Raw genomic sequence first — 51,163 nt, 5'->3', positions numbered from 1 at the left:
ACGGCGTTCCGGATCGTGCAGGAGGCGCTGACCAACGTCTCCAAGCACGCCGCGACGGAGACCGCGCACGTGCGGCTGGCCTACGCCGACTCCCGGCTGCAGATCACTGTCAGCAACGACGGACCGGCCCTCGACCCCGCCCCCGCCCTGCGGAAGGGCCCCGGCTTCGGCGTCATCGGCATGCGCGAACGCGCCCACTCCATCGGCGGCGAGCTGTGCGCGGGCCCCCGCCCCGAGGGCGGCTTCGAGGTCACCACCGCGCTGCCGCTCCAGCCCTCCGCCGTCCGAGAAGCCGCCCGAGAAAGCGACACACCATGACCGTCCGGGTACTGCTGGCCGACGACCAGGCCCTGCTGCGGGCCACCTTCCGGATCCTGATCGACTCCTGCGACGACATGGAGGTGGTCGGCGAGGCGTCCGACGGCAAGGAGGCCGTCGAGCTCGCCCACGCCCACCACCCCGACATCGTCCTCATGGACATCCGCATGCCGGGCACGGACGGTCTCGCCGCCACCTCCGCGATCTGCGCCGACCCGGACCTGGCCGACACCCGCGTCCTCATCCTCACCACCTTCGAGACCGAGGACTACGTCGCCCAGGCGCTGCGCGCCGGTGCCAGCGGCTTCCTCGGCAAGGACGTCACCGCCGACACCCTGCTCGCCGGGCTGCGCACCGTCGCCTCCGGCGAGGCGCTCCTGTCACCCGGCGCCACCCGCACCCTGATCACCCGCTTCCTCACCTCCCCCGCCCCCGGCACCCAGCTGGCGCCCCCGGAACGCCTGGCCGACCTCACGGTCCGCGAACGCGAGGTGATGGCCCTGGCCGCGGAGGGCCTCTCCAACACCGAGATCGCCGACGACCTCACGCTCAGCCCGTTGACGGTACGCACCCACATCCACCGGGCCATGACGAAACTGGCCGCCCGCGACCGCGCGCAACTGGTCGTCATCGCCTACCAGACGGGCCTCGTACGGGCGGCTCCGCCCGGCAACTGACCAGGGCGGCGGTCTCTAACGGGCGGTCTCTAGCGGGCCGTCTCCGCGGTCCAGGTGATCCGCGGGGGTTCCACCCGTGCGCACACCGGGTCGCCCGAGGAGTCGGTCAGGCCGAGGCGTCCGACCAGCAGGCCGTCGCGGGCGGCGGCGGCGAGCACCTCGGCGGGGATGACGTCGAGCATGAGCTTGGCGCGGCGGAACATGGTGAAGACGCCCGCGTCGTCGACCGTGCCCCAGGAGAGGTAGATGAAGCGGCGGCCCAGCCGGTCCTGCACGTAGGGGCCCTTGACGTCCGTGCCCGTCGGCGAGGAGTCCGCGATGCATTCCAGGGTCCAGGTCGCGGAGGGAGCGTCGCCGGGCTGTGGTTCGAGCAACTCGGCCGGGCGGTCCCGGCGTTGTACGGCGACGTGGACGTTGCCGTACACGGGAGCGTCGGCGTTGGCCGGGGCGGGGGGCCGGCAGGTGCGGCCGGGAAGGTCGGTCGCGTCGATACGGATGCGCATCCCCTCATCATCCGCCGGTCTTCGGTCTTGTCGCCCGCCCGTCGCGGACTCCGCCTCACCCGGGAACATCGGGCTCGTACTCGTTCCGCCCCCACTCGGAGTCACCGAGCGGATACTCGTACGCGGGCCGCCCCACGTTCCCGCTGGTCCGGAAGGGCTTGCCGTGGTCGTCGACGCGTACGGTGCCCTGCTCGTCGCCGCTGGACCAGTCGAGTTCCAGGTACCAACTGACGTTGTGCGCCCGCGCGTCGGCGAAGACGTAGAAGACCTCGGGGTCGGACTCGCTCACTTTGTACGGGAAGTCGCGCTGCCCGGCCTTGGGGGAGGTCGCGGGCCGCCCGGCGTCGAGGTCCACGCCGAAGGACGTGGTATCGACACCGCCACCGCACCCGACGCCCATCGAGAAGTCGTTCCAGGCCAGGGGAGCGCTCTTCTCCACCACCCGCACGTGCAGTGCCTCCAGGACGACGGTCGCCTTCCCCGTGCCCTGCACGGTCAGCGCGAGCATCTGCTCCCCGGCGGCGACCCCGCCGAGCGCGCTGACCCACCCGCGCGCGTCCGGCTCGGACGGTGGCGGCGGTACCTGCTCGGGCTTCTGGTCGACCAGGTAGTGCTGGCTGCACGGGCTGTCCCACTTGTACGGATTGACGGCGACCGTGGGCGCCGTGGCCCCGTCCTCGGAACCACCGCCCCGCGCCGCCCCGGCACCGCCGCTCCGGGAGGTGGAGACGGAGGGGGCGGGCGAGGTGGACGCGGAGGTGGAGGCGGAGGCGGAGGCCGAAGCCGTCGGGCGGGCGCTGCGTGAGGCGGACGGTGAGACCGAGTGGCCCTTGGTCCCGGCCGGTTGGGCGGCGGCCCCCACGGACTGTTTCCCGCTCCGGTCGTCCTCGCCCCCGCCGGGCACGAGGTTCACCAGGAGCGCGGCCGAGACGCCGACGGCGACCACGGCGGCGGTGGCCAGGAGGACGGCACGTCGGCGCCGGGGCACGGGAGCCACGGGAGGGAGGGCGCGCTCGTCGTCACGGCGCTCGTCGGCACGAGGTTCCTCGACCCCGGGTTCGGCCACCCCGGGTGCCTCAACCCCGGGTTCGTCCACCCCGGCTTCGTCCACCCCCTGCTCGCCCTCGGGACTCCCGTCAGCCGCGGCTTCCGCGGGAGTTCCGGCCGCCTTCTGCCCCCGCAGGGCGTCCGCGAGGATCCACCGCCGATGCAGCTCCACCAGTTCCTCGGGCGTCGCCCTGCACACCCGTGCGAACCGCTCCACGGGCGCGTAGTCCGTCGGTACGGCGTCCCCGTTGACGTACCGGTGAAGCGTGGACGCACTCGTGTGCAGCCGCTTCCCGAGCACCCCGTAACTGAGTCCGGACCGTTCCTTCAACTGGCCCAACAGCTCCGAGAACTCACCCCCGGCCATCGTTCCTCCGTCTCCCCGCGTCCCGGACCATCGTTCCAGGAGGTGGTCATTCCCCCAGGTCAGCGCTGTTGCAGGCGTTCCAGCGTTCCGGATGTCCCGCCAGGTGTGGCGGCCGGGACGGATCACCGCACAAGCTCTGGACATCCAAGCACGCCGCTCCCGGCACCCGGCCGGGCGGCCCACGCCAACACCCGTAACACATCAGGGGAATCACATGTCTGCACGTACCCGTCGCACCCACCTGCTCGCCGCCGTCGCCCTCACGGCCGTCACTCTGACTCTGACGGCGTGCAGCGACGGGCAGGGCACCCGCGACGAGGGTGCTTCGACGGTGTCCACGTCCGCGTCCCAGAAGAGCGGGGAGTCGTCCACGGAGACGGAGCAGGTCGCCGCCGCCGGCTCGAAGGGCACCGCCGGCTCCACCGGCTCGACGGGCACCTCCGGCTCCGCCAACGCCTCCAACTCCTCCGGTTCCACCGGCGTCTCGGGCTCCAAGGGATCCAAGGGCACCTCGGCTGCGAAGGGTTCCTCCGGCTCGGACAGCTCGAAGTCCCTCTCCGCCCCCTGCACCAGCGCCTCCACCAGGGTGACCGCCACGCCGGTCTCCCGCCCGCTGAACCACCTGCTCCTCACCGTCACCAACACCGGCTCGAAGAACTGTGACCTCGTCGGCTACCCGGCCGTCCAGTTCGGTGAGGCGCAGTCCGTCCCGCCGGTGTTCGAGGACTCCAAGCCGCAGGCCGTGGTCACGCTGGCGCCCGGTGAGTCGGGGTACGCGGGCGTCCTTCTCGCGGCAGCGGACGGCAGCGGCTCCAACGGCTACACGGCGAAGACCCTCGCGGTCCACTTCAACGACGGCGCGGCCTCCGCCAAGCCGTCGCTCCCCGCGAAGGGCGTGTACGTCGACGACTCGATCGGTGTCACGTACTGGCAGTCCACCATGGCCGACGCGCTCACCTGGTGACGCCCCATCAGTTTGGTCGGGCCGGCCGCTCGTAGTCCGGGATCGGCGGGGTACCCGCGCGAAGTAACCGCGGGTGATCCGTCGATTCCGAGGAGGTACGTGCCGTGCGCGCCTTCAAGCGCTGGCTCGACCGAAGTCTGACCGCGCAAGCCGTCCTGGTCTTCCTGCTGGGCCTGGGGATCAGCGCCCTGCTCCGCCGGGACGACCATCCCGTCCTGTGGGTGATCCAGTCAGCGATCTACACCGGCATCGCCATCGCGTTCGTGGCCGTACGGCGGCGGAGGATCAGCCGTGCGGTCGGCACCGACGCGGGCGGTATCGAGGAACTCAACCGCAAGATCCGGCACCGCGAGGTGCCGAGGGATCCCGAGGAGCGGGCGACCATGCGACGGCTGGTCGCCGAGCAACTGGGTCAGATGGAGCGGGGCGGCCGCTGGCTGCCGTACTGGCTGGGCTTCATGGGCCTGGTGGCGCTCGGCCTGGTCGTCCTCGGGGCTTTCACCGACTCGCTGATCTTCCCGATCGTCTTCGCGGTCGCCGTGGCCGGGTTCTGTTACGGGGTCCTCCGGACGCGCCGCCGCGCCCTGCGCCTCCTCCGCGACATGCGCTCAGCCCTGCGGAACCAGAACGAACGGGTGGCGTGAGCCGCGCACCGGGTCGGGCTCCGGCAGCGATCACGGGAGCCGTGGGGGCAAGCGACTCGGCGGCTCAGCCCAGCGTGTCCATCAGGGCGGTGACATAGGCGTCCAGCCGTTCCTCCACGGCTCGCGTGGTCAGCTCGGTCCGCCCGGCCTCCCGCCACGGCCGGGACACCGCCCGCACTTCTTCCGAGAACGCCAGCGCGTCCCGCACCATCCAGTACAGCCGCTCGCTCCGGGTCGCGGCCAGAACCCCGCCGGCCTCCTCGTACGCCTCGGCGAACCGCAGCCCCCACGCCGGGCCGTGCAGCAGCGCGAGATTGGCCGCGCAGTGCGCCACATCGAGATCCGCCGGGCCCCAGGAGGTCGCCGCCCAGTCGACGACGCCGGTGATCCGGGCGTCCGCCGGCCGTGCGGGCTCCACCTCGAACAGCACGTTGCCGGGCTGGAAGTCCCGGTGCAGGAACCGCCCTTCACGGGGCGGTGGGGGCCTGCGGATCACATCGATCGCCGCGGCCCACACCGTCGCGTCGGCGCCCTCCGGAACGACCACGGTGTCGGCGGTCGTCAACGTCACGTACGGCAGGGGCCGTTCGGTGGGTCGCACCGCGTGGATCGCCACGAGTTGCCGGGCCAGCAGCGGGGCGCGCGCCTGAAGTCCCTTGTCGTCGAGGGCTGTCCGGCCCGCCAGATGTGTCATGAGCAGCGAGGGTTGCTCGCAGTGCGCGGCGGTGGGATCGACCGCGACCAGTTCGGGAGCCGCCACGCCGGTCCCCGGGAGCAGGGTCGCGCGCCCGACTCCCTGTACAGCGCCTGCTCGGCGTGCTCCACGTCGACGTAGGTCCGCAGCACCAGGTGACGGGTGTCTCCGTCCCGCGTGCCGATGGTCAGCCTGCGCATCTCGGCGGTGATGCCGCCGTGCAGCGCCTCGGTCCTGACGATGCGTTCGCCGGCCTTCAGGTACCGGCTCACCCAGGCCAGGGTCGACGGCCGGACAGCCGCCGTCTCGTGGTGGTCGGTCACCGTGCCACCCCTCCTCTTCCGCGCCGCGTCGCCCTGCCCCAGGGTCCGCTCACCCCAGGCGACGGACGTCCTCCAGATACCGCAGGACCGCGGCGACCCGGCGGTCCACCTGGTCGGCGGGGGACAGGTCGAGCTTGGCGAAGATGCTGCGGATGTGCTTGTGGACGGCCCCGTCGGTGACGACGAGCCGTTCGGCGATGGCCGTGTTGCCCAACCCCTCGGCCATCAGGGCCAGTACGTCCCGCTCGCGCGGACTGAGCCGTTCCAGCCGGGGGTCCTGGCGGGAGCGGGTGAACAGCTGCGCGACGACCTCGGGGTCGATGGCGGTGCCGCCGTCCGCCACCCGGTGCAGGGCGTCCAGGAACTCCTCCACCCGCCCGACGCGCTCCTTGAGCAGATAGCCGAGGCCGGTGACCCCGCCGCCGAGCAACTCGGTGGCGAAGCTCTGCTCGACGTACGCCGACAGCACCAGGACGGCCAGGTCGGGACGTCGGCGCCGGGCCTCGACCGCCGCGACGATCCCCTCGTCGGTGTGCGTCGGCGGCATCCGTACGTCGAGGATGGCGACGTCCGGTTTGTGTACGTCGATGGCGTCCAGCACCCCGTCCGGAGTGCCGGCGGTGGCCACCACGTCGAGGCCTTCGGCCCGCAGCAGCAGGGCGAGCCCCTCACGCAGCAACGGGTCGTCCTCGGCTATCACGATCCGCAGGACACGAGCGTCACGATCCACAGGGAAGGTCCACTTCAAGGGTTGTCGGGCCGCCCGGCGGGCTGGCCAGGGTGAGGCTACCGTCGAGCGCCGCGACCCGGCGGCGGATACCGGTGAGCCCGGAGCCGCCGTCTTCGTCGGCACCACCCCGGCCGTCGTCCTGCACGCGCAGGCGCAGTCGGCCGCCGTCGCCGCGGGCGGTGACGGTGGCGTGTGCGGCGCCGCTGTGCTTGGCGATGTTGGTCAGGGCCTCGGCCACCACGAAGTAGGCGGTCGCCTCGACGGCGGCGGCACACCGTGCGGGTACGTCCACGTCGACCCGGCAGGGCACCGCGCAGTTGGCGGCCAGGCCGGACAGCGCGCCGGCCAGTCCGCGGTCGGCGAGCACGGGGGGCAGGATGCTCCGGGAGACCGTACGCAGCTCCGCGAGGGCCTGTTCGGCGGCCAACTGGGCGCGTTCGAGGAGTTCGTCGGCACCGGCAGGGTCGCGGGCCACCATGCGTCGGGCGGCGCCCAGCAGGACGGTGACGCTGACGATGCGGTTCTGGGTACCGTCGTGCAACGAGCGCTCGATACGGCGCAGTTCGGTGGCGTGGGCGTCGAGCGCGGCGGCCCGGGTGGCCGTCAACTCCGCGACCCGCAGGGAGAGATCGACGTCGGGACCGGCGGCGAGGAGCTGCCTGCCGGGCCGGGCCTGCAGCCGGGCCATGCCGGGTGCCAGCCCGAGGATGATGATGACCCAGCTCAGGCCCAGCAGCGCCACCGCGAGGGCGTCGGGCCAGGAGTGCGCGGAGCCCATCCCCAGGGACGTGGCGGTCGTGTCCCCGGGCAGCAGCTTCCAGTACAGCGGAAAGGCGCTGTCCCGCACGGCCAGGATCGGCAGCAGGACACCGAGCAGCCCCAGCGGGAGCCCCAGGGCCGCGTGCCGGGCCAGCCAGCGCAGTTCCCGTCGGGTGGTCGGGTCGACCAGGGCGGGACGCAGCCGGGTCGGTGGGGGCTGCGGGGCGACGACCTCCGGGCCCCAGCGGGCCAGCCGTACGCGTTCCCGTCCGGCCAGGGCGTGCAGCGCCCGCAGCACGGCGGGCGCCAGGAGCAGTCCCACCCCGGCCAGGCTCGTCACGGCGGCGACGGCCGTGCAGAGCAGCACCAGCAGGGCGAGCAGGGCCGTGTTGAGTCCGGACGCGAGCTGTCCGATCGCGGTGCCGGCGGCGCTCAGGGTGCGTACGGCGATGTCCTTGACGTCCGCGCCCCGGTCGGCTGCGGCGGTGACGGCGCTGTCCTCGTGGGTTGCCATCCACTCTCCCTCGGTCGCGAACGACCCTATGTCGGAGCCCGGTTGGCGGGTGGCTGGGCGGCCGGGAAGTACAGCCTGCTGTACCTGGACCGGGTCGGCTGCGGGATCGGCCGCGAGGGGTGCTGATCCATAGCGTCGGTGACGACGGCGAGGACCGCACACGGACCACATACGGACCGACCGCGGACCGACGCGCACGGACCACATACGGACCGAACGCGGACCGACGCGCACAGCCGCACGCCGACCGGACCAGGACCGCCCAGAGCACGGGAGACCCCATGACGAACACACCTGCCGAGTCCGGCCCCCTCACCCGGGGGGACATAGCCCGCACGCTCCTGTGGATCGTGGTCGTGCTCAGCGCGGTCGCCAACATGGCCGCTTCGTTCGGCGGTGCGAACACCTGGGTGCACCTGGCCTTCGGTGCCCTCACCGTGCTCTGCGGCGGGGTCCTCGTCGTGCGCGGACTGCGGGGCCGTCGATGAGCGCCATCGCCCTCGCGGACGTCAGCAAGGAGTACCCGGGAGGCGTACGCGCCCTGGACCACGTGTCCCTGACCGTGGACCGCGGCACGTTCCTCGCCGTGATGGGGCCCTCGGGCTCCGGCAAGAGCACGCTGATGCACTGCGCCGCCGGGCTGGACACCCCGACCTCCGGGAGCATCCGCATCGACGGCCGGGAGATCGGCGGCCTGAACGAGACCCGCCGTACCGAACTGCGCCGGGAACGCGTCGGGTTCGTGTTCCAGGCCTACAACCTGATCCCGTCGCTCAGCGTCGAGGACAACATCACCCTGCCGCTGCGTCTGGCGGGACGCACCCCCGACCAGGACTGGATGCGGGCCCTGGTGCGGCGGGTCGGTCTCACCGACCGGCTGACCCACCGGCCCACCGAACTCTCCGGCGGCCAGCAGCAACGCGCCGCGGTCGTACGGGCGTTGGTGACCAAGCCGGCCGTGGTGTTCGCCGACGAACCGACCGGAGCGCTGGACCTGCGCTCCGCCCACGAGGTCCTCGACCTGCTGCGGGACCTGGTCGACGACCTGGACCAGACGGTCGTGATGGTCACCCACGATCCGGCCGCCGCGGCCCGCGCCCACCAGGTGCTGGTGATGGCCGACGGCCGGGTGGTGGAGGCCCTCGACAAGCCAACCGCCCCCGAACTGGCCCACCGTCTCGTCGAGTTGGGAGAGGTGTGAGCGTCGTGTTCCCTCTCGCGATACGCATGGCCGGGCACCGGATCACCGCGCTGATCGCGGTCGCCTGCGCGGTCCTCGGCGGCGCCACCCTGATCACCGGCACCGGAGTGCTGGCCGAGTCGGGTCTGCGCTCCCACCTGCCGGCCGGCCGCCTGGCCGGTGCGGACGTCGTGGTCGCCGCCGACCAGATGATCCACCCCAGTGGCGACCTGCCGATCGCGCTCCCGGAGCGCCGCCGGGTCCCCGCCCGCCTCGTCTCCGAACTGTCCGGGCTGCCTGGCGTCGAGGCCACGGTCGGCGACATCGGCTTCCCCGCCGCCCTCGTCGACGCTCGCGGCCAGGTCGTACCGACCGCGGACCCCGCCTCCGCCGGGCACGGCTGGTCCTCGACCGGCCTGCTGGACGCCCCGAGGATCGACGGCGGCGAGCCCACCGGTTCCGGCGAGGTCGCCGTGGACTCCGCCACCGCCGCCGCGGCGGGCATCCGGGTCGGTGACCGGGTCGAGGTCGTCGTGGGCGCCCGGCCCGCCGCTGGTTACCGGGTCTCGGCGGTGGTCGACGCCCCGGGCGCCGGGATTCTCTTCGCCGACCCGACGGCCCGGCGACTGTCCGGCCGGGCGAAGGGCGACGCCGGGCCGCGGGCCGGCACCGTCGACCTGATCGGCCTGCGTACCGCGCCCGGCGCCGAGGACAAGGTCGCCGCGGAGGTACGTACGAAGCTCACCAAGGGCGCCGGGCTGGTGGCGGTCACCGGCGCGGACCGCGGAGACCTGGTCGCGCCCGGCGCGGGCGCGTCCCGTTCGCTGCTGATCCTCCTCGCCTCCTCCCTCGCCGGGATCGTCCTGCTGATCACCGGATTCGTGACGGCGAGCGCGCTGGCCGTGTCGGTCGGCGGGCAGCGCCGCGACCTGGCGCTGATGCGGGCCGTCGGGGCGACCGGGCGGCAGATCCGCCGGCTGGCCGCCGCCCAGGCCACGGTCATCGCGGCCGTGGCGCTGGTACCGGGTGTGGCGCTGGGCTACCCGCTGGCCGGGCAGTTCCGCGAGCTGCTGGCCGACCGGGGGGTCGTCCCGCCCGAACTGCCCCTCACCTACAGCCTGTTGCCCGCCGTCGCGGCGATCCTGCTGATGGCCCTGACGGTGCAGCTGTCGGCCCGGGGCGCGGCCTGGCGGATCTCCCGCAGGCCGGCCACCGAGGCGGTCGCCGAGTCCCGCAGCGAACCCCGTGACCCGTCGAAGGCCCGTACCAGCGCCGGACTGCTGGTCATCCTCGCCGCGATCACCATGTCGGTCCTGCCGCTGTTCTCCCGCACCGTCATCGGCGCCACCGGCACCTCCATGGCGGGCATCGTCGGCGCGATCGGCCTGGCGCTGGCCGGCCCGGCCCTGGTCCGGGGCGTCGGAGCCGCCGCGTCCCGTCGTACCCGCTCCGGCGCCTCCGCCCCGACCTGGCTGGCGATGTCCAACGTCCGCGCCTACGCCCTGCGCAACGCCGGGATCGTCAGCGCCCTGGCCATGGCGGTCATTTTCGTCCTGACCTACACCTTCGCCCAGACCACCGTGCTGGCCGCCACCGCGCACGACACCCGCGCCGGCACCCTCGCCCAGCAGCGCCTCAGCGCGCCGCAGCTGGGCGGCCTGCCCGACGGCACCCTGGCCGCCGTACGCGAGACCCCCGGCGTACGGGCGGCGGCCCCCGTGGGCGAGACCACCGTCGCGTGGACGTACGACGAGTTCGGCGAGCCGACGACCGAGGCGGGCTCCGCGATGATCCTCACCCCGGGCGCGGCGGACGTCCTGGACCTCGACGTACGGGACGGCAGCCTGAGCGGCCTCACCGGCGCCACCGTCGCCGTCAGCGACGATGCCGCCCGCTCCCGCGGGGCGGAGCTCGGCAGCAGGGTGAGCCTGGTCCTGGGTGACGGCGCCCGGGTCGACGCGAAGGTCGTCGCCGTGTACGGGCGCGGCCTCGGCTTCGGCACGGTCGCCCTCTCCCACGACCTGGCCGCCGGACACACCACGACCGGACTCGACCAGTCCGTCCTGGTCCGCACCGACGGCACGGACACCGCCCGCCGGCACCTCACCGCCCTGGCCGAATCCCGCCCCGGCCTGACCCTCGAGGACACGGAGCCCGCCTCCGTGGGCGGCCTGAAGGACGCCCCGCCGGAAGTGTGGATCAACCTGGCGACCATCGTGGTCCTGCTGGTCTACCTGCTGCTCAGCATCGCCAACAAGCTCGTCGCCGCCACCGCACAGCGGGGCGTCGAGATGGGCGCCCTGCGACTCAACGGCACCACCCCGCGCCAGATCCGCGCGATGATGCGCCGGGAGGCCGCGGTCACCGCCGCCACCGCCCTCGTCACGGCCGTGCTCCTGTCCGCTCTCCCCCTCGCCCTGCTGGGCCAGGGTTTCCTCGGCCGCCCCTGGCCGTCCGGCCCGGTCTGGCTGCTGCCCGCCCTCGCCCTCACGGTCACGGTCACGGCCTTCCTCACCACCGAACTCCCCACCCGCCGGGCCCTGCGCACCCCGCCCGCCGACGCCATCCGCGCCCAGTGAGCCGGGTGGGTGACCGTGTCTCAGGGCGGGTCGACTCAGGGCGGGTCGACTCAGGGCGGGTCGAGCGGTGTCTCGGTGGGCAGTGCCTGTTCTGCCCAGATGGTCTTGCCGGTGGGGATCTGGCGGGTGCCCCAGCGATCGGCGATCTGGGCGACGAGCATCAGCCCGCGCCCGCCCTCGTCGAAGACGCGGGCCCGCCGCAGGTGCGGGGCGGTGCTGCTGCCGTCGGAGACCTCGCAGATCAGCGTCGAGTCGCGGATGAGCCGGAGCACGACCGGGTCGGCGCCGTACCGGACGGCGTTCGTGACCAGCTCGCTGACGATGAGTTCGGTGGCGAACTCCGCCCCCGTCAGCCCCCAGTCGGCCAGCTGCTCACCCACCATCTGGCGGGCCCCGGCCACGGCCGCCGGGTCCCGCGGCAGCTGCCAGGTGCGTACCTTTCCGGCGTCGAGCGCGGCAGTGCGGGCCAGCATCAGCACGATGTCGTCGCCGGGACGGTCTCGCGGCACGGCGCGCAGCACCTGGTCGCAGGTCTCCTCCAGCGGTGCCGCGGGGTCGCTCAACGCCTGGTGCAGCAGGGCGAGACCGACGTCGATGTCGCGGTCGGCGGCCTCGACCAGACCGTCGGTGTAGAAGGCGAGCAGGCTGCCCTCGTCCAACTCGACCTCCACCGACTCGAACGGCAGGCCGCCGAGGCCGAGCGGTGGCCCGGCCGGCAGGTCCAGGAACCGTACGCCGCCGTCGGGGCGCACCAGGGCAGGCGGCGGATGTCCCGCGCGGGCCATGCAGCAGCGCCGGGACACGGGGTCGTAGACGGCGTACACGCAGGTGGCCCCGACCTCCCCCGACGCGTCCTGGGAACGCCCGCGTGCCTCGGGTCCCTCCTCCCGGTCGAGCCTGAGGACGACATCGTCCAGCTGGGTGAGGAGCTCGTCCGGAGCGAGGTCTACGTCGGCGAGCGTCCGTACGGCGGTCCGCAGCCGGCCCATCGTGGCCGACGCGTGGACGCCGTGGCCCACCACGTCGCCCACGACCAGGGCGACCCGGGCGCCGGACAGCGGAATCACGTCGAACCAGTCCCCGCCCACGTCCACGCCGGAACCGGCGGGCAGATAGCGGTAGGCCACCTCCATCGCCGCCAGGTCCCGCGGCTGGTCGGGCAGGAGGCTGCGCTGGAGTGCCAGCGCCGTCCGGCGCTCACCGGTGTAGCGGCGGGCGTTGTCCACACTCACCGCCGCTCTGGCGACGATCTCCTCCGCGAGCAGGAGGTCGTCCTCGGTGAAGGGCTCCGCGGTCCGGTGCCGCAGGAAGTGCACCAGGCCCAAGGTCACCCCGCGGGCACGCAGGGGCACCAGCATCACCGAGTGGATCATGTACGTGTGTACGGCCCTCGCGCGGGCCTCGAGGGACCTGATCCACTCCTGCATCCCCGGCTCTCCCGCCGCGTGCCGGGTGCCCCGGCCGGCGATCAGCGTCCGCGACGGCGGTGTCCCCACCGGGTAGACGGTCGTGTCCCCCGAGGCGACCACCGACTCGGGGACGCCCTCCAGCACCGACCGCTGGGCCGTGCGGCGCACGGTGACCGGCTCGCCCGGTGGTACCGGTCGCGGTTCGTCACCGAGGGCGACGGAGTCCAGCAGGTCCACGGTGACGAAGTCCGCGAACCCGTCCACGGCCACCTCGGCCAGCTCCTCGACCGTCCTCGTCACGTCCAGGGTGCTGCCGATGCGCAGGCCGGCGTCGTTGAGGACCACGAGGCGGCGGCGGGCCCAGTACTCCTCCGTGGTGTCGAAGACGGCCGAGGCCAGTCCCTGGACCGTGCCGCTCTCGTCCTTCAGCGGATAGATGAACATCGACCAGGCGTGCTCCCGGGTCTGTCCGGGCGCCTTGGCGTAGTCCTCGTGGAACACCGTCTCCCCGGTGCGCAGGACCTGCCGCTGGAGGCGGTCGTACTCGTCGAAGGGCGGGGTGGGCTGGATCTCCCACAGCGTCTTCCCCCGCATCTCCGCCACGGTCATGCCCATCACCTGCGCCATGACCGCGTTGGCGCCCACCAGCCGGGCCTCGCGGTCGTAGACCGCCACCGGCACGGGGAGTTGCGCGAGGGTGAGGTCCCACAGGGCCTCCGCGCCCGGCTCGGCCCGCGCGGCCCCGCTCGTCGGCGCGGCTCCCGTCACGAGCCAGGGGCGGCCGCCGCCCGCGTCCGCGAGCGGTGTCCCCCTCAGCCGCACCACGAACCGGTCGCCGTCCCGGTGCCGAAGCGCCACCTCGCTGGTCACCGGGCCGCCGTCGGCCAGGTGTCGCAGCGCGGACGCGGGCAGATCGGCGGCCAGGAGCCCGGCGGCCGGCCGGCCCACGATCTCGGCGGGTTCGTGTCCGAGCAGCCGCCGGGCCCCGGGGCTCCACACCATGACCGCTCCACCGGCGTCGATGACGACCGCGAAGTCCTCCGGTACTGGTACGGACACGATGCCTCCGGACGGGACGCCCCCGCTGCCCACGGGCTTCTCCGCCTGCTCTCACCCGACCGGTAGGGGTCGCGGTGGCCGGGACACTCTCCTCCCCACCAGTCTGGCAGCGGGACGACGACTCCGCGGCACCACAGCCGCCGCGTGCCTCGCGGCAGCGCGACCGCCCCTGGGCACGAGGCTCGTGGAATCCGCATGGCCGGCGGTTGCGGGACGGGCCGCGTCCGCACGGGGCGGGCCGGGTCGGGTCGCCGTCCGGGCCGGCGCCCGACCGGTTTCCCTCAGGCTCGCCCGCGTGACTCCGCGGCTGCACGGCCGCCCCTGGGCACGAGGCTCGTGGAATCCGCATGGCCGGCGGCTGCGGGGACAGCCGCGCCCGCACGGAACGGGCCGCGCCTGCACGGAACGGGCCGCGCCCGCATGGCCGGCGGCTGCGGGACGGGCCGCGCCCGCACGGCACAGGCCGCCGCCCACAGCCCGGGCCGGAGGCCGACCGGTTTCCCTCAGGCTCGCCCGCGTGACTCCGCGGCGCGTCGCGCCAGTGAGTCGAAGACCACCGCGGTGAGCAGCACCCCACCGGTGATCATGAACTGGACCGCGGGCTCCACCCCCAGCAGCGCCATGCCCGAGGCGATCGACTGGATGATGAGCACGCCCAGCAGCGCGGACCAGGTCGAGCCCCGTCCGCCGAAGAGGCTGGTGCCGCCGATGACGGCGGCGGCGATGGCGTTGATCAGCAGCATGCCGGAGCCCGGGACGGTGGTCGCCGAGGAGAGCCGCGACGCGACGAACAGGCCGCCGACCGCGGCCATGGTTCCCGACGCCAGGAACACCCAGATCCGCACCCGTGCCACATGGACCCCGGACCGCCGGGCCGCCTCCACCCCACCGCCCAGCGCCAGGACCTGGCGACCGTAGGGCGTACGACGCAGAAAGAGGTCGGAGGCGACCAGGGCGCCGATGAAGATCAGGAGCGCGAGCGGCAGGCCCTCGAACCGGCCCAGCACGTAGACGGTGGTGAACGCGACCACCGCGAGCAGAGCCGTCCGCGCCCAGATCTCGCCCACCGGCCGGTACGGCATCCCGGCGGCGCTGCGCCGTCTGCGGTCCTCGTAGGAGACGAGGAAGTAGGCGGCCGTGCCGAGGGTCGCCAGGCCGTAGGTGAAGACGACGGCGCTGAAGTAGCGGCTGGTCAGCATGGAGACCAGCCCGTCCTCGCTGAAACCGATGGAGCTCTCCGGCCCCAGCAGGTAGAGCATCAGGCCGTTCCAGGCCAGCAGGCCCGCGAGGGTGACGACGAACGCGGGGACGCCGATCTTGGTGAAGACCAGCCCCTGGAATCCCCCGGCCGCCGCGCCGCCGAGCACCGCGATGATCACGGCGAGCCATTCCGCCATTCCGAGGTTCACGTTCAGCGCCGCGAACATGGCGCCCGACAGGCCGGCGAGCGAGCCCACCGACAGGTCGAGCTCGCCGATCAGCAGCACGAAGACGACACCGACCGCGACCATGCCGGTGCCGACGATGTCCACGCTGAGGACCGACAGGTTGCGCGGCGAGAGGAAGTTGTCGTTGAGGGACTGGAAGACGATCCAGGTCACGGCGAGAGCGAGCAGCGGCGCGGTGGGGCCCAGTTCACCGTCGTGCAGTCTGCGGCGTACGGCAGCCGCCCAGGCCCGCAGCTGCTCGGTGTGCCACCGGCCTCCGCCGGCACGCCGGTCGTCGTCGGGCGGGGCGTCGTGCGCGGTGTCGTCGGGTGCGGCCTCGTGCGCGACGTCGACAGTGGGCGGATCGTCGTCGGACGTGGCGTCGGCGGCGGACGCGGCGTCGGTGGAGCGTGCCCGGACCCCCTTCCACCTGCCGCTCCACCCTCCCCTCCATCTCACGGCCATACCTCCTCCGGGTTCGGCGGGCGGCGGGCGGCGGTGTTGTCCACCGCGCCGGTGACGGAGGAGATGATCTGTTCCTGGGAGGTGGTGTTCACGTCGAAGAAGCCGTTGTTCCGGCCGAGGCGCAGGACGGCGACCCGGTCGGCGACGGCCTTGATGTCACCCATGTTGTGGCTGACCAGAAGCACCCCGGCGCCCTGGTCGCGCAGCTCCTCGATGAGGTCGAGCAACTGGTTGGTCTGTTCCAGGCCCAGGGACGCGGTGGGCTCGTCCAGCAGCAGCAGCCTGGGCGCGCTGAGGAACGAGCGGGTGATCGCGACGACCTGCCGCTGGCCTCCGGACAGGGTGGCGAGCGGCGCCCGCACGTCGGGGATGCGGACGGAGAGGGTTTTCAGCAGCTCGCGGGTCCGGCGCTCCATCTCCACCTCGTCGAGGATGCCGAACCGGTGGAGTTCCCGGCCGAGGTAGAGATTGCCGACGACATCGAGGTTCCCGCACATCGCGAGGTCCTGGTAGACGGTCGCGATCCCGAGGAGCTGGGCGTCCTGGGGGCGCCTGATCTGGACGGCGCTGCCCTCCCACTCGATGACACCCTTGTCCGCCGGACCGACCCCCGAGATCACTTTGACCAGGGTGGACTTGCCGGCCGCGTTGTCGCCCAGCAGGGCGACCACCTCCCCCGCCCTGACCTCCAGTTCGATGTCCACCAGGGCCTGGACGGCGGCGAAGCGCTTGGAGACGCCGCGCAACGCCAGCAGTGGCTGAACCACGGGCCACCTCCTTCCGCCTTAGGGGAACGCTCATCAGGTGAGTCCGGCCTTGTCGCAGGCGGACCGGAGCTTGGGGGTACAGATATGGTCAATGGTGTAGATACCGTCCTTCACCAGAGTGTCCTTGATGTTGTCGACCGTCACCGGGACCGACGGCAGCAGGACCGCCGGGATGTCCTTGGTGGTGACGCTGTCGACGGTGGTGGTGGCGATGGAGTCGACGGACTGGCCGCGGCCCAGGGCGAGGGCCATCTCGACGGCGGCGTCGGCGGCCGCCTTGTACGGCTTGTAGACGGTCATGTACTGGCCGCCCTGGACGATGCGCTGCACGGCCGCGAGGTCGGCGTCCTGGCCGGTGACCGGGGGCAGCGGCTTGACCGAGCTGGCATTGAGGGCGGAGATGACGGCTCCGGCGAGGCTGTCGTTGGCGGCCAGCACGCCGTCGATGTTGCCCGCGCCCAGGGCGGCGATGGCGCCGGTCATGTTGACGTAGGCGTTCTCCGGCCGCCATCCGACGGTGTCGTAGGACTTGCCGATGTCGACCTTGCCCTTGAGGACGGAGAGCGCTCCCCGCTTGAACCAGCCGGCGTTGGGGTCGATCGTGGCGCCGTTCATCATGACGATCTGGCGGCCGTCCGCCTTGGTCCCCATGCCTTTCAGGAGGGCCTCGCCCTGGAGCTTGCCCACCGTCGCGCCGTCGAAGGTGACGTAACCGGAGATGGGGCCCTGCGCGAGCCGGTCATAGGCGACCACCGGGATGCCGGCCTGGTGCGCGGACTCGACCGACGACTGCAGCGCCTCGGGGTCGACGGCGGCGACGATCAGGACGTCCACCCCCTTGGTGATCATGGCTTCGAGCTGCTGTCGCTGGACCGCCGGCTCACCCGTGGCGGCGACGGCCGCCGGCGGGCAGTGCGGGCACAGCCGCTTCAGCTGCTTCTCCATCAGGGGCTTGTCGAACTGTCCGAACCGGGAGGCGCCGCCCCCGGGGAGCAGCACTCCGACGGTGATGTCGTCGCCCGCGCTGCCGCCACCGCCGTTCCCGCCGCAGGCCCCGGTCAGGGCCAGGCCGACAGCCATCACGACCGCCGCGGCGGCCCGGGAGGCACGGGAGGTGCTGGAGGCGCGGGAGGCAGGCGTGGCGGACCTGCGCTTCGAGGCCGGAAGGCTGACACCGAGACCCATCGTCGGTTCCTTTGTGAAATTTGTCCGAGATTGCCGGGCAACGAGAGTTTCGTACCAAGAGTAGCCAAGTAGGCGATTTGCTCCTCTTAGGGTCCGGCCCGCCGACCGTGCCAGGCGGCGAACCGCGGGCCGGTGAGGTACTCGGGTGGAGCTGAGTACGAGCGCTCTGGTCGATGACGGGTCGAGCCGAAACGCTGGATACATGCGAACAGACCTGTCGAAACCCCTTCTCCGGCTGTCGTGGATCCTCCTGACGGCCGTTGTGTCGGTGGCGGCGTGGGCCGCCTGGCTGGGCTGGGACCAGCACCGTGACGAGCACCCCGATGGATCGACGACCGGCCCCTACGAGGCGTGGCAGGTGATCGGCCTGGTGCTGACCCTGCTGCTGCCGGTGTGCTGGGCTGCCTACCGGCGTCACTTCGCGGCAGCCGTGCTCGGGACCACCGTCGGCCTGACCGCCGCCGTCGGCTACGACTGGTCGGACGACTCCAGCGGCCTCTGGGTGGTCGGCGTGGCGATGGTCATGCTGGGGACCCTCCTCGCGACCGCCGCCGTGTCCGCCGTGACCGCGTCCGTGACGGGGGGCGGAGGGGACGGATCGTGACGGCGCCCCCAGGCTGTTCTCGGACGCCTGTGGTGGTGCGCGCCGGCCGCCCAGGAGTCACCATGTCCTGGAGGAGGCCACGGCCCGCACGCCGAGCGCGCGGATCCTCGCCCGAGAGGACGTACCCCATGCCCGAGCTGCCGGACGTCGAGGGATTCCGGGAGGTGCTCAGGTCCTGCGCGAAGGGCAGGGTCATCCGACACGTCGACGTGCGCGACCCGGGCGTCCTGCACGGGGTGAGCGCGAGACGGCTGCGCGACGCTCTGGAAGGCCGGCGTTTCACCGAGCCGGAGCGGCACGGCAAGTGGCTGCTCGCCCGCACCGGCGGCCCCACCCTCGTCCTGCACTTCGGCATGACCGGTCAACTGGTCTGCGCCCGGCCCGACGACGCGTACGAGGCCCACGACCGCGTCCTGTTCACGGTGGGCGGCGACCGTCAGCTCCGCTTCCGCGACCAGCGCAAGCTCCAGGGCCTGTGGCTCGCCGACGACGACCGCGATGCCGCACGGCTGCTGGACCGCCAGGGCCCCGACGCGATGGCCGTGGACCGCGCGGAGTTCGAGTCCGCGCTCTCCGCCCGCCGCGGCAGCGTCAAGACCGTCCTCATCGACCAGTCCGTCCTGGCCGGACTCGGCAACCTGCTGGCCGACGAGATCCTGTGGCGCGCCGGGCTGCGCCCCACGACGCGGGCGAGCGACCTCACCGAGGCCGACCGCCGTCGCCTGTACACCCAGATGCGCCGCACGCTGCGCTCCGCCGTCTCCGTCGGCCGCGTCCCACCGCGTGACTCCTGGCTCACCGGCCACCGCGACCGCCCCGATCCGACCTGCCCGCGCTGCGGCACCCCCCTGCGCCGGTCCCGTACGGCGGGCCGCGGCACGGTGTGGTGCCCGCGGTGCCAGGGGAACGAATCCTGAGAGATCTACTCAGCAGGCGCCGAACAAAGCGCAAATGACACAAATGAAAAAACGCTCTCATCAAGGTTTCACCGACGCCACGGTCACTCATTTGCCGCGCAACTGGAGGAGTGGGCAGGCCGTTAGCGGGACATGACGAAACCAATGCCCTTCGGTTTGCCCCGCCGCGGCGCGCGGACGCAGAATCATTCCGCGGACAGCGATATGACCGTTGGGAAATACTCTTACACGGCTGGTACGGCATATTCGGCGCTCGACGCCCGTGGCACTCTGCTCGGGGACGGCGTCCGGGTCGAGAACCGGGTTACCGAGTCGCTGCTCACCGAGTTCCTCACCCTGCTGGATGCGGCCCAGGCGGAACTCAACCAGCGATGGAGCGGACAGAGAAACTCCGACTGCCATTCGGACCGCATCTGACGTCGGCGAATCATATGAATCACGACTACGCGGATCTCGCTTTCACCCAACGTGAGTGGTACCCCGACGCATACCCTTTCGGGGCGGGTACCAGCTGGCACGGCAGCCCGGTCGACTCCCTGCACTCAGGAACCCCGTTGGAACCCCCCGATGCGGGGTGGGACCCGGTCGAGGAACTCGCCCACCTCCTGCAGGACGCCGTGCCGACGGAACGGGCGGCCGTCGTACCGCCGCCGCGCAACGAGCCCTCGCCCGGCGTCGAGTTCACCGACCCGTTGGAGAACCTCGCCCAGATCACGGCGCAGTTGCCGCCCATCCGGCGTTCGTCCGGGCACCGGAAGGTCCCCGACCGCACCTTCCGCTTCAGGTGGTTGCAGACGGGCAGCTTCGTGATCGTCGCGTTCGTCGCCGTCATCGTGGCGATGGTCAGCGTCTTCGGCGGCGTGGTGGCCTACGCGCCCCTGCTGCACGTCACGTCCAGTGCGAAGGGCGGCACGGTCTCCTGGTGGCCCCTTCTCGTGTACGGCCCCTGGATCGTCGCCTCGCTGTCCATCCTGCGCGCTGCCCTGCACCGACGCCGGGCTCTGCACTCCTGGTTCGTCGTGCTGCTGTTCTCCTCCGTGGCCATGGCGCTGTGCGTCACCCAGGCCGAGCGGACGTTCACCGGTATCGCCGGAGCCGCCCTGCCGGCCATCGCGTCCCTGGCGTGCTTCCAGCAACTGGTCCGGCAGATCACCTTGACCCTGCCGCCGCGCCAGCGCCAGAGCACCTCCCGTCACCGCACCTAGGGCGAGCCTGCAAAGCGCTTCAAGTGGCCTTCCGGGTCCCTCAGTTGCGCCCCCTGAGTCACCAGCATGCGCCGGACCACGGGCGCGGGCATACGGATCACCACCGGCCGCCGCAGGGTCAGCTCCCGTACGGCGGCCTGGGTACGACTGGGGCGCACCCGGTTGGTCACCCGGGCCACCACCCGTACGTCCACGGTGAACTGGACGAGGACCGACTCGAACTTGGGTTTGTGCAGCGGCATCGTGCCGGAGGCGTTCACCGCCGCGTCGGACGTGCCGCCCGCGCCGCCCGCGTTGCCCATCAGCTGGTTGAGACGGAACTGGTCCGCGTTGAGCAGCCCCGCGCCCGCCAGACCGTACGCCGACCTGCCGTGGTCGGCGGAGCTCTGACCGTCCGTCTGGGTGGGCCGGGGCGCGTCCAGGTGGCTCTGGCCCACCGTCTCGAAGGTCATCTTGTCGCCCACGCCCAGGACCCGCCCGGCACGCAGCCGCGCGTGCAGTGACGCGCGCAGGTCCTGGCCCTCGGCACCGGAGGCGTGTACCGGCGGCAGCTCCGCGCCCGCCGAGGTCAGCAGCGGCAGCGCCGCGATCAGCCACTCGGTGGATACCGCCTCGTTCAGGGCGTACGCGGCCGCCTGCCCCTGCCGCCCGAAGCGGTCCCCGCCGCCCGCCTCCCGGACCGCGGAGTTGACCAACTCCCGTACCTGCGGCGCCCCTTGGAAACCGTTGACCTGCGCCTCCATCGGAAGCTTCACGCCCACGGAGCGCCAGGCACCGAGCCCGGCCGAGCGGTTGTCCCGCGGGCCGGGGGCGGCGGCGGGCGCGCTCGTACGCTCCACGGCCACCCGGCTGAGGGCCGCGAGGTCCTTGTCCAGGACGCGGTGGGTCAGCGCCTGACGGCCCAGGGAGACGAGCGCCAGCCGGCGGCCGCCCCGGTGCAGTTCCAGGGTCGCCTCGATCGGCACCCGCATCTTCGTCGACTTCGCGGTCTTGGCCTCCGCGACCGTCTTCACGCCGAGCTGTCCACGGCTGACGGAACCGGTGCGCCACGAGTCGCCCGAGCCGACGCCGAGCCCCGCCGAGCCACCCGTGCTCTTCAACGGCCCCGCCCCGCCGTCCGGTTTGCCGGAACCGGCGAGGACGCCCTCCGCGCCGGTCGTCACGCCCTCGTCGTGGGAGGCGCCCTGCTGGGCGACGGCCGCGGTGATGTACTCCATGTCCCGGCCGTCGCCCGCCGCCCCGTCCGACGTGCCGTCGCCCTGGCGGTTGACCTTGAACACCGCCCAGTACGGAGTCCTGCGGCCGTCGAACAGCTCGACGGTGACCCCGCCGTCCATCGCGCCGGACAGCAGCCCGGCGGAACCGTCCCGGTCCAGGACGCGCAACAGCCGCTGCACGTTGTCGTTGCGGTCCTCCAGCTGCCGCCTGGGCAGCAGGTCGTCGGCGAGAGCCCGCTGCCCGCTCTCCGCGAGGCGCGTGCGCAGCCGCTCCAGCAGCGGTACGAAGTTCGGCAGGTTCTCGATCATGCCGAAGCCCAGGGGCAGCCCTCGGTCGAAGGACGGACCGGAGTGGACCCGCGCGGACGGGGCGGCCGGCGAGGAACCACCCGCGTCCGTGGCCCGGTCCGACTCCCCGGCCTCGCGCTCGGCGCCCGCCCGCGAACTCTCCGCCCTGGCCTCTCCCTTCGACGAGGACGACGGCTCCCCGTTCCGGGAGGACGACGCCTCCCCCTTCCGGAACGACGACATCACGCCCGGATCGGCGTCGAGCTTCAGCTGCCGCCGTATCGGGGCCGGCAGTTGCTCCTCCGTCAGCCACACCGCCGCTTCGCCCGGCAGGGTCCGGGCGGCCTTCGCCACGTAGGGGCCGCCGCCGGTGACCTCGACCTCGGCGACCATGGTGACCAGCAGGTCGCACCGGACCAGGTAGAGCGGCGCCTTCCTCGGAGTGTGGGCGTTGCGCTCGACCGTGCCGGACAGGGCGGCGGACCGGGCGTCGCCCGCACTGGCGGTACGGCTCGCGGACAGGCCCTCGCCCAGCCGCCACTCGGGCCCGTTCTGCGAGCCGACCGCCCCGACCTGCGCCGTACGGGTCGTGCCGTGCCCCTGCTGTCCGGCGGCCTGGTGGCCACCGAGCACGAAGGTCTCGGTGCCGGGACCCGCGCCCCGGTGCACGAACTTCGGGTTGGCCAGCGTGAGCCGGGTGCCGACCGCCCCGTTCAGCGCGGCGAGGCGGCGCGGGTGGCGCAGGTTCTTCACCACCCACCCGGAGGACGCGGCCTGCCGCAGCGACGCCGTGATGGCCTGCGGGCTGAACCGCTCCTCGATCGCCAGCCGTGGCGCGAGCCCCTCCGTCCGCAGCGCGGGATCGTCGCGGACGCCCTTGTTGCGGGCGGCGGCCCGGGACAGCAGCTCGAAGGCGAGATCCCGGACGGCCTGGCCGTCACCGACGGTCTCCACCAGCTGCCAGTCCCGCAGCGCCCGCCCGGTGGACGGCCGGGGAGTGAGCGTGGCCAGGTCGCCGATGCCCTCGGCGGTGACCGCGTGGTCGGGCCGCGCGGCCCGCGCCCGGCGGTCGGCGATCACCGTGTCGTGCCGCTGCCTGCCCTCCTCGTCGAGGGTGAACTCGGCCGGCGTGACGAGCCGTACCTCCTGTTCCTCCAGGTGCAACCCGCCCAGCAGCTTCGCCTCCGGCGCGTTACGGCCCGGGGAACCGGGGGTGAGACCGCGGGCGAGCTTGCGCTGCCGGGACGTCATGGTGACGTCCACGTCGAGGCGCAGGGCAGCTCCGAAGACGCCGGCCGTCTCGGAGCCGTTGGTGAGGACGTCCGTACGGGTGGTGGGACCGGCCTGGTTACGGCGGGTGCCCACGCTGTGCTGCTCGTAGCGGGCCGAGCCGGTGAGGACGCCGGGGACCAGCCTGGCCTGGGCGAGGACCAGACCGCCGAGGGAACGCGAACTGCTGCGTCCGCTCTGCGTGCTGGCGGCGACACCGGAGTGGCTGCGGACCAGCCAGTCGTTCGTGTCGCCGAGGTAGCCGGTCTCGCGGAGCGCGCCCTTGACCCGTATCTGCACGTCGTGCGCGTGCATCGTGGTCTTGCGGCGCAGCCGCACCCGGATACCGGTGGACAGCAACTGGTCCTTGTTGACGCGGAGGTTGGTCTCCGACAGGACGGCCATCAGTTCGCGGTAGTTGCGCCGCTGCACCTCGGCCTCCTCCCTGCCGGGGGGCGCGGCGGGCGCGCCGGGCGGGGTCGCGCCGAAGGCGGGCAGATAGCCGGCCAGCCGGGGATCGGTCGCGAACAGCTCGGTCACGGCCTTCACCATGGGCCCGGTGTCGAGTTGGCTGAGGGTGACGCTGTTGCCCATGGCGCCGAAGGGGAGATGACGCTCGACGTCCGTCTCGTTGCCTTCCGCGTCGGTCCGCTTCGGCTTCTCGATGAACTCCCCGGCGGTGACGCCCGGCGGCAACGGCAGCCCGAGGGACCGCGCCTCGTCGGCCCGCAGGCTGATCCACACCGTCATCGAGTGCTGGGCGCTGCGGGTGCCGGGCCGCAGGATCATCCGCGCCGACCGGGGGCCCGTACCCTCCACGGTGAACGTCGCGGTCCCGAGGTAGAGCACCTTGTCGCCCCGGACCTCCGCGCCCTGCCGGCTCGACACGGTCTGCTCGGCCACGGTGAACCGCGCCTTGCGGGCCGCCGCGAGGGGCATGGCCGTGGCCCGGACGACAGCGGCGTTCGCTGCCGCTCCGACGCCGATCGCCGGGCCCACGCCGCCCGCGACGGCGCGCCCCTTGCCCGCGCTCTCGGTGACGGTGTGCTGGGTCTGCTGATGGGTGCGCAGCTGGGTCCTGCCGGTGCTCCAGGCGGGCGACAGGCCGGTGATCGCGGCGCGCATGCGGTAACTGCCCATGCTGCTGCCGTCCTTGGACCGCAGGTCCTCACCGACGACGCCGTCGCCCAGCAGCCGGGGCAGGTCCTCCAGGACGGTCGCCGTGGACGTCGCCTCGTACAGCCGGATGCGGCCGGGCGCTCCGGGTGCGGTGAGCGAGGGGTGCAGGACGGAGGCGACCGTGTCGAAGAGCCCGCCGCCACCCTGGTGCGGGGCGGCGGTGTCGGTGACGGCGACCGGCGCCAGGGAGTCGGCGAGCGAGACACGCCGCGCGGTGTCGGCCCGGACGGGCCGTGGCGCCGGAGGTGCCGGTGTGCCGGCCAGGACCAGGTGTTCGGTCGGCACCCGCTGGGTGAGCGTGCCCGAGCCGCCGAAGGTCCGCGCGTCCTCGGTGCCGCGTCGGGCGATCCGTACGCCGTAACGCACCCTGCGTGGCACCTCGACCGAGCCCTTGTCGCTGCGCAGCACGCGCGGTTCGGCCACGTTGCGCTGGCTGCGGGACTCCCGCGAGGACTGCCAGGGCTGCACGTTGGCCGTGCCCGCGGCGCCCGCCCAGAACCCGGGGGCGACGGGCGCGAGGCCGAAGGCCATCCCGCCCAGGCCCCTGGTCGACGAACCACCGGCGGTCGTCGCCACGGTGGCGGCGGTGTTGTGCTGGGCGTCGACCTTGGTCTCCTTGCCCTCGGCCTCGTCCACCGCGGCGAGCGGCGCCCCGCCCGGGTCCGGCACGGTGTTCGCGAGGGTGCCCCCGGGGTGGAAGACCGGCGGCCGGTCGTCGGGGGCGGGGGAGATGGTGACGGTGACGTCGAACCACTCCTTGCCGTCCTTGCCCTGGACCCCGAAGGCGCGGCCCTGACCGAAGAAGGACTCCGGCCGTCCGGCCAGTTCGGCGCCGATGTCGGCGACCGTGCCGTCGCCGTGCCCGGCGGCGGCGGCCACCGCGTTCCGGACGAACTCGTGCCCGGTCAGCCCGTACGCCGTGGACAGACCGGCCGCCTCCAGGGCCATCAGGTACGGCGGCAGGACGAGCCCCGGCTCGGTGCGCTCCTCGTCGATGCGGGGCGGCGGCGCGGAGAGCTGTCGTCGTCCGGCCGGCTGCCAGGGGCCCTGTTCCCCGCGCTGTAGTGCCCGTGCGGTGGCCGCGTTCCCCGCGGACCGCTGCAGGGCGAGCAGGGCGGGCGGCGTGAGGCCGGTTCCGGACCCGGACGGCCTGCCGGCACGAGGTGGCCGGGGGCTCTCCTGAGAGGCGTCGGTTCTGCCGTCCCCTGCCTGCCGCTGCGTCCGCACGGGTTCACGCTATGCACGGACGGGCCAGGTGGAGGGCCGTACGCCAACTGCCGCGCCATTCGTCGCTCGTGCAACACCATCACGCCAACTCCCGTACATCCAGGGGTTGTTTACCGCCTCGGCGGTGGTATGCGCGGACAGGCCCTAGGTCTTCTTCGGTGGCGCCGGCACGCACAGCCACGCCAGGCCCGCGGCGGCCAGGTAGGCGAGCGCGCCGATGGCCATGCTGGTGCGCAGCCCTGTGGTGAAGTCGGTGGCCGTGGCGAGCAGGCTGCCGCCCAGCGCGACACCGGTGGCGCTGCCGATCTGGCGGGTGGTGTTGAACAGGGCTGAGGCGGCGCCCGAGTACGCCTCCGGCGCGGCGCCCATCACGGTGGCGGTCGAGCCGGTGAGGGCGAAGGAGGTACCGAATCCGGCGGCCATCATCGGCGCCACCAGCAGCGGGTAGGCCGGGTCGGCTCCCGCCGCGGCCCAGCCCGCCAGCCCCAGGGCGGCCAGCAGCATGCCGGAGATCACCAGCGGACGGTCACCGGTGCGGCGGGTCAGCCGCCCCGACAGCACCGAGGCGAACATGGTCATCGCCACCGCCGGGAACAGCGCCAGTCCGGTGCCGAGGGCGCTGAAGCCGCGCTGGTGCTGGAACTCCAGGCTGGCGGTGAACACCATGCCGTAGAAGCCGAAGTTGAACAGCAGGCCGATGACGGCTCCACCGCTCATCGCCCGAGACCGCAACAGGCTCGGCGGAAGGACGGGGGAGGGGGCCAGCCGCTCGCGCACCGTGAACCCGGCGGCGGCCAGCACGGCCAGACCCACCCCGGCGAGAACGGCCGGATCGGACCAGCCCCGCCGTCCCGCCTCGTTGAGCGCCGCGGTCAGCAGCGCCACCGCCGTCACGACCGCGCACTGCGCCGGCCAGTCCAGGGGCCTTTCGGTGCGCCGGGGCGAGCGGGCCACATGCCGCAGCGTCAGCACCAGGCAGGCGGCGCCGACGGGCAGGTTGATGAGGAACACCCAGCGCCAGCCCACGGTGGAGACGAGCAGCCCACCGAGCAGCGGTCCGGCGGCGGCCGCGATGCCCGCCATCGAACCCCACAGTCCGAAGGCCCGCGAGCGTGTGGCGGGCGCCGGGTAGGCCTGCTGGAGCAGGGCCAGGGAACCGGGCACGATCAGCGCCGCCCCGAGCCCCTCCACCAGCCGGGCCGTGGTCAGGAAGGGGGCGCTCGGCGCGAGCGCGCACGCGGCCGAGGACAGGGTGAACACCGCCACGCCCGAACAGAAGACCCGGCGGTTGCCCAGCCGGTCGCCCAGCGCGCCACCGGTCAGCAGGAACCCGGCGAACACCAGGGTGTACCCGTCGGTGATCCACTGGATGCCGGTGAGCGAGGCCGACAGTTCCCGGCCGATCACCGGCACCGCGACATTGATGGCCGTCACGTCCAGGATCACCATGAAATACCCGGCGCACACCGCCAGCAGCGGTGCCCAGGACCGTCGCTCGGGCCCGGGGTCCGACGCGGGAGGTGGCGTGGACTCACCGCCGCCGGCCGGCTCCGCGAACGCCACGGCCCCCACTCCATCCCATCCACCGGACACGCCACACCAAACGCCACGATAAGGGCCTTAAGGGGCGTAAGCAGTCTCAAGGGATCGTGTGCTGACGGTCATCCGTGTCCCCATCACCCGCACGCACCACCCAGGGCCGTTCGGACGTGTCCTGGTGGCGCCCGCCACGCCCCGCCCGCACGCTGGATCCGACTGTGGACGCGCCCCGCGTGCCGTGCGGAGGCAGGCCTCTGGGAGGACTTCGTGACTGCTTCGTCGCCCGCCACCGACGTACCACCCGCCCGGTACGACGACCTGCGTGCCCTGGTGATCAACTGCACCCTCAAGCGCTCGCCGGGCACCAGCAACACCCAGGGGCTGATCGACCGCAGCACCGCCATCATGGACGCGCAGGGAGTGCGGGTCGACGTCCTGCGGGCGGTGGACCACGACATCGCCACCGGCGTCTGGCCGGACATGACGGAACACGGCTGGGAGCGCGACGTCTGGCCGGAGCTGTACCGGCAGGTCCTCGCGGCCGACATCCTGGTGCTGGCCGGGCCCATCTGGCTGGGCGACAACAGCTCCGTGATGAAGCAGGTCATCGAGCGCCTCTACTCGTGTTCCAGCCTGCTCAACGAGGCCGGGCAGTACGCCTACTACGGCCGCGTCGGCGGCTGCCTGATCACCGGCAACGAGGACGGGGTGAAGCACTGCGCCATGAACGTCCTCTACAGCCTGCAGCACCTCGGCTACACCATCCCGCCGCAGGCGGACGCCGGATGGATCGGCGAGGCGGGCCCCGGCCCCTCCTACCTCGACCCCGGCTCGGGCGGCCCGTCGAACGACTTCACCAACCGCAACACCACCTTCATGACCTGGAACCTGCTGCATCTCGCGCGGGCGCTGAAGGACCTGGGCGGCATCCCGGCCTACGGCAACCAGCGCACCGCCTGGGACGCCGGCTGCCGACACGACTTCGAGAACCCCGAACACCGGTAGGGAGACCGGTCGCCGGGGCGGCGGACGCGCGGAGGCTACCCGTGCTTCCCGCTGCCCTGGCCGCCGCTGCCCTGGCCGCCGCTCGCTCGGCCGCTGTCCCCGGCCGCGTTGTCCGTGCCGCCGGGGTTGCCGCCGGACGTGCCGGTGTTGCCGGACGTGCCGGTGTTGCCGGACGTGCCGGTGTTGCCGGACGTGCCGGTGTTGCCCGCCGTGCCGTTGCCGTCGCCGGACGTGCCGGTGTTCCCAGCCGCCCCGTTGCCGACATCCGAGGCGCCCCCGCTGGGTCCGCCCGTGCCGGCCGGTGCGCTCGGCGCGGCTTCCGCCCGGGTCAGCTGCTCGGAGCAGTAGCCGTCGACCTCGGCCGGGCCGCCGGCGGCCGTGACGAGCCGCTGCCAGGCCGTCGCGTCGAGCGCCTTGCCGCGGTCCTTGACCTTCTGGTAGGCGCGGCAGTGGGCCTCGACGTCCTGAGCGTCCGCCGATCCGCCCGTCGATCCGGGACCCGCGGACGCCGACGACGAGGCCTTTCCGCCCGGCCTGTCCGGGGCGACCGCCGACGGGGACCCGGTCCCCCGGGCTGCACCGGCGTCGTCCTCGGAGTAGCCGACCGCACCGATGGCCGCGACCGCGGCACCACCCAGGGTGAGGCTGGCGAACACCACGCCGAACGTGATCCTCATCGGGCGCCAGGAACGCCGCTCCGCGGGCAGCCGCCAGTCGTCCCGGCGTCGGGTGCGCGCCCGGTACGCGCCCGCGCCGTGGGCGGTCCGGAAGGCGGCCACGGCCCGCTGTTCGGCCTCGGGGTCGGGCTCGCCCGCGCGGATGGCGGTGCCCAGCATCGTCTCCAGCGCGGCGGCGTCACGCTCATCCCACGGATCAGGCGCGCCACCGCCGGGGTGCACGTGTCGACGGCCCGGAACTGCGCCGCCGTTCATCCGTTCACCCATGTCCGCTTCCGTTCCTGTCCGCTGCCGTTCCGGTCCGACGGGTTCGATTCGTTCGGGGCGTCGGATCCTGGGGCCCGACCGCCGCTTCCGCCGACCGCCGACCGGTGTGCCCACTGTGGCCGTCGTCGTTCATGTGCCGTCGTCGTGCATGTCGACTCACCCAGCGTTCAGGAAGCCTCATCCGTCACACCCGCGTCCGTCCCGCTCCCGACGCCCAGCTGACGGGCGAGGCGTTTCAGCCCCCGGTGGGCGGCCGTGCGCACCGCTCCGGGGCGCTTGCCCAGGACGCGTGCGGCGGCGGGGCCGTCCAGGCCGACGACGACTCGCAGGAGTACCGCCTCGGCCTGGTCCTGCGGCAGGCTGCGGACCAGTTCCAGGGCCCGCTCGGTGGACAGGGACTCAAGGGCCTGTTCGTGGGTGCTGTGCGGACAGGGCAGGTTCAGTAGGTCCTGTTCGGTCCCGCCCGCCCGGGGCCGCACGCGCCGGCGGCGCAGATGGTCCAGTGCCCGGTGCCGTGCGATGGTCGCGCACCAGCCGCGGAACCCGGCACCGTCGCCCTTGAACCGCCCGAGGTCGCGAGCGATCTCCAGCCAGGCGTCGGACGCCACGTCCTCCGCATCGTCGCCGACGAGTCCGTGCAGGTAGCCGAGCAGGCCCGGCTGCACGATCCGGTAGGCGACCGCGAAGGCGGTCTCGTCACCGTCCTGGGCCCGCGCGACGGCCGCGCCCAGTTCTCCGTCGTACGCCTGTACGCGCCGGGTCTGCCGTACCTGGCCCAAGACTGTCCTCGTTCGCACCGGTTCATGACGTTCATGTCGTCCGCCGCGCTCCGGTCGCTTCGACGGCCCCACCATGACCAGCGTCCGTGCTCACCGAAGTGTCACAATCCACCGGCGTCCTTCACGGGTCCGGCCACGGCCGGGTGACGTTTCTCGCCGGCCCTGCGCTTTCTGGAGGGCCAGGGTCCGTGCGGGAAGCCAGGACGACCGTCCGAGCGGACCCAGGCACCGCGTCCACCCCCCTCTCGGACCCCTCTCCCTGGCTCCTCTGTCCCCCCGGGAGTGCCACGGAGAGGGACGGCGCGGCCGGAACCCCGCCCACTGCACGGGGTTCCGGCCGCTCCCCGGACCGAGGTGTAACACTTCCGGCCGAGTGCGCTCTTTCCATGTGGGCGACCGCGTCGGTCGACCAGGACAGGGGGTCACGACTCGTGCAGGGGACGAACGACATCGGCGGACGGTACGGCGAGGTTCCGTCCTACGGCGACGGCGCCGAGTACGGGTATGGCCACGGCTACGAGTACGGCGGCGCCGCCCGCACCGCCACGTCACCGTGGGACCCCTCACCGTGGGACTCTCCCCACGGTGACGTCCTCACCGTGCCGTTTCCGGAGTTCGACCCACTCGGCCCTCCCGCCACGGACACGGAGCCGGACGCGTCGGCGAGCGAGTCGGGGCGGCCCGTCTTCTTCGAATCCCCGGGGCGACGCCATCGCCGTCCACGCAGTCTGCTCCGCGCCACCAGGCTGCTGGTGATTCCGGCCGGCGGCTACGTCGCCCTGCTGATCAGCGCGATGCTGGGCGGCCCCGGCATCAGCTCCTCCTTCGCCCCGCAGCCGGACTCCACGCACCCGGGCACACCCCGCGCGACAGCACCCGACTCCGCGCCCGGCACGGGCCCCTCCGCCGGGAGCCCGAGCTCCGCCAAGGCGCAGCAGGACTCCCGCCCAGGCGCGCCGAAGCCTCCCGGGACCACCGAAGGCTCGACCTCCCCCACTGCCCCCGCGGTACCTTCCGGTCCCACCGTCGGCTCGGCGTCCCCCACCGCCCCCGCGACCACGTCCGAGCCCACCGCGGAGCCCACCAGGACCACGTCCCCGACCCCGACCGCCACCCTCACCCCCTCCGCCAGGGGACGCGCCCTCGGCTCATCCCACAAGCCCGTGAAGTGAGACGGCAATCCAGGCCCCCTGTGCCCGCTCTCGCTGCGAGCAGCGCTGGTTATCCTCGACCGTGATCGGTTTCCCGAGGCCGGGTGGTTCGCGATGAAAGGCATCGACTCGTTCCCGCTCGGTGCCGCGACCACGCTCGCCGAACTCGCCCGGGATCCGCACCCACGACTGGCGCTGCTCCGGGCTCATGAGCCCGTGTCCTGGCTGCCCGAGCTGGACGGCTGGCTGGTGACCCGCCGCGACCTCGCCCTGGACGTGATGCGCGACGCCGCGACCTTCACCGTCGACGACCCCAGGTTCTCCACCGCGCAGGTCGTCGGGCCGAGCATGCTGTCCCTGGACGGTGACCGGCACGCGCGTCACCGCGGACCCTTCAACGCTCCCTTCCGGCCCCGGGCGGTGCGTGACGGCTTCGCCGCGTTCATCGAGCGGGAGACCGACCGGCTGATCACCGGTCTGGAACCCGCGGGCGCCGCCGAGTTGCGGCGTGCCTTCGCCGGTCCGCTCGCTGTCGCCGTCGTCACGGAGGCCCTGGGGCTGGAAGGCGTCACCGCGGCTACGGTGCTGTCCTGGTACGACGCCATCGTGCGGTCGGTCTCGGAGATCAGCTCCGGACGGCCGGAGGATCCCCGCGGTGCCACGGCGTACGCGGGGCTGCGGACCGCTGTGGAAGCGACCGTCGCCGAACCGGGCCGCTCCTCCCTTCTCGGCGCCGCCGCCGAGCGGCTGACGCTGCCCGAGGTGGCGTCCAACGCCGCGGTGCTGATGTTCGGCGGCATCGAGACCACCGAGGCGATGATCGTCAACGCCCTGCTGCACCTGCTGCTCCACCCCGACCAGCTCGCCCTCGTCCAGGCCGACGACGATCTGCTGGACGGCGCGGTCGAGGAATCGCTGCGTCTCGAACCCGGTGCGGCGGTCGTGGACCGCTATGCCACCCGCGACGCCGCCCTCGGCCCGGCCACGATCCGCCGGGGTGACCGCGTCACCGTCTCCCTGACCGGGGCCAACCGCGACCCGGCCGTCTTCGCCGACCCCGACCGGTTCGACGTCCGGCGCGAGAACGCCCGTCTCCAGCTGGCTTTCGCGCACGGCCCGCATCACTGCATCGCCGCGCATCTCGCCCGGCTCGAGACCCGCGTCGCCCTCCAGCGTCTCCTCGCCCGGCTGCCCGCCCTGCGCCTGGACCCGGACCACCCCACCGCCCCGCACGGCCTGGTCTTCCGCAAGCCGCCCACCCTGCACGTGCGGTGGTAGCCGTACCCGCCGTACCCGCCGTGCCCCCCGTACCCGCCGTGCCTGCCTTCAGCTGAGCGTCCGCCAGGAAGGGCGCGCCGCCGTGCAGTTCTACGGCGACCCGGCCCTTGATCTCCCCGACCCCTTGCCCAGCGGTGTGTGCCGTGTCACGCACTCCAAAGCTGGTCCAAGTTGCCTGGGTCACAGCGGAAATGTCCCTTTAGCGTCCATGCTCAACCGGACGCCAACGCCCTAAACGGGGCGTATCGGCATCGACTTGGACGTGTAGTGCCGCAGCGGCCGTCGCGCGGCACTTGCGACGTTATGTCCCTTTTTCCTGAGAAAGGCGCAATTGTGTCTGCTTACCTGTGCCCTCCTGCCGTGATACACGGCGAGCACCCCGTGACGACCAGTCAGATCGTGGCGGAGGTGCGCGACCGGCACCCGCACGCGGCGTGGGCGCCGCGGATCGACCACATCGCGGCCAGTACGGGCATCGAGACCCGCGGGTGGATGCTGCCGCTGGAGACCGCCGTCGCGCCCGGCAACGGGAGCGCCCTGCACGCCGCCGGTATCGGCCCGGCCCGAGAGGCGCTGGCCCGCGACGGGTTCACCGAGCAGGACGTGGACCGTGTGATCGCCGCCCTCGAGGCGATACCCACGCCGCAGACCGTCCAGGAGCGCACCGCGCCGGCCTGGGAGGCCGTGCGGTCCTACGGGGAGCGTGCGGCGCGCGGGGCCCTGCAGACAGCCGGGCTGGACACCGCGGACGTCGACTGTTTGATCACCAGTCACTCCACCACCCCGGCGCTGCCGGGCTTGGACATCGCCCTGGCCGACACGCTCCCGCTCCGGGGCGACGTGATGCTGCTGCCGGCCACGCAGTGGGCCTGCGTCGCCGGGACCCGGTCCCTGGCGCTGGCGGCGGATCTCGTGGCCGCGGATCCCGACCGGGTGGTCCTGGTCGTGATCGCGGAGGCGTTGAGCACGACCTACCAGCCCGCGGACGACACCCTGGAATCCCTGATCGTCCGGTTGCTGTTCGCGGACACCGCGGTCGCCGCGGTGGTCACCGGCCGCCCGAGACCCGAGTCGGTGCTGCGGCTGGACGCCGTCTGGCACCACACCCTGCCCGGCACCCAGGACCTGCACCGCCTGGAGACCCGGGCGGACGGCACCCACTTCGTGATGGACCGGCGCGGGCCGCGCGCCGTGCAGGAGACGGTCACCGCGATGTGGGAGTGGCTGCGCCTCCGCTACCAGGACGACCCCGACTCCTGGCACCCCGACGTCCTGCTCGCGCACCCCGGCGGGACCCGGGTGCTGGAGTACATGGAGCAGACCATGCCCGACGCGTGGCCGTCGGGGCTGCTGGACTACAGCCGGGACAGCTACACCAGCGGCAACCGCGGAGGCGCCGCCGTCTTCGACATCCTGCGCAGGGCACACGACTCCGGGCAGGAACCGGGCAGTCGTGCCGTCCTGTACGCGGCGGCCCCGGGCCTCACGGCCACGTCGGTGGCCGGCGAGTGGCTCTAGGGGGTGTCCGCAAAGTCCCGCCTGCCCCGCGACGCCCGGCACGCACTCTCGCCGCACCGGGCGAACACCCGAGTACGACCAGTACGCGGGCGTCCGCCCGGCACGCCGAGAGCACGCTCCCCCACTCTCGGCTTCGCTCGAGCGGGGGGACCCCCATGACGCCGCAGGGCCCGCCCTTCGGGCGGACGACGCGACTTTGCGGACACCCCCTAGTACGAGCTCTCGCCACCTGGAGGAGGGGACGGGCGGCCGGTCCCACCGGGCCTGCCGCCCGTACCGCCGATCGCGCAGCCCGAGGAGCGCACGCCGCCGGGCCCACCCTCACGCCGACCCACCCTCACACCAGGCCCCCTCACCCGCGTCACCTCGTGAAGGCCGCCCAGACCACCTTGCCGGTGTCCGTCCACCGCACCCCCCACCGGGTGGTGAGCCCGTGCACGACGTGCAGGCCGCGGCCACCGTCGTCGAGGAGCGCGGTGCGGCCCAGCCGCGGCCTGCCGTTGCCGGTGTCACCCACCTCGCACAGCAGCCCGTGACCGGCCCTGATCAGCCGTACCGTGAGGGGCCCGCGGCCGAAGCGGACCGCGTTGGTGACCAGCTCGCTGACCACCAGCAGCACGTCGTCCCGGATGTCGTCCCCGGTGTGCCATTGCGCCGGCAGGGCGCGGACCAGTGCGCGGGCCCGGGCGGCCGCGTCGGCGCGGGCGGCCAGACGCCAGGTCGCGGTGTCCCCCTTGCGGTAGCCGATCATGCGCGCGAGCAACAGCGTCACGTCGTCGCGCCGGTGCACAGGCGCCAGCGTGGAGACCAGGCGCCGCGCGGCCTGCGGCAGGGCGTCCCAGGGGTGCACCGTGGACACGGCGTCCGCCAGCCTGTCGATGCCCTCGTCGATCGACAGGGAGGGATCCTCGACCAGCCCGTCGGTGTAGAGGGCGAGCAGCGAGCCCGGGGGCGCGGCGAAGGTGTGCACGTCGAACGGTTCCCGTAGCGCGAACTCGGCGCCCAGCCCGGGGTGGGGGCGGACCGGCAACCGTCCGGCGGGGCCGCCCGGGGGCACCAGGACCGGGGGGAGATGGCCGGCGCTGGACAGCGACACCTGGTGGCTGACCGGGTCGTACACGGCGACGCAGCAGGTCGACCCGAGGGCGCTGTAGCCGGCCGCCAGCCCGGAGTCCGGGTCGTCCAGCAACGACACGGTCTCGTCCAGGTGCTCCAGCACCTCGTCGGGTGCCAGCCCCGCGGACAGCAGCGCGCGGGCCTCCATGCTGAGCTGTCCCATGGTCGCCGCGGCTCCCAGGCCGTGCCCGACGACGTCACCGACCACCAGCGCGGTACGGCCGTCCGCCAGCGGGAAGCTGTTCACCCAGTCACCGCCGACGCCCGCGCTGTCGGGGGTGGCGGGCTGGTAGACGCTGGCGGTCTCGACGGAGTCGTCGCCGGTCCGTGGCAGCAGCCGCCGCTGCAACGCCAGCACCTGCCTGTGCTCGCGCTGGTGCTGACGGGCCAGGTCGACGTGATGCGAGGTCCTGGCCACGAGTTCCTGCAGGTCGAGCAGCTCACTGTCGTGGAAGGGCCGGTCCGCCCGCCGCCAGACCTCCGCCACGCCCAGCACGACGGGCGGCGCACCGTCCAGGACCAGCGGTATGCACGCCACACCCGACACCTGGTCACCGGGCTCAAGGGCACGCGCCAACCGCGGACTGCCCAGTACCCGCTCGATCGTCTTCCGGTCGGGTATGACGATGGCCTGCGCGGCGTCGTCACGCAGTATCGCTTGCGACAGCAGGCGACTGGCGTCGCTGGGAAGATCGTCGCCGGGAGTCACGTAGCCGTCGGGCCACGCCCGGTCCGGGACCAGGGCCGCCCGCCGCAGCCGGATCCGCCCCTGCGGCTGTTCGGGGACCACGTCGCCCGTCCACACGGCGAAGTCGAGGTCGATGGCGGCCACGTCTCCCCACGCCAGCAGGGACTCCGCGAGCGACTGCGCGGTCTCACCGATGTCCAGCGAGGTGCCGATCGCGGTCTCGGCGGCGTACAGGTGCAGCCTCCTGGCCATGGCGATCAGCGAGACGGTGAGGCCCTCCTGGGGCGTCGCGGCGGCCAGGATGCTCATCGAGACCACCAGCTCCGACCCGTCGCGACGCCGCAGGCGCTGGACCCGGGCGACATGCGCCTCACCGGTCTCGAGGACCTGCCGCAACCGCCGGGTGACCGTCGGTACGTCCCCGGGAGGCAGAAGGTCGAGGAAGGAACTCCCGGCCACCGCGTCCAGCCCCGCGAAGACGGGGGCGTCCAGGTTGCAGCGGGTGATTCTCAGGTCACAGTCCAGATTGACCGCGCCGAGGATCTGCTCCTGACGGCCCGGCGCCGGGTCGGCGTGGATGCCTCGGCGGGCGGTGCGATCGTCCTGCGGGCAGGCCGAACCGCCGGCCGCTGCCGCCGCGCCCCGCGGGATGTAGCGTCCCAGGGCGCTGCTGACCAGGTCGAACGGCGACGAAGACGAGGGCGAAGATGTGGAGTCCATGCGGCTCCCTCAGCTCGCTCGCCAACCCCGGCACAGCGCCGGGACCGGACCCGAGCCTGTGCGACGGGGTACCGAGATTCCTGACCGCACACCTCATTGAATAACACTGCGGGCCGCTTCGCCCACTGTCGTCTCAGTGGTCGTCTCAGTGGTCGTCGCGGATGCTGGTCGCGATGCCGTTGCTGATCACGACCTCGGCGCTGAAGCCCTTCTTGGCGGCCGTCTCCAGTTCGGCCTCGGTGCACTCGGCGCCGCCCTCGCCGCCGGGACCCGTGTTCACGGCGTCGCAGATGTCGTCGTAGCCCCAGATCTTGGTGTCCTCGGCCGTGAAGAACTGCTGCTCCACGCCCTTCATGTCGGAGACCGTGTACTTGCCGGGCGCCAGGTAGGAGACGTTGCCGAACCAGGTTCCGCTGACCCCCTTGCCCTCGTTGATGCCCTCGACGGCGGTCTCGCGGGAGCCGGAGCCCGAGCCGGAGTCGGAGCCAGACCCGGAGCCGGCCCCGGAGTCAGAGCCGGACCCGGCCCCCGACCCGGACGCGGCCCCCGACCCGGCCCCCTGCTGGGCGGCACGCCGCTCGCTCACCAGCGTCGCGACACCGTTCTTCATCTTCACGTCGGCGTTCACGGCGCCCTTCTTGGCAGCCGCCTCCAGCTGGTCCAGCGTGCAGGGCGCGTCCACCTTGGACCCGGCCTCGCCGCATATCGTGCCGACGCCGTAGACCTCGGTGTCGTCGGCCACCAGGAACTGCTGGTCGCCCTTGCCCGGTACGGACACGATGTACTTGCCCGGGGCGAGATAGGTGACCTTGCCGTTCTCGAAGGAACCGCTGACGCCCTTGGAGTTCTTGGAGCCCGACACCTTCTCCGCGACCGCCGCCGCGTCCGATCCGTTCTTGCCGGACGAGTTGTCGGTGCCGCTCTGGCACGCCGTCATCAGCAGCCCGGCGGTGATCGCGGCGGTGGCGACGACGGCCTTGCGCAGGTGGCGGTTCATCAAGGGAGGTTCCTTCCAAGGCGGGCGATGGGGAAACGGCGGCGTTCCGCGCCGGTCCCCGGTCTGTACTGATCATGAGGGGTCCAGGAGCCCGCAGGTCACGCCCGTCGTCCCTTCACGACACCGCCGTGGCACAGCCGTGACACAGCAACACCTCAGCTGTGGACGTCGGTTCGCCGACGCGCCGCCTTGCGCCGGCCCCGCGCCGCGGTGATCATCCGCCGGCCGGCCGGTTCTCCTCCTCGACGGTCACCGGCCGGTCGTTCCTCAGCTCGGTGAACAGCTCCTTCGCCTTCGCCGCGTCCCACGTCACGGCACTGCCCTTCGACGTACTGATCCCCAGGTCGGCCACGGGGACGTCGAGCTGCCTGCCATCTCCGGACGAGACGCTCCTCATCGCCTCGAACAGCGAGGCAAGGGTGCTCAGTCGCATGTCCTTGTCCACCACCAGGGTGTTCAGCGCCGCGCCCAGCAGGGGGTAGGCCCGGAACGGATTGAGCGCGGTGCCCGGTGTGGCCGCCTTGTGGGCGAGCGCGGCGAGGAACCTCTGCTGGTTCCGGCTGCGCCCCAGGTCGCCCTCGGCCTCCTGGTGGCGCTGGCGGACGAAGGCCAGGGCCTGGGCGCCGTCCAGGGTGTGGCAGCCCTTCGTCAGGTCGAGGCCCGACCTCGCGTCCTTGATGGTCCGGTCCACGCACATGTCCACACCGCCGACCGCGTCCACGACACCGACGAAGCCGCCGAAGCCGATCTCCGCGTAGTGGTCGACGCGGACGCCCGTGTTGAGCTCGACGGTCCGCACCAGCAGCCCGGCGCCGCCCAGGGAGTAGGCATCGTTCAGCTTGTCCTTCGCCGGGCGGTGCCGCTTGCCGGTGTCGGGGTCGAGGTACGACGGGAGAGTCACCCACGAGTCGCGGGGCAGGCTCACCATCGTGGTGCCGTGGGCGCCGGTGTGCAGGAGCATCATCGAGTCGGTGCGGCCGCCGCCGCCCCCGCCGGCGTGCAGATCCTCCTTGGCCTGCTCGGACAGGCCGTCCCGGCTGTCGGAGCCCACGATGAGGTACGTGGTCCCCTTCCCCTGCGGCGGACGGTCCCCGACCGCACCGAGGTCGACGGACCGGTCGAGTTCGAAGTCCGCCCAGGCGTATGTGCCACCGCCGGCCAGGAGCAGTGCGCAGAGCGCCGGCGCCAGCAGCCGGGCGATCCGGCGCCGCCGGCTGGGACGTACCCAGGGCCGCCGCGTGCCGCGGGAGTGACCACCCCCGGGCCGCTCCTGGTGCGGTCGCCGTACGGGTTCCTCGTACGGCCGTGTCTCCTCCGCCGGTCCGACGACGTGCCCTGTGATCACATGGGGCGCCTGCGTCCGCCCGTTCCAGTCACTCATGGGTTCCACCCCCGATCACCTCGACGACAACTCCCGTGCGGCGACCGGCTGTCTCAGCTGTTCCGTGGCGGCGGTACCCGCACGCTGCATGCGGTGCCACTTGAGCCGGGTGCCGCCCAGCAGGGCGAACACGGACTGGATGACGACCAGGTACATCAGCTGCCGGTAGACGAAGAGCTGGAACGGCATCGACCACAGGCTCCGCAGTTTTTCTCCGTCGAGCCTCAACGCGTAACCGGCGCACAGCAGTTGGATGATGAGGAAGGCGAGCCAGATGCCCAGCGACTGCGTGGGGTCGCTGAACAGCGCCCCGTACAGCGCGAACAGGTCGACGACCGGGGCGATCAGCGGCAGGCCCACCTGAAAGGTCATCAGATACGTCAGTCCGCGGCGCGCGAAGCGTCCGGCGGTACCCACCTGCAGGACGGCTCCGCGGTGCTTCCACATCGCCTGGAGCGTGCCGTAGCACCAGCGGTAGCGCTGCCGCCACAACTGCCGCAGGGAGGTGGGTACTTCGGTCCAGGCGACGGCCGACTCCTCGTAGACCACCCGCCAGCCGGCCCGCCACAGGGCCATCGTGAGGTCGGTGTCCTCGGCGAGGGTGTCCTCGCTGACCCCGCCGACGCCCAGCAGCGCGTCCCGGCGGAACGCGCCGATGGCTCCGGGAACCGTGGGCATGCACTCCAGGACCTCGAACATCCGCCGGTCGAGGTTGAAGCCGAAGACGTACTCCAGGTGCTGCCACCGGCCGAGCAGCCCGCGCCGGTTGCCGACCTTGGTGTTGCCGCTGACGGCGCCGATGGCCGGATGCGCGAGCGGCTGGATGAGCCGGTGCAGGGCGTCGGGTTCGAAGACGGTGTCGGCGTCGACCATCACGACGATGTCGAACGAGGCGTGCGCCAGGCCGGTGTTGAGCGCGGCCGCCTTGCCCGAGTTGGGCTGCCGGATCACCCGCACCCGTGGGTCGTTGATCCAGGTCGCGAGGTCGGCCGTGCCGTCCGTAGAGCCGTCGTCGATCACGATGACCTCGAGGTGGGGGTGCGTGGACGCGAGCAGCGAATGGACGGTGGATTCGATGCCGGCCTCCTCGTTGTACGCCGGCACGAGCACCGTTACAGGTGCGGCGACCTCCCGCAGCCAGGGCGAGCCCGGGCGGAAGCGGGTCAGGCGCCGGACATGGGCACGGGCGAAGACGGTCAGCATCAGCAGGCGCAGCACGCCCAGGGCGCCCAGCGCGAACAGCACCCAGGTCATGGTGTGCGTGAACGCGTGACCGGCGGTCGTCGCCCAGATCAGCGCCTTGCCCTGCCACCGTTCGGTCGTCGGCACGGCGGTGTCGGCCAGGGGCATGCCGAGCGCGTCCGTGACGGTGGTGAACCGTTTGGCGTGCCGGTTGCCGAGCAGGTCCTTCGCCTCCCGGTACGCCAGGTCCGTCTGGCTGAACTGGCGGACCGTGCCGGACGCCGGATCACGGTCGGGCCGGTCCGCGGCGACCAGCACATAGCCGTCCGCGGCGGCGCGCTGGGCCGCCGTCCACTCGGCGCCGCACAGCGTGTCCACCTGGGTCGTCAGCGGCATCCGCAGCAGGCTGGTTCGGATGCCCGCCGAACCGGCGAGGGTCTTCTGGGTGAGCGTCAGCTCCATCGCGGTGCGCACCCGGGACGAGGATCCGAGGTCGGCGCCCGTATACGTGTTGGACCCGATCTCGTGGCCCTCGGCGAGGATCCGCCGGATCAGGTCGGGATGGCGGGCCGCCTGGGCGCCGTACACGAAGAAGGTCGCGTGCGCGTGGTGCTCGCGCAGCAGGTCGAGGATGCGCGGGGTCCACACGGGGTCGGGGCCGCCGTCGAAGGTGAGCGCGACGGTACGGGCGGGCATGGCCGAGGACGCGACGTCGTCGGCACCGCTGATACGGCGCAGGACCGGTCCGCTCTTCTCCACGGCCCCGGGCACCGGTCTGGTGCAGGGGATCCGGGACTTGGCGGCGTCGACCTCGTGGTTGCTCCAGCCTTCGAAGACCAGGGCGACGAGGACGACGGGCAGGGTGAGGGCCAGTAGCCGCCAGTGACCGCGGGGCTCGCGGGAACGGGCGTGCCGACGGCGGGCCGCGCGGCTCAAGCCACGCTCCCCGGGGTGACGTTAATCACGGCTGGATCCGGGCCCCTCCAGCGGGAGTCGGGGGCGGCCGGGGGTGATCCGAGCCGGGGGCGGACCGGCGGGCCGGGCGCGTGCCGAAGACCGCGCGCATCGGTGCGGGACGCCGGTCTGACGGCACGGACAGCGAGGAACGCTGTGACACTCCACCTGCTCTTCACAGGGTTGTCGAAGGTGTTGACACCGGATGAAGGGCGATGCGTTATCTGCTGGTTTGTCTTCCGGCCGAGCTGTTGCATGGGGGGCGAGTGTAGCCACAGGCGATGCCGTGGGTGTGTCCGAAACCAGGTGCCGGCCACCGTCCCCCGGAGGGTGTGACGCTGGGCCTCGCCGGTGCGCTGGACTAGGTGGATAGGGGGAAGTGGGCCCTTGTTGCCCCTCCCTCGAAGGGGACCTCCTGGAGGTCACGCCGCGCCCGCGCCGCCTGTTTTCAGCCACTCGTCCGGTGTGCGGCGCGGGGGCGCCGAGGCAGGCGGAAGACAAGCGCGGTATGTGACGACCATCCGGCCCGGCCGCGCACGCCGCTCCGCCTCCGGTGCGGTCATCAGGCTCACGGCGCCGGTGCGGTACGGCGACAGGCGCATGCTGAAGCAGACGCGGGTCCCGGGCGGTGCGGGAGTGTGCTGGAGGGGTGACGCGTCAGCGCACGCCTGCCGTGTCGAGCAGGGTGGTCACGGTGGGTGCGACGAGGCCGGTGAGGTCGTCGGCATGGATACCCGCGCGGGCGCTTGCGCCGTCGAAGACCAGGCTGAGCTGTCGGGCCAGCAGACCGGGATCGCTTGCCCCGCCCTGCTCGGCCTCGGCGCGGAAGAAGGCGGTCAGGTTCGCCTTGACCTGATGGGCGACCTGGCTCGCGGGGTGGCTCTGGTCCTTGAGTTCGATCTGCACGGCCAGGTACCGGCAGCCTCGGAACTCGGGCGCCCCCGCCTGCGACTCCACCTGCTCGAAGACGTGCAGGATCCGCTCGCGGGGGGAGCGGCCGTCGTCCGCCGCGGGCAGGAGAGTCGCCGCGTAGGCGGAGGCGCGCTCCTTCAGGCTCACTGCCAGGAGTTCGTCCTTGCTCTCGAACAGCTGGTACATGGAGCGCTTCGACACCCCCGCCGCCTTGCACAGCGCCTCGACGCCGATGCTGACGCCGTCTCGGTAGGTGAGTGTGGCTGCCGCCTCCAGCAACCGCTCCCTGGGGCTCAGCTTCACTTCGGTGGTCATACCGCGAGGTTAACCCGAAGTGGACGAAATGAAAACCGATCGGTTTTCGGCGTGGTCGGCACGGTCACGGTCGGGGGGCGCGCCGGACGCGGAAGGGGTGAACGCCGCTCATGACGTACGGGTGTCCCGGTCGCCGGACGCGGAGCGTTTCGCCGGGGGCTGCCAGCCGCCGGTGACTTCCTTGACGGGCTTGTGGGGGAAGCGGCGCCGGGCGTACTCCTGCGCGTGCGAGCCCGGCAGGACGTAGAGCGTCTCCTTCTTGTCCCGCAGCGGTCGCAGCACGGTGTCCATGAACGACTTGCGGTCGTCCAGGTAGGGGCCCAGGACATCCTCGCCGGCGGGGCAGACGGCGACGCAGTAGCCGGACTTGTAGCCGGGCGGCGAGCTCAGGCTCTGCCACATGGAGGCGCTCTCGGAATCGCTGACCCGCGAGCGGTAGTCGGCGGCGTCCTCGCTGTCGGCCACGGTCTGCGCCCAGTCGGTGAACCCGCTCATGAACTCACGGTAGTTGTGCGTGGTGCAGGCCAGCGCGTCGAAGGCGCCGTCCTTGGCGATGGCGCCGACCGGGCAGGCGGCGACGCACAACTTGCAGTCGATGCAGGGGTTGTAGTCCAGCGCCTGCCCGTACTCGCTGACCTCCGCGTCCACCAGGACGGTCACGAGCAGGACGAAGCTGCCGAACTTCGGGTGGATGACGTTGCGGTGCAGGCCCATCACGCCGAGCCCGGCGGCCACCGCGACCGTCTTGTGTGCCACCACCCAGATCCGCTCGCTGGGGAAGTGGTCCATCTCCTGAGGGAAGCCGACGGAGGGGTTGAGTGCGCGGTAACCGGCGTCCTGGAGCGCCTGGGTGACGCTGCGGGCGGCGTGGTTGGCCTGTTCGTCGGTCTGGTGGAACTCCTGGTTGGCCACGCTGCGGGCGGGGGAGCGGCAGTTGTCGCGGTTCATCCGGACCGCCATCGCGATCAGGGTGCGGGTGCCGGGCAGCGCCGACTGCGCGTACTCGCGCTCGCCGGCCAGGTCGGGGTGGTCCAGGCTGACCGCGGCCGCGTCGTCCGCGCCGGCCGCCAGGCACAGTTCGCGCAGCCAGGCCGCGTCGATCACTGCGGGCGGGCTCACCGTGTCACCGGCGCTCCGCCGGGCGAGTACGGCCTGGACCGACGGGTGGGCGGCCAGCTTCGCCGGAAGCCTGGGGGCCTGGGCCTGGGCCTGGGCCGGGGCCGTCGTTTGCCCGTCGGCGTCGCGCGCGGCAGTCATCCGTACTCCTTGGGGGATTCGGGTGCGAGACTCGCCCTCACGGCGAGAAACCGATCAGTTTCACCACCGTAAACTGATCGGTTTTCGGGTGCAAGCGCGAGTCGCGAGCCGCTCCTTCGGGCAGTCGATGTCGCCGCGGGCCGAACCTGCGAGTGGGGTGCCCGTGCCCCGTCGGCATCCCGCCGTGGACTCACTCCGCCGTCTGCTCCCCCCGCCCGCACGCGCGGCGATCGTGGCGACGGTGGTTCGCGTCCTCCTGGGCCAGCCGCCGCAGCAGCCTGACGACCGGCTCGAACAGCACACTGAGGACCACCGCCCGCTCGGCGAGGGCGATCTGGTCCTCGATCCCTTCGAGTTGCGCGAAATCCAGGTCCGCCGTGGAGGTGGCGAGCCGTGCGTAGGGGATGAGGTCGTCGGCCGTGTAGTCGGTGCCGAGGCGGCTCAGCGCCGCGAGACTCTCGGCGAGTGCCGGGCGGTGCGGTGACGCGTCGGAGATCTGCCAGCCCATGTTCTCGATGAGGGCCTCGACCCTCCCGACGGCTCCGCCGGACGCCGCCTCGTCGGCAGCACCCCCATGGTCCTCGCCGCCCTTGTCGCTCGTCTCCGCGGAAGGAACCGGCAGGGCGTGGTGGACGACGGCCAGGGTCTCGAACGCGTCCAGCGGCTGCTCGACGGCCTCGAGAACCTCACGGGTGCGGGCGACGGACAGTCCGCCGAGCTGGATGAGGGAACGGATCAGACGCAGCCGCTGGATGTGCTCCTCGTCGTACTCGACCGTGGTCGGGTTCAGCGCCCGTCCCTCGGGGAGCAGTCCCTCCCGTCGGTAGTACTTGATGGTCGCCACCGGCACCCCGGACCGTCGGCTGAGCTCTGAAATCCTCATGCGCTCCCTCACGCTCAATTGTCCCCAGTATCGCGTTACCGGGGGTTGCCCCACCCAGCCCGATAGTGCCACTATCAAGCGCTCGGTAGTGGAACTATCGAGCGCTTCTCGGTGTGCCGTTTCCGCGCACCCGGCCCCGACTCACCTCGTACACCTCGCTCACCTCTCTGCATCTCGTACATCCCACATAGCTCATACATCTCGCACATTTCACGTATCTCGTATATCTCGCATATCTCGTATATCTCGCACATCTCATACACCTCGACAACGAAGGGCCACGCATGTCCCAGCGAATCGGCAGGATCCACTGGAAGCGCTTCGCCGTCGGTGCGGTGCCGACGGTGGTCGCCACGGCGGCTGTCGCCGTCTCCATGGCCCAGGGCGTGCTGGCCGCCTCGTTCAGCATCTCCGGATCCGAGTTCAAGGTCTCGGCCGGTTCCCTGAGCGGCTCCGGATTCGCCAACTACGCGACGGTGGACGTCGCCAAGAACGGCAAGCGCGTACCCGTCTCCGTCTCGGCCATGAAGAACGCGAAGATCACCGACATGTGCCAGTCCGTGCCGGTGGACATTCCCATGCTCGGGACCTACACGATGTCGCTCAAGGCAGGCGGATCGGGTACGGCGGTCAAGGCCAAGAACCTGTACATCGACATGACCGACCTCCAGGCCAAGTCCGGCACCTTCAGGAACGTCGACATCGGCGTCGCCACCGGCTCCATCACGAAGGGCCAGGTCAACCCCAAGGATCACGTCGATCCCGACGGCTACGCCCAGCAGGCGGACTCGATCGAGATCATCGACGCCCACCAGCGGGTCTGGGCCACCTCAGCCGGGACGTTCGAACTCGCGGGCCTGCACATGAACATCGTGGCCGGCCGCCACGACTGCTTCTGACGGCGCCCCCCAACCCCCGCGACCCGACGACGACTTGGGAACCTCCACATGACGAGTGCCGACGCACCCGCACACCTCCACAGCGACAGCGGCTTCGCCCGCGCTCGCCGGGACTTCCGGACCTGGCGGCGCACCCGCCCCTTCTGGGCGGGCCTGCTGGTACTCCTCGCCGCCGCGCCGATCATCTACTTGCCCTACTTCAACCTCTCCCTGGGCGCCCTGTCCGTGGCGATGTCCACCACCGCGGGGGCCGGATCCCTGGTCATCGGCCTGACGCTGATCGTCCTCGGCGGACTTCTGTGGTTCCAGCCGGTCATCAGGTTCTTCGCCGGATGCGTGGCGATCTTCCTCGGCGTGCTGTCGCTCCCCATCTCGAACTTCGGCGGATTCTTCGTCGGCACGCTGTGCGCGGCCACGGGTGGACTCCTGGCCCTGGCGTGGGGCCCGGTGGACACGTCCGACGACGCCGAGGAACTGCCGGGGAGGGCCGGGGAATGACCGACCAGTCGCCCGACCTCCGCGGGGAGGCCGTAGGACCCCCCTACGCCCGGCCGACGAAAGGCCGCCACGCCGTTCCCCGTACGTCCGCGCTGACCCGCCTGCGCCTGCCGCTCGGGAAGGCTCTCGCACTGACCGCGCTGCCGACCGTCCTCGTCCTGGCAAGTCAGCGTCCGCCCGCGCTCGACACGAGCGCCACCGCGGCTCATTCGGCTCCCGAAGAGGCGCCCGGCGGCGGCGTCGACTGCGCCCGTCCCGACGACACGTCACCCCCTGCCACGCCGCCCTCTGCCACGCCGCCCTCTGCCACGGCACCCACTCCCTCCGCTGCTCCCGGCACGCCCAGTGCCCCCACGAGCGACGAGCCGGTCAAGCCGCCGAAGCGGGTGGCGGACGGGGAGACGGGCCCGACCCCAGCTCCGACCGCCTCATCGAGCCCGACCGCTGCCCCCAACGGCCTCGCGGACGTCCTCGGTTCCCTCCTCCACGGCGACACCGACCAGCGCAGTCCGGCACCCGACACGAGTCCCTCGCAACGGGGCCCGACCGCTACGACCCCGACCACCACGGAGCCATCCGACGCGCCACCCACCGCATCCGACGCGCCACCGAGCGCACCTCACGCCTCACCCACCCCCGCCCATCGGACCACTGAGCCGTCTGCGCCGTCGTCCCAACCGGGGCCCGCCACGGAGCCCGCCACGGACTCCACGAGGGGCGCCCGCACCTGTGACATCAGCGATCTCAAGGCTCCCGAGGACGAGAACGCCGTCCGATTCCCCGCCGAGTCCTGGAACCTGAAGGGGAGCCGCCTCGAACTGCGCGACCTCGTCTTCGGCGGCGTGGTGACCGTGGACACGGCCGCCGGACCCAAGCGGGTGCTCAAGTTCTCCGCGGCGTCCGTCACGATCGGCGACCTGAAGCTGGCCGTACCCGTCGGCCCGGAGATCCAGCACATCGACGGAGCGCCCGGCTCGACGTCCACGCTGCGAGGCGACCGCATCACCATGTACGTCGAGAGCCTGAAGGGCACCCTCTCCGGCGTCCAAGGCATCCCCCTGCCCCCGGCCCTCCGCCTCCACCTCACCCCCGACACGGTTCCGGAGTGGCTCTACGACACGGCCGGGAAGCTCGACCTCAAGCTCCGGCTCGGCTTGGACGACGCCGACATAGATCAGGCAGGACAGACGGGCGGGGAACTCGTCATCCCGGGGATCCACGGGTACGGAACGCCTCGGTGAAGCCGGGACCCGCCGGGACTTGCACATGGAAACCGATCGGTTTACGGTGATGGAAACCAATCGGTTTCCCATTCTCCGGAGGCAATCATGACCGCATTGAAGGGCGCAACCGTCTTCGTCACCGGCGGCAGCCGAGGCATAGGCAAGGCCCTGGTGGAGGAGCTGTACGCGCGCGGTGCCGCCAAGGTCTACGCAACGGCCCGCGACCCGCGCAGCGTGACGCACCCCGACGCGGTCCCGGTGGCGCTGGAGGTCACCGACCCGGCCTCCGTGGCGGCGGCCGCCGCGCTGGCGGACGACGTCACCGTGCTGATCAACAACGCCGGCGCCTCGGTCGGCGCGTCCTTCCTCGACTCCCCGGTCGACGACGTACGCCGGGAGTTCGAGACCAACTTCTACGGCCCCCTGCTGGCCACCCGCGCCTTCGTGCCGGTCATCGAGCGCAACGGCGGCGGCCACCTCCTCAACGTGCACTCGGTGCTCTCCTGGCTGGCCCTCGGCGGTTCCTACAGCGCCTCCAAGGCCGCCCTCTGGTCGCAGACCAACTCCCTGCGCCTGGAGCTCCAGCCGCGCGGCATCGCCGTCACCGGACTGCACGTCGGCTATGTGGACACGGACCTGACGACAGGCGTCGACGCCCCCAAGTCCGACCCCCGTGACGTCGCCGCACTCGCCCTCGACGGCGTCGAGTCGGGAGCGCACGAGGTGCTCGCCGACGACATCTCACGGCAGGTCAAGGCGGGCCTGTCCGGCGACCTGGCGGGACTGTACGCCCAGCTGGCGAAGTAACGCGTTCACACCCGAGGAGTCGGCGAGATGCCCAGCCACGAGTCACGTCCCACGATCCACATTCCGGGGACCACCAGCCACACCATCGCCCCACGTGCGGGACGCGGCAGCCGTGAGGGAACACTGCGCTACCTCAAGGCGGGCTCCGGCGCTCCCCTGGTCCTGCTGCACACCGTGCGCACCCAGGCCGAGCACTTCCGCCGCCTCGTCCCCCTGGTCGCGGACCGGTACACCGTGTACGCCCTCGACCTGCCGGGGATGGGCTACTCCGAGATCGTGCCCGGCGCGTCGTACGACGAGCCGTCCATGCGCGCGGGCGTCAAGCGGCTCCTCACCGAACTCGACCTCCACGACGTGACGTTGACGGGGGAGTCCATGGGAGCGGTGCTCGCCCTGACCGCCGCCGCCGACCTCCCTGAGCGAGTCCGGCGCGTCGTCGCGGTGAACACGTACGACTTCCGCGACGGCATCGCCCGGTCCTCTCTCCTCGCCCGCGTGGTGGTCACCGGTGTCCTCACCTCCGGAGTGGGCCCGGTGATCGCCGGCGTGGAACCCAAGCCCGCCCTCCGCAGAATCCTTCAGGGCGGTCTCGGCGACCGGAGCGCGCTGCGCGAGGACTACCTGGATGAACTCCTCCAGGTGGGCAGACGCCCCGGCTACCCGACCGTCGCGAGAGCCGTGTACCAGGCCCTGCCCAGCCTCATCGCCGCCCGCTCGCGCTACCCCGAGGTCAAGGCCCCCGTCCACCTCGTCTACGGCGAGAAGGACTGGTCCCGCCCCTCGGACCGCGAGGCCAACAGGCACCTGCTGCCTTCCGCCCACTTCACGCAGGTGCCGAAGGCCGGCCACTTCATCGCCCTGGAACGGCCCGACGTACTGGCCGACCTGCTGAACGCGGTGGCCTGACCCCGGGACGGACAGCTCTCTCTGTCCGGGCTGAGTCATCAGGCCAAGCAGGCGGGCGTCGGCCCCGGCACCTTGTACCGGCACTTCCCCACCCGGGAAGCGCTGCTCGCGGCCGTGCTGCAGACGCGCTCCGAAGAGCTGGTGGCGCTCCAAGAGGAGATCGCGGGGCCCGGCGATGTCGAGGAGACCCTGGCGCAGTGGCTGCGCGCACTGGAGGAGTACCTCAGCGCGTTCAGCGGACTGCCGGAACCGCTCATGGCCGTGGCCAGGACGCAGGATCCGGACAACCCGCTCACACTCCCCTGTGACACCGTCATCACCGCCACCGAGGACTACGTGCGCGCCGCTCAGCGGACGGGGCGCGTGCGCGAGCCGGTGCAGGGGGACAGCCTGTTCCTCGCGGCCGTCTCCGCATGGGACGCATCCCGCTGCAGCACAGCGTGGTCCTGCACGACACCGCCGGCATCCTCGACAACCGTTAGGCCCAGCTGCGCCAGGTTCCCTCGGACTCGTTCCTCTATCCGAGGTGCACGTACGCCGCCCAGCGGCTCGGCAGGAGTGGGTGGTGGCGACGCAGCTCCGCCAGGGTGCGGTGCAGGGCGCGTGCGACCTGCGCGTCCGCCGCCTGCGCGGGCGAGGCCGTACCGATCTCCCGGTAGAACAGACGCGCTGTTGCCGCCGCGGTGCCGTCGGGTACTCGCCACAGTGTCCCGATGACCTGCCGGAAGCCCGCGGTCTGGAAGGCTGCACCGAGGTGGATCACCTCGTCGGTGAGGGGCGACGGGTCCGACTGTGTCGTGGAGCAGGCCGACAGATACGCGAGTTCCCCGTCCAATACCGGCGACGACAGCAGCTCAGCGACGCGGACGCCGCCCCCGCACACACGCAGCGCTCCCTGTGTCGGATCCGGCCCGCCAGCCTCGGCGTGCCCCGCGAAGTGCAGCCAGCCACCCCGCCGTACCAGGTCCAACACCGCCGCCGGGGTGGCATCGGAGCCCTCCAGACGCACGAGCCTTCCGGCTGCCTCGGCCTGCGGAAAGGCGCCTGCCACCCAGGCTGCTTCCCGGGCCAGGCCTGGCAATGGGGGCAGCCCTTCCTGCTGCGGGGCCGTGACGATACCTACGGAAAACTCGGCCGGACCCTTGCCCCGGCCCCGCAACAGCAGCCGGATCGTCGGCGTGTACGAGGACACGACCCGGTCCATAGCTCCGTCACCCTGGCGTCCCGCGGCGTGCAGCGGAAGTAAGGACAGGGCACCGGTCGGCATCCACCGCACCCGTCCGGCCCCGGGAAGCCGGTCCAGCACGGGACCCGCCACCGCGTCCCACAGCCAGCCCAGTACCTCCCGCAGCGGCTCCTGCGCCGCGACGCAGGCTTCCTCGTCCAGCGGACTGGCCTCCGCGAAAGGGAGCACGCCATACCAGTCGTCCACACGGGCGTTGAGCTCCCGCACGGTGAGCCGGGGCAGCGGGACCACGCTCAACGATCCCTCCGCCAGCACCAGGGCGTCGGAGCCGAAAGAGCTCACGATGACGACGATCAGGGGGCAGTCGTCCGCCGCGCGACGCAGCTCCTCGAAGGTGCTTGGACCCCATGGCGCCGGTCCACCGCCTCCGGCCGAGCGGATGCGCTGCATCTCCAGGTCCCAGGCGCGCGCGAGCTCCCGTCGGCGGTCCACCGGGCTGGGTTCCGCGGGGTTCCCGGATGCGGGCACCCGGTCGGCGAGCACGGACAATTCCTCCGCGATCCGCAGCAGCTCCGGGTTCTCGTCCTGCTCCCGTACGTCGAGGGCCTGGCCGATGAGCAGGCCGCGGCCTCGCTCCAGCAGTTCCAGGGCCCGTCGTGGCGCGCCGGCGCGGACGGCCGCGGAGGCTGCCTCGGTCACCAGCCCGTAGTGCCTCGCCAGCAACCGCAGATGATCGGCCCGCGGCAGATGGCGCGCAAAAAACAACGGCAGCTGATCGACGGCGAGTTGATACGCGTCCAGGGCCGCCGTCCAGTCGCCGTCTCCCGCCGCGAGCTCCCCTTCCACCCGCAGACAGATGATGCGTTCCTCGGCCGGCATTCCCGCCGTACGTGCCGCTTCGGCCAGCAGTGATCGTGCCCGGGTGGCGTCCTCGCGGTTGCCGTCGCGGCTGTACCGCTCCTCCAGGGCAAGCCCGAGAACCATGGCGTGCTCGCTGCGGTGGAGCGCGGGCTCGTCCTCCGGCAGCGCGCGCAGCAGCAAGGTCTGCGCCTCGATCACTTCATCATTGATCCTGGCGAAGGCGGCCCCGGTGCGCTCGACCCGCTCCACCTTCCAGGACAGCGCTTCGATCAGGCGGTGCAACTGGTCCACTCGTTCAGCCAGGTCCGGGGCGTTCCGCAGCCGGGACAGCTCGGCTGCCGACGCGCCGGGCAGGAGCAGGCCGAGTAGCGGCACCGCAGGGTCGCGCCCACTGCCCGCGCCGAGCAAGTCCGCCTGCAGCCGACTGCGGAACGCAAGTTGGGCGTCGTCCCGTGACGCGTTGATCCGAGCGCGTCGTTGCAGGGCACGCCCTGCGGCTGCTGCGCCGGGGGCCTCGTGGACGGGGCCGCGATGCCGTCTCTGGGCGCCGGTGTGGAGGCTGATGACCTCGTCGAGGTCGGTGAGGTCCCCGGCGTGGTCGAAGCGCTGGATGAGCAGGTCACACAACTGCCCGACAGCCGCGGCCC

Annotated in this window: 40 protein-coding genes and 2 pseudogenes; 21 read left to right on the top strand and 21 right to left on the bottom strand. The window is 72.3% G+C overall.

Annotated features, from left to right (window positions below; all coding sequences use genetic code 11):
• Nucleotides 1-318 (top strand): ATP-binding protein (locus tag ABZ027_RS36175; RefSeq protein ID WP_356775974.1); only part of this gene is annotated, 318 nt, incomplete at its 5' end.
• Complete coding sequence (locus ABZ027_RS36170; protein ID WP_356775972.1) at nt 315-995, top strand: response regulator transcription factor; 681 nt, start codon at nt 315-317, stop codon at nt 993-995. The genes ABZ027_RS36175 and ABZ027_RS36170, both read left to right, overlap by 4 nt.
• A gap of 29 nt (nt 996-1,024) precedes the next feature.
• Here the strand turns inward: ABZ027_RS36170 and ABZ027_RS36165 are convergent, their stop codons facing one another.
• Entirely contained in the window at nt 1,025-1,498 is a 474-nt protein-coding gene (locus ABZ027_RS36165; RefSeq protein ID WP_356775970.1) for a DUF5990 family protein, read from the bottom strand.
• A 55-nt stretch (nt 1,499-1,553) separates the two neighbouring features.
• Complete coding sequence (locus ABZ027_RS36160; RefSeq protein ID WP_356775969.1) at nt 1,554-2,912, bottom strand: helix-turn-helix transcriptional regulator; 1,359 nt, start codon at nt 2,910-2,912, stop codon at nt 1,554-1,556.
• 214 nt (nt 2,913-3,126) lie between these two features.
• Here ABZ027_RS36160 and ABZ027_RS36155 point away from each other — a divergent pair, with 214 nt between their 5' ends.
• Together ABZ027_RS36155 and ABZ027_RS36150 are read left to right on the top strand one after the other, a co-directional pair.
• Nucleotides 3,127-3,876: a DUF4232 domain-containing protein gene (locus ABZ027_RS36155; protein WP_356775967.1), complete on the top strand. Its 750-nt coding sequence runs from the start codon at nt 3,127-3,129 to the stop codon at nt 3,874-3,876.
• Between the two features lie 104 nt (nt 3,877-3,980).
• The gene (locus ABZ027_RS36150) at nt 3,981-4,520 is read left to right on the top strand and encodes a hypothetical protein (protein ID WP_356775965.1); all 540 of its coding nucleotides are present in this window, start codon (nt 3,981-3,983) and stop codon (nt 4,518-4,520) included.
• 64 nt (nt 4,521-4,584) lie between these two features.
• On the opposite strand, the pseudogene ABZ027_RS36145 reads toward ABZ027_RS36150, so the two are convergent.
• The 3 genes and pseudogenes from ABZ027_RS36145 to ABZ027_RS36135 all read right to left on the bottom strand — a co-directional run bounded on the left by ABZ027_RS36145 (nt 4,585) and on the right by ABZ027_RS36135 (nt 7,540).
• Nucleotides 4,585-5,537 (bottom strand): annotated as a pseudogene (locus tag ABZ027_RS36145) (aminoglycoside phosphotransferase family protein).
• Between the two features lie 49 nt (nt 5,538-5,586).
• A complete protein-coding gene (locus ABZ027_RS36140) occupies nt 5,587-6,246 on the bottom strand; it encodes a response regulator transcription factor (RefSeq protein ID WP_356775978.1) in 660 nt (219 codons plus the stop codon).
• A gap of 10 nt (nt 6,247-6,256) precedes the next feature.
• Nucleotides 6,257-7,540: a sensor domain-containing protein gene (locus tag ABZ027_RS36135; RefSeq protein ID WP_356775963.1), complete on the bottom strand. Its 1,284-nt coding sequence runs from the start codon at nt 7,538-7,540 to the stop codon at nt 6,257-6,259.
• A gap of 281 nt (nt 7,541-7,821) precedes the next feature.
• Between ABZ027_RS36135 and ABZ027_RS36130 the strand changes: the two genes are divergently transcribed.
• From ABZ027_RS36130 to ABZ027_RS36120, 3 genes are read left to right on the top strand one after another with little or no spacing between them, the layout of a single operon-like run.
• Nucleotides 7,822-8,028: a hypothetical protein gene (locus tag ABZ027_RS36130; RefSeq protein ID WP_356775961.1), complete on the top strand. Its 207-nt coding sequence runs from the start codon at nt 7,822-7,824 to the stop codon at nt 8,026-8,028.
• Nucleotides 8,025-8,741, top strand: a complete 717-nt coding sequence (locus ABZ027_RS36125) for an ABC transporter ATP-binding protein (protein WP_356775959.1) — start codon at nt 8,025-8,027, stop codon at nt 8,739-8,741. Before ABZ027_RS36130 ends, ABZ027_RS36125 begins: the two co-directional genes overlap by 4 nt.
• A gap of 5 nt (nt 8,742-8,746) precedes the next feature.
• Entirely contained in the window at nt 8,747-11,299 is a 2,553-nt protein-coding gene (locus tag ABZ027_RS36120) for an FtsX-like permease family protein (protein WP_356775957.1), read from the top strand.
• Between the two features lie 50 nt (nt 11,300-11,349).
• Here ABZ027_RS36120 and ABZ027_RS36115 read toward each other — a convergent pair whose 3' ends face one another.
• The 4 genes from ABZ027_RS36115 to ABZ027_RS36100 form a co-directional block, all read right to left on the bottom strand.
• Nucleotides 11,350-13,767: a SpoIIE family protein phosphatase gene (locus ABZ027_RS36115; protein WP_356775955.1), complete on the bottom strand. Its 2,418-nt coding sequence runs from the start codon at nt 13,765-13,767 to the stop codon at nt 11,350-11,352.
• A 503-nt stretch (nt 13,768-14,270) separates the two neighbouring features.
• Complete coding sequence (locus ABZ027_RS36110) at nt 14,271-15,449, bottom strand: sugar ABC transporter permease (protein ID WP_356775976.1); 1,179 nt, start codon at nt 15,447-15,449, stop codon at nt 14,271-14,273.
• 200 nt (nt 15,450-15,649) lie between these two features.
• Nucleotides 15,650-16,426: an ATP-binding cassette domain-containing protein gene (locus ABZ027_RS36105; protein ID WP_356775953.1), complete on the bottom strand. Its 777-nt coding sequence runs from the start codon at nt 16,424-16,426 to the stop codon at nt 15,650-15,652.
• 33 nt (nt 16,427-16,459) lie between these two features.
• Complete coding sequence (locus ABZ027_RS36100) at nt 16,460-17,611, bottom strand: substrate-binding domain-containing protein (RefSeq protein WP_356775951.1); 1,152 nt, start codon at nt 17,609-17,611, stop codon at nt 16,460-16,462.
• A gap of 202 nt (nt 17,612-17,813) precedes the next feature.
• On the opposite strand from ABZ027_RS36100, the gene ABZ027_RS36095 reads away from it, so the two are divergent.
• From ABZ027_RS36095 to ABZ027_RS36080, 4 genes are all read left to right on the top strand, one after another.
• Complete coding sequence (locus tag ABZ027_RS36095; protein ID WP_356775949.1) at nt 17,814-18,215, top strand: hypothetical protein; 402 nt, start codon at nt 17,814-17,816, stop codon at nt 18,213-18,215.
• Nucleotides 18,216-18,343: 128 nt separating this feature from the next.
• Nucleotides 18,344-19,132, top strand: a complete 789-nt coding sequence (locus ABZ027_RS36090) for a DNA-formamidopyrimidine glycosylase family protein (protein WP_356775947.1) — start codon at nt 18,344-18,346, stop codon at nt 19,130-19,132.
• 204 nt (nt 19,133-19,336) lie between these two features.
• Nucleotides 19,337-19,549, top strand: coding sequence for a hypothetical protein (locus ABZ027_RS36085; RefSeq protein WP_356775945.1), 213 nt, complete (start codon nt 19,337-19,339; stop codon nt 19,547-19,549).
• A 137-nt stretch (nt 19,550-19,686) separates the two neighbouring features.
• Nucleotides 19,687-20,337 carry a DUF2637 domain-containing protein gene (locus ABZ027_RS36080; protein ID WP_356775943.1) on the top strand — a complete coding sequence of 217 codons (651 nt, stop codon included), beginning with the start codon at nt 19,687-19,689 and terminating at the stop codon, nt 20,335-20,337.
• On the opposite strand, the gene ABZ027_RS36075 is transcribed toward ABZ027_RS36080, so the two are convergent.
• A complete protein-coding gene (locus ABZ027_RS36075; protein ID WP_356775941.1) occupies nt 20,334-25,517 on the bottom strand; it encodes a hypothetical protein in 5,184 nt (1,727 codons plus the stop codon). The genes ABZ027_RS36080 and ABZ027_RS36075 overlap by 4 nt on opposite strands.
• Before the next feature lie 144 nt (nt 25,518-25,661).
• Nucleotides 25,662-27,089, bottom strand: a complete 1,428-nt coding sequence (locus ABZ027_RS36070; RefSeq protein ID WP_356775939.1) for an MFS transporter — start codon at nt 27,087-27,089, stop codon at nt 25,662-25,664.
• A 234-nt stretch (nt 27,090-27,323) separates the two neighbouring features.
• On the opposite strand from ABZ027_RS36070, the gene ABZ027_RS36065 reads away from it, so the two are divergent.
• A complete protein-coding gene (locus ABZ027_RS36065; RefSeq protein WP_356775937.1) occupies nt 27,324-28,061 on the top strand; it encodes a flavodoxin family protein in 738 nt (245 codons plus the stop codon).
• Nucleotides 28,062-28,096: 35 nt separating this feature from the next.
• Here ABZ027_RS36065 and ABZ027_RS36060 read toward each other — a convergent pair whose 3' ends face one another.
• Both ABZ027_RS36060 and ABZ027_RS36055 read right to left on the bottom strand, forming a co-directional pair.
• The gene (locus ABZ027_RS36060) at nt 28,097-29,005 is read right to left on the bottom strand and encodes a hypothetical protein (protein ID WP_356775935.1); all 909 of its coding nucleotides are present in this window, start codon (nt 29,003-29,005) and stop codon (nt 28,097-28,099) included.
• Between the two features lie 167 nt (nt 29,006-29,172).
• Nucleotides 29,173-29,784 carry an RNA polymerase sigma factor gene (locus tag ABZ027_RS36055; RefSeq protein WP_356775933.1) on the bottom strand — a complete coding sequence of 204 codons (612 nt, stop codon included), beginning with the start codon at nt 29,782-29,784 and terminating at the stop codon, nt 29,173-29,175.
• A 386-nt stretch (nt 29,785-30,170) separates the two neighbouring features.
• On the opposite strand from ABZ027_RS36055, the gene ABZ027_RS36050 reads away from it, so the two are divergent.
• The 3 genes from ABZ027_RS36050 to ABZ027_RS36040 all read left to right on the top strand — a co-directional run bounded on the left by ABZ027_RS36050 (nt 30,171) and on the right by ABZ027_RS36040 (nt 33,731).
• Nucleotides 30,171-30,956: a hypothetical protein gene (locus tag ABZ027_RS36050; RefSeq protein WP_356775931.1), complete on the top strand. Its 786-nt coding sequence runs from the start codon at nt 30,171-30,173 to the stop codon at nt 30,954-30,956.
• Nucleotides 30,957-31,049: 93 nt separating this feature from the next.
• The gene (locus tag ABZ027_RS36045; RefSeq protein WP_356775929.1) at nt 31,050-32,213 is read left to right on the top strand and encodes a cytochrome P450; all 1,164 of its coding nucleotides are present in this window, start codon (nt 31,050-31,052) and stop codon (nt 32,211-32,213) included.
• 333 nt (nt 32,214-32,546) lie between these two features.
• The gene (locus ABZ027_RS36040) at nt 32,547-33,731 is read left to right on the top strand and encodes a type III polyketide synthase (protein WP_356775927.1); all 1,185 of its coding nucleotides are present in this window, start codon (nt 32,547-32,549) and stop codon (nt 33,729-33,731) included.
• 361 nt (nt 33,732-34,092) lie between these two features.
• Here ABZ027_RS36040 and ABZ027_RS36035 read toward each other — a convergent pair whose 3' ends face one another.
• From ABZ027_RS36035 to ABZ027_RS36005, 7 genes are all read right to left on the bottom strand, one after another.
• Nucleotides 34,093-36,255 carry a SpoIIE family protein phosphatase gene (locus tag ABZ027_RS36035; RefSeq protein WP_356775925.1) on the bottom strand — a complete coding sequence of 721 codons (2,163 nt, stop codon included), beginning with the start codon at nt 36,253-36,255 and terminating at the stop codon, nt 34,093-34,095.
• Nucleotides 36,256-36,400: 145 nt separating this feature from the next.
• Nucleotides 36,401-37,252, bottom strand: coding sequence for a hypothetical protein (locus ABZ027_RS36030; RefSeq protein WP_356775923.1), 852 nt, complete (start codon nt 37,250-37,252; stop codon nt 36,401-36,403).
• A gap of 214 nt (nt 37,253-37,466) precedes the next feature.
• A complete protein-coding gene (locus ABZ027_RS36025) occupies nt 37,467-38,633 on the bottom strand; it encodes an LCP family protein (RefSeq protein WP_356775921.1) in 1,167 nt (388 codons plus the stop codon).
• 15 nt (nt 38,634-38,648) lie between these two features.
• The gene (locus ABZ027_RS36020) at nt 38,649-40,751 is read right to left on the bottom strand and encodes a glycosyltransferase (RefSeq protein ID WP_356775919.1); all 2,103 of its coding nucleotides are present in this window, start codon (nt 40,749-40,751) and stop codon (nt 38,649-38,651) included.
• A 675-nt stretch (nt 40,752-41,426) separates the two neighbouring features.
• Nucleotides 41,427-41,996 carry a TetR/AcrR family transcriptional regulator gene (locus ABZ027_RS36015; RefSeq protein ID WP_356775917.1) on the bottom strand — a complete coding sequence of 190 codons (570 nt, stop codon included), beginning with the start codon at nt 41,994-41,996 and terminating at the stop codon, nt 41,427-41,429.
• Between the two features lie 108 nt (nt 41,997-42,104).
• Nucleotides 42,105-43,253, bottom strand: coding sequence for a 4Fe-4S binding protein (locus tag ABZ027_RS36010; RefSeq protein WP_356775915.1), 1,149 nt, complete (start codon nt 43,251-43,253; stop codon nt 42,105-42,107).
• A gap of 190 nt (nt 43,254-43,443) precedes the next feature.
• Nucleotides 43,444-44,136: a MerR family transcriptional regulator gene (locus ABZ027_RS36005; RefSeq protein WP_356775913.1), complete on the bottom strand. Its 693-nt coding sequence runs from the start codon at nt 44,134-44,136 to the stop codon at nt 43,444-43,446.
• A gap of 284 nt (nt 44,137-44,420) precedes the next feature.
• Here ABZ027_RS36005 and ABZ027_RS36000 point away from each other — a divergent pair, with 284 nt between their 5' ends.
• The 6 genes and pseudogenes from ABZ027_RS36000 to ABZ027_RS35975 all read left to right on the top strand — a co-directional run.
• Complete coding sequence (locus tag ABZ027_RS36000; RefSeq protein ID WP_356775911.1) at nt 44,421-45,035, top strand: DUF6230 family protein; 615 nt, start codon at nt 44,421-44,423, stop codon at nt 45,033-45,035.
• A 48-nt stretch (nt 45,036-45,083) separates the two neighbouring features.
• On the top strand, nt 45,084-45,533 hold the full coding sequence (locus tag ABZ027_RS35995) for a DUF6114 domain-containing protein (RefSeq protein ID WP_356775909.1): 450 nt from the start codon (nt 45,084-45,086) through the stop codon (nt 45,531-45,533).
• The gene (locus ABZ027_RS35990; protein ID WP_356775907.1) at nt 45,530-46,774 is read left to right on the top strand and encodes a hypothetical protein; all 1,245 of its coding nucleotides are present in this window, start codon (nt 45,530-45,532) and stop codon (nt 46,772-46,774) included. Before ABZ027_RS35995 ends, ABZ027_RS35990 begins: the two co-directional genes overlap by 4 nt.
• 87 nt (nt 46,775-46,861) lie before the next feature.
• Nucleotides 46,862-47,563 (top strand): SDR family oxidoreductase, encoded by a 702-nt coding sequence (locus tag ABZ027_RS35985; protein ID WP_356775905.1) that lies wholly within the window; start codon nt 46,862-46,864, stop codon nt 47,561-47,563.
• Between the two features lie 27 nt (nt 47,564-47,590).
• Entirely contained in the window at nt 47,591-48,469 is an 879-nt protein-coding gene (locus tag ABZ027_RS35980; protein ID WP_356775903.1) for an alpha/beta hydrolase, read from the top strand.
• A 42-nt stretch (nt 48,470-48,511) separates the two neighbouring features.
• Nucleotides 48,512-48,886, top strand: a pseudogene (locus tag ABZ027_RS35975) (TetR/AcrR family transcriptional regulator); the annotation flags it as partial.
• 100 nt (nt 48,887-48,986) lie between these two features.
• Here ABZ027_RS35975 and ABZ027_RS35970 read toward each other — a convergent pair.
• Nucleotides 48,987-51,163 (bottom strand): CHAT domain-containing protein (locus ABZ027_RS35970; RefSeq protein WP_356775901.1); only part of this gene is annotated, 2,177 nt, incomplete at its 5' end.

Origin of the sequence: Streptomyces sp. NPDC006332 (assembly GCF_040612855.1) — a bacterium.
Taxonomy (GTDB): Bacteria; Actinomycetota; Actinomycetes; order Streptomycetales; family Streptomycetaceae; genus Streptomyces.
This window is presented reverse-complemented; position numbering and strand designations above follow the sequence as displayed.

Excerpts from the sequence above, each read along its gene's own strand:
- ABZ027_RS36095 (WP_356775949.1), top strand. The coding sequence starts at position 17,814 with ATGCGAACAGACCTGTCGAAACCCCTTCTCCGGCTGTCGTGGATCCTC.
- ABZ027_RS36010 (WP_356775915.1), bottom strand. The coding sequence starts at position 43,253 with ATGACTGCCGCGCGCGACGCCGACGGGCAAACGACGGCCCCGGCCCAG.
- ABZ027_RS36165 (WP_356775970.1), bottom strand. The coding sequence starts at position 1,498 with ATGCGCATCCGTATCGACGCGACCGACCTTCCCGGCCGCACCTGCCGG.
- ABZ027_RS36045 (WP_356775929.1), top strand. The coding sequence starts at position 31,050 with ATGAAAGGCATCGACTCGTTCCCGCTCGGTGCCGCGACCACGCTCGCC.
- ABZ027_RS36085 (WP_356775945.1), top strand. The coding sequence starts at position 19,337 with ATGACCGTTGGGAAATACTCTTACACGGCTGGTACGGCATATTCGGCG.
- ABZ027_RS36130 (WP_356775961.1), top strand. The coding sequence starts at position 7,822 with ATGACGAACACACCTGCCGAGTCCGGCCCCCTCACCCGGGGGGACATA.
- ABZ027_RS36035 (WP_356775925.1), bottom strand. The coding sequence starts at position 36,255 with ATGGACTCCACATCTTCGCCCTCGTCTTCGTCGCCGTTCGACCTGGTC.
- ABZ027_RS36005 (WP_356775913.1), bottom strand. The coding sequence starts at position 44,136 with ATGAGGATTTCAGAGCTCAGCCGACGGTCCGGGGTGCCGGTGGCGACC.
- ABZ027_RS35985 (WP_356775905.1), top strand. The coding sequence starts at position 46,862 with ATGACCGCATTGAAGGGCGCAACCGTCTTCGTCACCGGCGGCAGCCGA.
- ABZ027_RS36015 (WP_356775917.1), bottom strand. The coding sequence starts at position 41,996 with ATGACCACCGAAGTGAAGCTGAGCCCCAGGGAGCGGTTGCTGGAGGCG.
- ABZ027_RS36155 (WP_356775967.1), top strand. The coding sequence starts at position 3,127 with ATGTCTGCACGTACCCGTCGCACCCACCTGCTCGCCGCCGTCGCCCTC.
- ABZ027_RS36025 (WP_356775921.1), bottom strand. The coding sequence starts at position 38,633 with ATGAGTGACTGGAACGGGCGGACGCAGGCGCCCCATGTGATCACAGGG.
- ABZ027_RS35980 (WP_356775903.1), top strand. The coding sequence starts at position 47,591 with ATGCCCAGCCACGAGTCACGTCCCACGATCCACATTCCGGGGACCACC.
- ABZ027_RS36030 (WP_356775923.1), bottom strand. The coding sequence starts at position 37,252 with ATGAACCGCCACCTGCGCAAGGCCGTCGTCGCCACCGCCGCGATCACC.
- ABZ027_RS35995 (WP_356775909.1), top strand. The coding sequence starts at position 45,084 with ATGACGAGTGCCGACGCACCCGCACACCTCCACAGCGACAGCGGCTTC.
- ABZ027_RS36060 (WP_356775935.1), bottom strand. The coding sequence starts at position 29,005 with ATGGGTGAACGGATGAACGGCGGCGCAGTTCCGGGCCGTCGACACGTG.
- ABZ027_RS36135 (WP_356775963.1), bottom strand. The coding sequence starts at position 7,540 with ATGGCAACCCACGAGGACAGCGCCGTCACCGCCGCAGCCGACCGGGGC.
- ABZ027_RS35990 (WP_356775907.1), top strand. The coding sequence starts at position 45,530 with ATGACCGACCAGTCGCCCGACCTCCGCGGGGAGGCCGTAGGACCCCCC.
- ABZ027_RS36160 (WP_356775969.1), bottom strand. The coding sequence starts at position 2,912 with ATGGCCGGGGGTGAGTTCTCGGAGCTGTTGGGCCAGTTGAAGGAACGG.
- ABZ027_RS36000 (WP_356775911.1), top strand. The coding sequence starts at position 44,421 with ATGTCCCAGCGAATCGGCAGGATCCACTGGAAGCGCTTCGCCGTCGGT.
- ABZ027_RS36125 (WP_356775959.1), top strand. The coding sequence starts at position 8,025 with ATGAGCGCCATCGCCCTCGCGGACGTCAGCAAGGAGTACCCGGGAGGC.
- ABZ027_RS36050 (WP_356775931.1), top strand. The coding sequence starts at position 30,171 with ATGTGGGCGACCGCGTCGGTCGACCAGGACAGGGGGTCACGACTCGTG.
- ABZ027_RS36170 (WP_356775972.1), top strand. The coding sequence starts at position 315 with ATGACCGTCCGGGTACTGCTGGCCGACGACCAGGCCCTGCTGCGGGCC.
- ABZ027_RS36100 (WP_356775951.1), bottom strand. The coding sequence starts at position 17,611 with ATGGGTCTCGGTGTCAGCCTTCCGGCCTCGAAGCGCAGGTCCGCCACG.
- ABZ027_RS36090 (WP_356775947.1), top strand. The coding sequence starts at position 18,344 with ATGCCCGAGCTGCCGGACGTCGAGGGATTCCGGGAGGTGCTCAGGTCC.